This window comes from Pelagerythrobacter marinus, from assembly GCF_009827515.1.
Taxonomy (GTDB): Bacteria; Pseudomonadota; Alphaproteobacteria; order Sphingomonadales; family Sphingomonadaceae; genus Pelagerythrobacter; species Pelagerythrobacter marinus.
The window spans coordinates 56,108-113,549 of sequence record NZ_WTYO01000007.1; the positions used below are offsets into that span (position 1 = coordinate 56,108).

At 68.8% G+C, this 57,442-nt stretch carries 47 protein-coding genes (2 of these 47 cut by a window edge); 25 read left to right on the forward strand and 22 right to left on the reverse strand.

Features of this window, described 5'->3' with window-relative positions:
- The 3 genes in view from GRI72_RS13325 to metK are tightly spaced (at most 44 nt apart) and all read left to right on the forward strand, a layout consistent with a single transcriptional unit that may run on beyond the window.
- On the forward strand, window positions 1–381 hold the 3' portion of the coding sequence (locus GRI72_RS13325) for a DUF4167 domain-containing protein (protein WP_160734411.1). Its footprint begins 348 nt before the window's first position; the window shows 381 of its 729 coding nt (coding positions 349–729); its start codon lies off the left edge, out of view; its stop codon occupies window positions 379–381.
- Window positions 382–421: 40 nt separating this feature from the next.
- Complete coding sequence (gene lnt, locus GRI72_RS13330; RefSeq protein ID WP_160734412.1) at window positions 422–2,008, forward strand: apolipoprotein N-acyltransferase; 1,587 nt, start codon at window positions 422–424, stop codon at window positions 2,006–2,008.
- Between the two features lie 44 nt (window positions 2,009–2,052).
- Window positions 2,053–3,261, forward strand: coding sequence for a methionine adenosyltransferase (gene metK, locus GRI72_RS13335; protein WP_160734413.1), 1,209 nt, complete (start codon window positions 2,053–2,055; stop codon window positions 3,259–3,261).
- A 1-nt stretch (window position 3,262) separates the two neighbouring features.
- Here the strand turns inward: metK and GRI72_RS13340 are convergent, their stop codons facing one another.
- From GRI72_RS13340 to GRI72_RS13355, 4 genes are all read right to left on the reverse strand, one after another.
- Window positions 3,263–4,417: a CoA transferase gene (locus GRI72_RS13340; RefSeq protein ID WP_160734414.1), complete on the reverse strand. Its 1,155-nt coding sequence runs from the start codon at window positions 4,415–4,417 to the stop codon at window positions 3,263–3,265.
- A 4-nt stretch (window positions 4,418–4,421) separates the two neighbouring features.
- Window positions 4,422–5,057 carry a CoA transferase subunit B gene (locus GRI72_RS13345; RefSeq protein ID WP_160734415.1) on the reverse strand — a complete coding sequence of 212 codons (636 nt, stop codon included), beginning with the start codon at window positions 5,055–5,057 and terminating at the stop codon, window positions 4,422–4,424.
- A gap of 3 nt (window positions 5,058–5,060) precedes the next feature.
- The gene (locus GRI72_RS13350; RefSeq protein ID WP_160734416.1) at window positions 5,061–5,705 is read right to left on the reverse strand and encodes a hypothetical protein; all 645 of its coding nucleotides are present in this window, start codon (window positions 5,703–5,705) and stop codon (window positions 5,061–5,063) included.
- A 98-nt stretch (window positions 5,706–5,803) separates the two neighbouring features.
- Window positions 5,804–6,526, reverse strand: a complete 723-nt coding sequence (locus tag GRI72_RS13355; protein ID WP_160734417.1) for a CoA transferase subunit A — start codon at window positions 6,524–6,526, stop codon at window positions 5,804–5,806.
- A 414-nt stretch (window positions 6,527–6,940) separates the two neighbouring features.
- Here GRI72_RS13355 and GRI72_RS13360 point away from each other — a divergent pair, with 414 nt between their 5' ends.
- On the forward strand, window positions 6,941–9,247 hold the full coding sequence (locus tag GRI72_RS13360; protein WP_160734418.1) for a CDC48 family AAA ATPase: 2,307 nt from the start codon (window positions 6,941–6,943) through the stop codon (window positions 9,245–9,247).
- A 78-nt stretch (window positions 9,248–9,325) separates the two neighbouring features.
- Here the strand turns inward: GRI72_RS13360 and GRI72_RS13365 are convergent, their stop codons facing one another.
- From GRI72_RS13365 to polA, 3 genes are all read right to left on the reverse strand, one after another.
- Window positions 9,326–10,417, reverse strand: coding sequence for a mechanosensitive ion channel family protein (locus GRI72_RS13365; protein WP_160734419.1), 1,092 nt, complete (start codon window positions 10,415–10,417; stop codon window positions 9,326–9,328).
- 66 nt (window positions 10,418–10,483) lie between these two features.
- Window positions 10,484–11,710 carry a sensor histidine kinase gene (locus GRI72_RS13370; RefSeq protein ID WP_337191197.1) on the reverse strand — a complete coding sequence of 409 codons (1,227 nt, stop codon included), beginning with the start codon at window positions 11,708–11,710 and terminating at the stop codon, window positions 10,484–10,486.
- Between the two features lie 41 nt (window positions 11,711–11,751).
- Window positions 11,752–14,610 (reverse strand): DNA polymerase I, encoded by a 2,859-nt coding sequence (gene polA / locus GRI72_RS13375; protein WP_160734421.1) that lies wholly within the window; start codon window positions 14,608–14,610, stop codon window positions 11,752–11,754.
- 208 nt (window positions 14,611–14,818) lie between these two features.
- On the opposite strand from polA, the gene GRI72_RS13380 reads away from it, so the two are divergent.
- Window positions 14,819–15,103: a hypothetical protein gene (locus tag GRI72_RS13380; RefSeq protein WP_160734422.1), complete on the forward strand. Its 285-nt coding sequence runs from the start codon at window positions 14,819–14,821 to the stop codon at window positions 15,101–15,103.
- 211 nt (window positions 15,104–15,314) lie between these two features.
- Here the strand turns inward: GRI72_RS13380 and GRI72_RS13385 are convergent, their stop codons facing one another.
- Together GRI72_RS13385 and GRI72_RS13390 are read right to left on the reverse strand one after the other, a co-directional pair.
- Window positions 15,315–16,295, reverse strand: a complete 981-nt coding sequence (locus GRI72_RS13385) for a serine hydrolase (RefSeq protein ID WP_160734461.1) — start codon at window positions 16,293–16,295, stop codon at window positions 15,315–15,317.
- Window positions 16,296–16,490: 195 nt separating this feature from the next.
- A complete protein-coding gene (locus GRI72_RS13390) occupies window positions 16,491–16,898 on the reverse strand; it encodes a baeRF12 domain-containing protein (protein ID WP_160734423.1) in 408 nt (135 codons plus the stop codon).
- Between the two features lie 189 nt (window positions 16,899–17,087).
- Between GRI72_RS13390 and GRI72_RS13395 the strand changes: the two genes are divergently transcribed.
- Complete coding sequence (locus GRI72_RS13395; RefSeq protein ID WP_160734424.1) at window positions 17,088–19,328, forward strand: DUF305 domain-containing protein; 2,241 nt, start codon at window positions 17,088–17,090, stop codon at window positions 19,326–19,328.
- Between the two features lie 3 nt (window positions 19,329–19,331).
- On the opposite strand, the gene GRI72_RS13400 is transcribed toward GRI72_RS13395, so the two are convergent.
- From GRI72_RS13400 to GRI72_RS13415, 4 genes are all read right to left on the reverse strand, one after another.
- A complete protein-coding gene (locus GRI72_RS13400; protein ID WP_237487188.1) occupies window positions 19,332–21,299 on the reverse strand; it encodes a protein-L-isoaspartate(D-aspartate) O-methyltransferase in 1,968 nt (655 codons plus the stop codon).
- A gap of 200 nt (window positions 21,300–21,499) precedes the next feature.
- Window positions 21,500–23,143, reverse strand: a complete 1,644-nt coding sequence (gene groL, locus GRI72_RS13405) for a chaperonin GroEL (RefSeq protein WP_160734426.1) — start codon at window positions 23,141–23,143, stop codon at window positions 21,500–21,502.
- Window positions 23,144–23,204: 61 nt separating this feature from the next.
- Window positions 23,205–23,492 (reverse strand): co-chaperone GroES, encoded by a 288-nt coding sequence (groES, locus tag GRI72_RS13410; RefSeq protein ID WP_160734427.1) that lies wholly within the window; start codon window positions 23,490–23,492, stop codon window positions 23,205–23,207.
- A 146-nt stretch (window positions 23,493–23,638) separates the two neighbouring features.
- Window positions 23,639–25,069, reverse strand: coding sequence for an MATE family efflux transporter (locus tag GRI72_RS13415; RefSeq protein ID WP_160734428.1), 1,431 nt, complete (start codon window positions 25,067–25,069; stop codon window positions 23,639–23,641).
- 133 nt (window positions 25,070–25,202) lie between these two features.
- Between GRI72_RS13415 and GRI72_RS13420 the strand changes: the two genes are divergently transcribed.
- The gene (locus tag GRI72_RS13420; protein WP_160734429.1) at window positions 25,203–25,613 is read left to right on the forward strand and encodes a c-type cytochrome; all 411 of its coding nucleotides are present in this window, start codon (window positions 25,203–25,205) and stop codon (window positions 25,611–25,613) included.
- A gap of 119 nt (window positions 25,614–25,732) precedes the next feature.
- Here GRI72_RS13420 and rplL read toward each other — a convergent pair whose 3' ends face one another.
- The 3 genes from rplL to GRI72_RS13435 all read right to left on the reverse strand — a co-directional run bounded on the left by rplL (window position 25,733) and on the right by GRI72_RS13435 (window position 27,308).
- Window positions 25,733–26,110, reverse strand: coding sequence for a 50S ribosomal protein L7/L12 (gene rplL, locus GRI72_RS13425; RefSeq protein WP_160734430.1), 378 nt, complete (start codon window positions 26,108–26,110; stop codon window positions 25,733–25,735).
- A 71-nt stretch (window positions 26,111–26,181) separates the two neighbouring features.
- Window positions 26,182–26,697, reverse strand: a complete 516-nt coding sequence (gene rplJ / locus GRI72_RS13430; RefSeq protein ID WP_160734431.1) for a 50S ribosomal protein L10 — start codon at window positions 26,695–26,697, stop codon at window positions 26,182–26,184.
- Window positions 26,698–27,023: 326 nt separating this feature from the next.
- Window positions 27,024–27,308 carry a hypothetical protein gene (locus GRI72_RS13435; protein WP_160734432.1) on the reverse strand — a complete coding sequence of 95 codons (285 nt, stop codon included), beginning with the start codon at window positions 27,306–27,308 and terminating at the stop codon, window positions 27,024–27,026.
- A 517-nt stretch (window positions 27,309–27,825) separates the two neighbouring features.
- On the opposite strand from GRI72_RS13435, the gene rpoB reads away from it, so the two are divergent.
- Window positions 27,826–32,019, forward strand: a complete 4,194-nt coding sequence (gene rpoB / locus GRI72_RS13440) for a DNA-directed RNA polymerase subunit beta (RefSeq protein ID WP_160734433.1) — start codon at window positions 27,826–27,828, stop codon at window positions 32,017–32,019.
- A gap of 62 nt (window positions 32,020–32,081) precedes the next feature.
- Window positions 32,082–36,404, forward strand: coding sequence for a DNA-directed RNA polymerase subunit beta' (gene rpoC, locus GRI72_RS13445; protein WP_160734434.1), 4,323 nt, complete (start codon window positions 32,082–32,084; stop codon window positions 36,402–36,404).
- A gap of 105 nt (window positions 36,405–36,509) precedes the next feature.
- Here rpoC and GRI72_RS13450 read toward each other — a convergent pair whose 3' ends face one another.
- Complete coding sequence (locus GRI72_RS13450; protein ID WP_160734435.1) at window positions 36,510–37,418, reverse strand: hypothetical protein; 909 nt, start codon at window positions 37,416–37,418, stop codon at window positions 36,510–36,512.
- A gap of 49 nt (window positions 37,419–37,467) precedes the next feature.
- Here GRI72_RS13450 and gltX point away from each other — a divergent pair, with 49 nt between their 5' ends.
- Complete coding sequence (gene gltX, locus GRI72_RS13455) at window positions 37,468–38,814, forward strand: glutamate--tRNA ligase (RefSeq protein WP_160734436.1); 1,347 nt, start codon at window positions 37,468–37,470, stop codon at window positions 38,812–38,814.
- A 60-nt stretch (window positions 38,815–38,874) separates the two neighbouring features.
- Here the strand turns inward: gltX and pyk are convergent, their stop codons facing one another.
- On the reverse strand, window positions 38,875–40,329 hold the full coding sequence (gene pyk / locus GRI72_RS13460) for a pyruvate kinase (protein ID WP_160734437.1): 1,455 nt from the start codon (window positions 40,327–40,329) through the stop codon (window positions 38,875–38,877).
- Between the two features lie 47 nt (window positions 40,330–40,376).
- Here pyk and GRI72_RS13465 point away from each other — a divergent pair, with 47 nt between their 5' ends.
- The 8 genes from GRI72_RS13465 (at window position 40,377) to GRI72_RS13500 (ending at window position 44,839) form a co-directional block, all read left to right on the forward strand.
- Complete coding sequence (locus GRI72_RS13465) at window positions 40,377–40,700, forward strand: DUF1244 domain-containing protein (RefSeq protein ID WP_160734438.1); 324 nt, start codon at window positions 40,377–40,379, stop codon at window positions 40,698–40,700.
- Window positions 40,701–40,796: 96 nt separating this feature from the next.
- Complete coding sequence (locus tag GRI72_RS13470; RefSeq protein ID WP_160734439.1) at window positions 40,797–41,033, forward strand: DUF2312 domain-containing protein; 237 nt, start codon at window positions 40,797–40,799, stop codon at window positions 41,031–41,033.
- A 101-nt stretch (window positions 41,034–41,134) separates the two neighbouring features.
- Entirely contained in the window at window positions 41,135–42,016 is an 882-nt protein-coding gene (locus GRI72_RS13475; RefSeq protein WP_160734440.1) for an SDR family oxidoreductase, read from the forward strand.
- Between the two features lie 234 nt (window positions 42,017–42,250).
- Window positions 42,251–42,598, forward strand: coding sequence for a heavy metal-binding domain-containing protein (locus GRI72_RS13480; RefSeq protein ID WP_202389124.1), 348 nt, complete (start codon window positions 42,251–42,253; stop codon window positions 42,596–42,598).
- 2 nt (window positions 42,599–42,600) lie between these two features.
- Window positions 42,601–43,062, forward strand: coding sequence for an AAC(3)-I family aminoglycoside N-acetyltransferase (locus tag GRI72_RS13485; RefSeq protein WP_160734441.1), 462 nt, complete (start codon window positions 42,601–42,603; stop codon window positions 43,060–43,062).
- A 93-nt stretch (window positions 43,063–43,155) separates the two neighbouring features.
- Complete coding sequence (locus GRI72_RS13490; protein ID WP_160734442.1) at window positions 43,156–43,902, forward strand: YebC/PmpR family DNA-binding transcriptional regulator; 747 nt, start codon at window positions 43,156–43,158, stop codon at window positions 43,900–43,902.
- Window positions 43,903–44,049: 147 nt separating this feature from the next.
- Window positions 44,050–44,520: a crossover junction endodeoxyribonuclease RuvC gene (gene ruvC / locus GRI72_RS13495; RefSeq protein WP_160734443.1), complete on the forward strand. Its 471-nt coding sequence runs from the start codon at window positions 44,050–44,052 to the stop codon at window positions 44,518–44,520.
- A 7-nt stretch (window positions 44,521–44,527) separates the two neighbouring features.
- On the forward strand, window positions 44,528–44,839 hold the full coding sequence (locus tag GRI72_RS13500) for an antibiotic biosynthesis monooxygenase family protein (protein WP_160734444.1): 312 nt from the start codon (window positions 44,528–44,530) through the stop codon (window positions 44,837–44,839).
- A gap of 60 nt (window positions 44,840–44,899) precedes the next feature.
- On the opposite strand, the gene GRI72_RS13505 is transcribed toward GRI72_RS13500, so the two are convergent.
- Window positions 44,900–45,487, reverse strand: a complete 588-nt coding sequence (locus GRI72_RS13505; RefSeq protein ID WP_160734445.1) for a DUF2165 family protein — start codon at window positions 45,485–45,487, stop codon at window positions 44,900–44,902.
- Between the two features lie 131 nt (window positions 45,488–45,618).
- On the opposite strand from GRI72_RS13505, the gene GRI72_RS13510 reads away from it, so the two are divergent.
- Together GRI72_RS13510 and GRI72_RS13515 are read left to right on the forward strand one after the other, a co-directional pair.
- Window positions 45,619–45,969, forward strand: coding sequence for an arsenate reductase (locus tag GRI72_RS13510; protein ID WP_160734446.1), 351 nt, complete (start codon window positions 45,619–45,621; stop codon window positions 45,967–45,969).
- Complete coding sequence (locus tag GRI72_RS13515) at window positions 45,948–47,006, forward strand: glycerophosphodiester phosphodiesterase family protein (RefSeq protein WP_160734447.1); 1,059 nt, start codon at window positions 45,948–45,950, stop codon at window positions 47,004–47,006. The genes GRI72_RS13510 and GRI72_RS13515 overlap by 22 nt, the downstream gene beginning before the upstream one ends.
- Here GRI72_RS13515 and ubiG read toward each other — a convergent pair.
- Complete coding sequence (ubiG, locus tag GRI72_RS13520; protein WP_160734448.1) at window positions 47,003–47,761, reverse strand: bifunctional 2-polyprenyl-6-hydroxyphenol methylase/3-demethylubiquinol 3-O-methyltransferase UbiG; 759 nt, start codon at window positions 47,759–47,761, stop codon at window positions 47,003–47,005. The two genes, GRI72_RS13515 and ubiG, sit on opposite strands and share 4 nt — an antisense overlap.
- Before the next feature lie 79 nt (window positions 47,762–47,840).
- On the opposite strand from ubiG, the gene GRI72_RS13525 reads away from it, so the two are divergent.
- The 5 genes from GRI72_RS13525 to purT all read left to right on the forward strand — a co-directional run bounded on the left by GRI72_RS13525 (window position 47,841) and on the right by purT (window position 53,446).
- On the forward strand, window positions 47,841–49,121 hold the full coding sequence (locus tag GRI72_RS13525; protein ID WP_160734449.1) for an aspartate kinase: 1,281 nt from the start codon (window positions 47,841–47,843) through the stop codon (window positions 49,119–49,121).
- A 92-nt stretch (window positions 49,122–49,213) separates the two neighbouring features.
- Window positions 49,214–49,879 carry a helix-turn-helix domain-containing protein gene (locus tag GRI72_RS13530; RefSeq protein ID WP_160734450.1) on the forward strand — a complete coding sequence of 222 codons (666 nt, stop codon included), beginning with the start codon at window positions 49,214–49,216 and terminating at the stop codon, window positions 49,877–49,879.
- A gap of 213 nt (window positions 49,880–50,092) precedes the next feature.
- Window positions 50,093–51,058, forward strand: a complete 966-nt coding sequence (locus GRI72_RS13535; RefSeq protein WP_160734451.1) for a GGDEF domain-containing protein — start codon at window positions 50,093–50,095, stop codon at window positions 51,056–51,058.
- 14 nt (window positions 51,059–51,072) lie between these two features.
- The gene (locus tag GRI72_RS13540; protein ID WP_160734452.1) at window positions 51,073–52,227 is read left to right on the forward strand and encodes a DUF3089 domain-containing protein; all 1,155 of its coding nucleotides are present in this window, start codon (window positions 51,073–51,075) and stop codon (window positions 52,225–52,227) included.
- A gap of 52 nt (window positions 52,228–52,279) precedes the next feature.
- Window positions 52,280–53,446, forward strand: coding sequence for a formate-dependent phosphoribosylglycinamide formyltransferase (gene purT, locus GRI72_RS13545; protein WP_160734453.1), 1,167 nt, complete (start codon window positions 52,280–52,282; stop codon window positions 53,444–53,446).
- Window positions 53,447–53,504: 58 nt separating this feature from the next.
- Here purT and GRI72_RS13550 read toward each other — a convergent pair whose 3' ends face one another.
- Together GRI72_RS13550 and katG are read right to left on the reverse strand one after the other, a co-directional pair.
- On the reverse strand, window positions 53,505–55,553 hold the full coding sequence (locus GRI72_RS13550; protein WP_160734454.1) for a S46 family peptidase: 2,049 nt from the start codon (window positions 55,551–55,553) through the stop codon (window positions 53,505–53,507).
- A gap of 191 nt (window positions 55,554–55,744) precedes the next feature.
- Window positions 55,745–57,442, reverse strand: the 3' portion of a protein-coding gene (gene katG, locus GRI72_RS13555; protein WP_160734455.1) for a catalase/peroxidase HPI. Its footprint extends 519 nt past the window's final position; 1,698 of the gene's 2,217 nt are visible here — the last part of the coding sequence; the start codon falls outside the window, past its right edge; its stop codon occupies window positions 55,745–55,747.

Below are 57,442 nucleotides of genomic sequence, written 5' to 3' on the forward strand. Positions count from 1 at the left end.
GACGACGGCAACGGCCGCGACGGTTCGGCCGATCGCGGCGGTTCCGCTGATCGCGACGATGCGAACGATCGCGACGGCAATGCCGAATCGAGCGACGATTCGGGCTACGAGCCGGCGGAAAACCCGTTCAAGCGCCCGGCCCGCAGCGAACCGCGCCAGCCGCGCAAGCCGCGCAAGGCCCGGGGCGAGACGCCTGCCGACAACGCTCCCGACAATGCTCCCGACAACAGGGGCGAGATCGACGCTTCGGCGCTGCCCCCTGCGATCGGCGAGGCCGGCGATGCCAGTGAGGCCGAGCCGCCCAAGAGGAAGCGCGCCACCCGCAGCCGCAAGAAGGCCGAACCGGCCGAGGACAGCGAAACCGTCCAGGCGGTCGGCTGATACCGGGGCAGGAGCTGGCTAGCCGGGGCGGCACAGGACGATGAACCGGATCGGCCGGATCGGCGACTGGCTGCTCGCCCGCCCCCGCCTCGCGGCGCTCCTGTGCGGCGCCCTGTCGGCAACCGGGTTTCCCCCGCTCCACCTCTGGCCGGTCGCCTTGCTGGCCATGGGCGGCTTCATCGCCCTCGTGCGCCACGCGCCCGACCGCAAGAGCGCCTTCGTGCGCGGCTGGCTGTTCGGGCTGGCCCATTTCACCCTCGCCAACAACTGGATCGCGACTGCCTTCACCTACCAGGCCGAAATGCCGGCCTGGCTCGGCTGGCTCGCGGTGCCGCTCCTGTCGCTCTACCTTGCGCTCTACCCGGCTCTGGCCGCTCTCCTGGTCCGCCTGCCGGCGCGGGACATGGGGCCGGGCGCGGTGGCCTGCCTTGCCGGCGGGGCCTGGGCGCTGACCGAGTGGCTGCGAAGCTGGGTCTTCACCGGCTATGCCTGGGACCCGTTCGGGCTGGTCTTCCTCGGCCCGTTCGACCGGCCCGGGCTCGCCGCGCTCCTCCCCTGGCTGGGGACATATGCCCTTTCGGGCCTGGCGGTCGTCGTCGCGGCCCTGCTGCTGGTTCTCCTTCGCGAAAGGCGGCTGGCCGCTTTCGCGCTGGCGACCGGCCTGCTCGCGGCCGGCATGTACTGGCCCGCCCCCGCGCGCGAGGAAGGCACGCTGCGCTTCACGCTGGTCCAGCCCGACATGCGGCAGGAAGACCTCGACAATCCGGCCAAGTTCGAAGAGCAGTTCGCCCGGCTGGCGCGGCTCTCGCTCCCGCGCGGGGCCGAAGGGCCGCGACTGGTGCTGTGGCCCGAATCGGGCGTGCCCGATTACCTGCGCGACGGCTATCCGCAGCGCTATTACGACCAGATGACCGCGGCCGGGAACCCGGGCTATGCCCGCTGGCGGATCGGCCGGACGATCGGCGAGGGATCGCTGCTGCTGACCGGCGCGGTGGACCTGGAGATCGAGGACGTGGACGGCCGCGAACGGGCGACCGGGGCCTATAACGCGATCACCCCGGTCATGGCCGACGGGACGCTGGGCGAACGCTATGCCAAGGCGCACCTCGTGCCCTTCGGCGAATATCTTCCGCTGCGCAGCTGGCTCTCGCCGCTCGGCCTCACGCGGCTGGTCGCCGGAACGCTGGACTTCATTCCCGGCCCCGGGCCGCGCACGCTCGATCTCGGCCGCTGGGGCCGCGCCGGGGCGCAGATCTGCTACGAAATCGTCTTTTCCGGGCAGGTGGTCGATCGCGGCGACCGCCCCGACTACATCTTCAACCCGTCGAACGACGGCTGGTTCGGGGCGTGGGGGCCGCCCCAGCACCTGGCCCAGGCGCGGATGCGCGCGATCGAGGAAGGGCTGCCGGTCCTGCGCGCGACGACGACCGGGATCAGCGCGGTGATCGATGCGCGCGGGGTCGTGCGCGACCACCTCGGCATGCGCGTAGCCGGGCGGCTCGACGGGCGCGTTCCGCCGGCGCAGCCGCCTACGCCGTTCGCGCTCTTCGGCAACTGGCTGGCGATGGCCTGGGCCCTGGCACTGATCGCCGGATCGCTGGTTGTCACGCGGTGGCGGGCGGGCTAGGACCGCCTTTCAGACATAAAGCTTCCTTTATATCGGGAATCCACATGCGCAGCACCTTTCTCTTCACGTCCGAGAGCGTTTCCGAGGGGCATCCCGACAAGGTCTCGGACCAGATTTCCGACGCCGTGGTGGACCTCCTGCTGTCGAAGGACCCCGAGGCGCGCGTTGCCTGCGAAACGCTGACCACGACGCAGCGCGTCGTCCTGGCGGGCGAACTGCGCTGCAAGGGCGTGTACGAGGACGGGGCCTGGGTCGATGGCGCGCTGGAGGAGATCGAGCGCGTCGTGCGCGAGACCGTGCGCGAGATCGGATACGAGCAGGACGGCTTCCACTGGCAGACGCTGACGTTCGAGAACCACCTCCACGGCCAGAGCGCGCACATCGCGCAGGGCGTGGACGCCAGCGGCAACAAGGACGAGGGCGCGGGCGACCAGGGCATCATGTTCGGCTTCGCCTGCGACGAGACGCCCGACCTGATGCCGGCCACGATCGATTACAGCCACAAGATCCTCCAGCGGCTGGCGGCCGACCGCAAGAGCGGTGCGGCCCCCTTCCTCGAGCCCGATGCGAAGAGCCAGGTGACCTTGCGCTATCGCGACGGGAAGCCGGTGGCGGCGACCGCGATCGTCGTTTCGACCCAGCACGCCCCCGGCTACGACGAAGGCGCGAAGGAAGCCGAGCTGAAGGATTACGTGAAGCGCGTCGTGGGCGAGATCCTGCCCGACGGCTTCCCGTCCGACGAAACGCGCTGGCACATCAACCCGACCGGGACTTTCGTGATCGGCGGCCCCGACGGCGACGCCGGCCTTACCGGGCGCAAGATCATCGTCGATACTTATGGCGGCGCGGCGCCCCACGGCGGGGGCGCGTTCAGCGGCAAGGACCCGACCAAGGTCGATCGTTCGGCCGCCTATATCAGCCGCTACCTGGCCAAGAACATCGTCGCTGCCGGGATCGCGCGCCGCTGCACGATCCAGCTTTCCTATGCCATCGGCGTTTCGGAGCCGCTGTCGCTCTATGTCGATACCCACGGCACGGGCAGCGTGGACGATGCCCGGATCGAGGACGCGATCCGCGGTATCGACAAGCTCGGCGGCCTGACCCCGCGCGGCATCCGCACCCACCTGGGGCTGAACAAGCCGATCTATCGCCAGAGCGCGGCCTACGGCCATTTCGGCCGGGCGGCGCAAGGCGATCATTTCCCGTGGGAGCGCACCGACCTGGTGGACGACCTGAAGGCGGCGCTCGGCTGACCTAGTCGCGCCACCGCGGCGCGGTTCCGCGCTGCCGCCCATGCTCGCCCTGGCGGGGCGATGGACGGTCGAGTGCCAGCCCGGCATCGGAGAACCGGAACGGGCTGCGCAGGCCGGGAACGCCATCGGGGTCTATCCGCATTCCGCGCGCCGCGACCTGCGGATCGGCGAACACGGCCGCGCAATCGTTGATCGGCCCGGCCGGCACGCCGCTTTCGCGGCAGGCGGCGAGCAGGTCGTCGCGCGCCCAGCGGGCGATCTCGCGCGCGATCTCGGCTTCCAGCCACTCGCGATGCGCGATCCGGCCGGCGTTGTCCGCCAGGCGCGGGTCCCCGGCCAGGTCGTCGCGGGCGAGGGCGCGCATCAGGACGCCGAACAGCCGGTCGTTCGCCGGGGCAAGGACCACCTCGCCGTCGGCCGCGCGATAGACGCCGTAGGGCACGACCTGGGCGTGCGAATTGCCCATGCGCGGCGGGTTCGTGCCGCTCGCGAAATAGCTCATGGCCTGGTTGGCGAGGAGCGATACCGAACAGTCGAGCAGGGCCATGTCGATGTGCTGCCCGGTGCCGGTGCGCTCGCGCATCAGCAGCGCGGCCTGGATCGCGATCGTCGAATAGAGGCCGCAGGCGAGGTCGGAGATCGAGACCCCCGCCTTCATCGGCGCGCCCCCCGGCTCGCCGGTCAGCCCCATCAGCCCGCTCATGCCCTGGATCACGAAGTCGTAACCCGGTTCCTCTCGGCGCGGGCCGTCGAGCCCGAAGCCGGTGATCGAGCAATAGACGAGGCGCGGGTTGCGCGCGGCGAGCGCGGCGTAGTCGAGGCCGAAGCGCGCGAGCGTGCCGGCCTTGAAGTTCTCTATCACCACGTCCGCGCCGGCGCACAGCCCGGCAACCATCGCCCGGTCGGCGGGGTCGGCGAAGTCGGCGACGACCGATCGCTTGCCGCGGTTGCAGGCATGGTAATAGGCCGCGGCGCGTTCGCCCCCGCGCTCGATCCACGGCGGGCCCCACTGGCGCGTGCCGTCGCCTTCGGGGCTCTCGACCTTGATCACGTCGGCGCCGAGATCGGCCAGGGTCTGCCCGGCGAACGGCCCGGCCAGGACGCGGGCGAGTTCGACCACGCGCAGGCCGGCAAGCGGGGTGGCCCGGCCGCCCACCGGCTCAGGCGACGTAATGCGCGGTGGTTTTCGCGGCGACTTCGTCCGCGCTCACGCCCGGGGCCAGCTCGACCAGGCGGAACGGGCTGTCGTGGTCCGGCCGCTGGAACACGGCGAGGTCGGTCACGATCATGTCCACCACGTTGGTGCCGGTCAGCGGCAACGTGCATTCGGGAATGAACTTGGGGCTGTCGTTCTTGGCGGTGTGTTCCATAACCACGATGATCTTCTTCACCCCGGCGACGAGGTCCATCGCGCCGCCCATGCCCTTGATCATCTTGCCGGGGATCATCCAGTTGGCGATGTCGCCGTTCTCCGCCACTTCCATCGCGCCCAGCACCGTCAGGTCGATATGCCCGCCGCGGATCATCGCGAAGCTGGCGGCGCTGTCGAAATAGGCGCTGTGCGGCAGTTCGCTGATCGTCTGCTTGCCGGCATTGATCAGGTCGGCATCGACTTCGTCCTCGTAGGGGAAGGGGCCGATGCCCAGCATGCCGTTTTCGCTCTGCAGCGTGACATGCATCCCTTCGGGGATGTGGTTGGCGACCAGCGTCGGAATGCCGATCCCCAGGTTCACGTAAAATCCGTCTTGCAGTTCCTGCGCCGCGCGGGCGGCCATCTGGTTGCGGTCCCAGGGCATCGGTCAATCTTCCTTGGTCTCTGGAGGTGTCGGGACGAGGAACCAGCCCCGGTCGATCAGCACTTCGAGTGCCGAGGCCGCGGCAGGGTCCCTCAGGTAGGAATAGAGCTCGTCGAAATCGGCCCGCTCGTCACCGGCGATGGCGAGCAGGCAGTGGCTGCGCGCCAGCTCCTCGCGGCGCAGCTGCTTGCGGTCGCCGGCCCGGCGCATGAGCAGCAAGATGTCGCGGCCCGCCGGGTCGAGCCCCGTTTCCACGAGGCGCCGGCGCAGCGTGCCGGCATCGGCGGCGGAGAGGCGGCTGATCCAGAACACGGCGGTATCCTGTGCGCGCAAGTCGGCCAGCCCGTCGGCGAGGGCCGGATCGGGCGCGATCGCGTCGACCTGCGCGGCTTCGCCGGCGGGGTCGAGATCGATCAGCACCGCGGGCGGCAGGATCGCGCAATCGGTGGTTGCCGGCTGCAGCGATCCGGGATCGGCCAGGACGGCGGAGCGCCGGCGCTCGTCGGTCGGGTGGCGGGCGGTTTCGGCCAGCGCATAGCTGAGAAAGCCGCGATAGGGCGTGGCCGGCGCCGTTGCAGCGGCCGCGCGGTCGGCCGGCACGACGGTTCGCGCGCCGGCCCGGGCCTGCCGCTCGGGCCCGCCGATCATCGCGCTGCTGGCGGCAAGCGGAATCGCGGCGGCAACGCACCCGCCGAGGGTGAGGGCAAGCGCCGATGCCGCGCACGCGGCATGGTGCCGCCGCGCGCTCACGCGGCCTCGTGTTCGGGCCCGGTCCTTTCCCGGGTCGTGCGGAACTCGATCTTCTTGTCGTAGGGCGCGCCGACGATCATCCGCTGGACATAGACGCCGGGCAGGTGGATGCAGTCGGGATCGAGGCTGCCGGTGGGCACGATTTCTTCCACTTCGACGACGCAGACCTTGCCGCAGGTCGCCGCCGGCAGGTTGAAATTGCGCGCGGTCTTGCGGAACACCAGGTTGCCGGTTTCGTCCGCCTTCCACGCTTTCACGATCGCAAGATCGGCGAAGATCCCGCGCTCGAGGATATAGTCCTCCCCGTCGAAGGTCTTCACTTCCTTGCCTTCGGCCACCTGGGTGCCGACGCCGGTCTTCGTGTAGAACCCGGGAATGCCGGCGCCGCCGGCACGCATACGCTCGGCCAGGGTCCCCTGGGGGCAGAATTCCACCTCCAGCTCGCCGGAGAGAAACTGGCGCTCGAACTCCTTGTTCTCGCCCACGTAGGACGAGATCATCTTTTTCACCTGGTGGGTGCGCAGCAGCTTGCCGATGCCTTCGTTGTCGATGCCGGCATTGTTGCTGCAGAAGGTCAGGCCCTTGACCCCGCTGTCGCGGATCGCGTCGAGCAGGCGTTCGGGAATGCCGCACAGGCCGAAGCCCCCCGCGGCGATCAGCATGTCGTCCTCGAGCAGCCCGTCGAGGGCGGCGGCGGCATCGGGATAGAGCTTCTGCATCGGACCTCCTTAAGCGCCCTTCGCCTCTAGGCGCGAAGCGCGGACCTGTCACCCCTCGGGCGGCTGCGTCCGGGCCATGCTGCGGTGCAGCATCGCGGTGCGGCGAGCTGGGCGGGTCGCCCGCAAAAGTGTCATTCTTTCAACCGTGCGACAGGCTGGGTTGCTTTTTATGCAACATACAATGAACTTTTCGCACTTGCACAAAACCTTGCTGCACTGCACATAGGGCGTGCCTTTCAGGCATCCTCTCCCAAGACTTTCCAGGCCCGGTCCTCGTGACCGGGCCTTTTTCTTTGCCCGCGTTGCGCGGGCAGGCCCCGGCACTTGCCGGCGGTTCGGGCGTTTGACTCGCGACGAAGGCTCCCTAGCTAGGGAGCGTCACGCATGTGAAACGGCACAGGGAGATGTGGACGGATGGCCGAAGTCGACGCGACGGTAGAAGATAAGGCGGTCCGGCTCCAGGTCGCGGCGGCACGGCAGGAAGAAAGCGGGCGCGGCGTTGCCCGGTTGCCGCGCTCGGCGTTCCAGGCGCTCGGCATTACCGAAGGCGACGTGGTCGAGATCGCGGGCAAGCGTTCGACCGCCGCGATCGCGATGGCCGCCTATGACGAGGACCAGTCGCTAGACGTCGTCCGGCTCGATGGCCTGCAGCGCAACAATGCCGAGTGCGGATCGGGCGAGCACGTGCGTATTTCCGCCGCCAAGTCGCGGCCGGCCACGCGCGTCGTGTTCGCCCCGGCCAGCCGGGAGATGCGGCTCCAGGGCCCGACCCAGGCGCTCAAGCGCAATTTCTTCCGCAAGCCGCTGATGGCCGGCGACCTCGTGGCGACGACCGGCCAGCAGCCGGTGCAGAACATGCCGCCCGAAGTGCAGCGGATGTTCAACGCCCCGGCCTATGCGCTGACGCAGGTGCGCCTCACCGTGGTTTCCACCGCGCCCAAGGGGATCGTCCATATCGACGAGAACACCGAGGTGGAGCTGCGCGCCGAGTACGAGGAATCGCCCACCGGCCGCGCGGTCGTGAACTACGACGATGTCGGCGGCATGGGCGAAACGATCCAGCAGCTGCGCGAGATGGTCGAGCTGCCGCTGCGCTATCCCGAGCTGTTCACCCGGCTGGGCGTCGATCCGCCCAAGGGGGTCCTGCTCCACGGCCCGCCGGGAACCGGCAAGACGCGGCTCGCCCAGGCGGTCGCGAACGAGAGCGACGCGCAGTTCTTCACCATCAACGGGCCGGAAATCATGGGCTCCGGCTACGGCGAGAGCGAGAAGCGCCTGCGCGAGGTGTTCGAGGACGCGACCAAGCATGCCCCGGCGATCGTCTTCATCGACGAGATCGACTCGATCGCGCCCAAGCGCTCGCAAGTCTCGGGCGAGGCGGAAAAGCGCCTGGTCGCGCAATTGCTGACCCTGATGGACGGGCTGGAGGCGCGATCGAACCTCGTCGTCATCGCCGCCACCAATCGCCCCGACGCGGTGGACGAGGCGCTGCGCCGGCCCGGCCGGTTCGACCGCGAGATCGTGATCGGCGTGCCCGACGAGAAGGGGCGGCGCGAGATCCTGTCCATCCACACCCGCGGGATGCCGCTGGGCGACCGGGTGGACCCGGACGAACTGGCGCGGGTGACCCACGGTTTCGTGGGCGCCGATATCGCCGCGCTCGCGCGCGAGGCGGCGATCGATGCCGTCCGGCGCATCATGCCCAAGCTCGACCTCGACGAACGGACGATCCCGCCCGAGGTGCTCGACAACCTCTCGGTCACGCGCGAGGACTTCCTCTCCGCGCTCAAGCGCGTGCAGCCCAGCGCCATGCGCGAAGTCATGGTCCAGGTCCCGAAAGTGGGCTGGAGCGACATCGGCGGGGTCGACGACGCGATCGACATGCTGCGCGAAGGGATCGAGCTGCCGCTCAAGAACCCCGAGGCGTTCCGCCGCCTGGGCATTCGCCCGGCCAAGGGCTTCCTGCTTTATGGCCCGCCGGGCACGGGCAAGACCCTGCTGGCCAAGGCGGTCGCGAAGGAGGCGGAGGCGAACTTCATCTCGATGAAGAGTTCCGACCTCCTGTCGAAGTGGTACGGCGAGAGCGAGCAGCAGATCGCGCGCATGTTCCAGCGCGCGCGCGCCGTTGCCCCTTGCGTCGTCTTCATCGACGAGATCGACAGCCTCGTTCCGGCCCGCGGCAGCGGCCAGGGCGAACCGCAGGTGACCGGGCGCGTGGTCAACACGATCCTGGCCGAGATGGACGGGCTGGAAGAACTCCAGTCGGTGATCGTGATCGGGGCCACCAATCGCCCGACCCTGGTCGATCCGGCGCTGCTGCGCCCCGGCCGGTTCGACGAGCTGGTCTATGTCGGCACGCCGGACCGGAAGGGGCGGGCGCAAATCCTGGGCATACACACCGGCGGGATGCCGCTGGCCGGCGACGTGGACCTGGGCACGGTCGCGGACAAGACCGACCGGTTCACCGGCGCCGACCTGGAAGACGTCGTGCGGCGGGCGGGCCTCAACGCCCTGCGCCGCGTCGGCGGCGAAGTGCAGGACGTGACGGGCGCCGATTTCGACGAGGCGCTGAAGGATTCGCGTGCCACCGTGACCCCGCAGATGGAGGCCGAATATCGCAAGATGCGCGGCGAGCTGAAGAAGCGCGCGGCGCAGGCGATGCCGATCGGCTTCATTTCCGAAGGCATGGTGGAGCCGACCCGCGACCGCAAGCACGGCTAAGGCGGCCCGGGGCGGGCCCGGCGTTCCGCGCTGGCGCGCTCCGCCCCGGGCCGGGCGCCTTGGGGCTGCTGTGTTCCGCTAGCCCCGCTGCGTGCGGGCGTTGGCGTCCTCCACCCCCAGCCGGTGGCGGATCAGCGCGTCGGGCATGTTGACCCGCAGCCATTCCATCATGTGCTCGCGCACAGCGCAGCGCAGGGTCCACAGGTCGCCGATCGTCGCCGCGCTGACCGCGATCCGCAGCTCGATGCTTTCCGGGTGCGCCTCGGTCATCAGCAGTTCGGCCGTGCGCCCGTCCCAGTCCTCGCGCGTGGCGACATAGCGCAGGAGCTCCGCGCGGATCGGCGCCACTTCGCTGGCGGGGTCGAGGTGCAGGAAGACCGGCCCCGAGAGCCGTTCCGAATCGCGCGACCAGTTTTCGAAACTCGTGTCGAGGAAGCTGCTGGTCGGCACCACGATCTGCCGTTCGTCCCAGGTCCGCACGATGACGAAGCTCATGCGGATTTCCTCCACCCGCCCGGTGAAGCCGTCCACCACCACGAGATCGCCGATCCGCAGCGGTTCGGTCAGGGCCATCTGCATCCCGGCGATCAGCGACTTGAGCGCGGGCTGGGCCGCCGCGCCCACGGCCAGCGCGGCAAGCCCGGCCGATGCCATCAGCGTCACGCCGACGTCGCGCACGCCGGGGATGGCCAGCAGCATCATCGCCACGGTGAGCAGGACGATCAGGAACGCCGCCGTGCGCGAAAGGATCGCGACCCGGGTGCGCCGGCTGCGCGCGGCGATCGGGTCGGTCGACAGCTCGCTGCGGATCTGCATGGCGGCGGCGAATGCGCGCACGAGCGATAGTGCCAGCCAGCCGACCAGCGCGGGGACGAGGAACGGCGCGACCCACTGCCAGACCCGCGCGATATCGGCATGGGTCTGGGCGACGATCGCAATCGCGATCGCCACCACCGACCAGCGTATCGGCGAGGCGATCCGTTCGAAGACGAGGTCGTCGGCCCGCGAGTCCGATCCCTGCGCCAGGCGCCGCAGGAGGTTGAAGATCACCCGGTGGACCAGGAAGGCCGCGGCAATGGCGAGGACGACGGCGATCGTCACCGCCGCCACTTCGTCCCAGGCGATGGTCCATCCACCGGTCCAGTCGGGCAGGGCGATCCGGTCGGGCATCAGCGACGGCCTATGGCCTGTGCCGGGCCGTGGCAAGCGCGCCGAAGCGCGCGGCGCGGCAGGGCCTCAGCCTGCGGCATGGGGGAAAGCAATCGTCACCTCGACCCCTCCGGGGCCGAAGCGCCGGTCGATCTCGCCGCGAAGCTGGCGCGCGGCGCTCGTCATCAGCAGGCTGCCGAACCCGGTCCGCTCGGGCGGTTTGCCATCGCATTCGCAGCGTTCGCGCCAGTCGATCGCGATCATCCCGTCGTCCACGCGCCAGGCGATCGCGATCGTGCCGCCCCGGCTCCAGGCGCCGTACTTGACGGCATTGGTCGTCAGCTCGTGCAGGACGAGGCCCAGCGGCGTGACCTGCCGCGCCGGCAGCTCGATGTCCGGCCCCTCGATCTCGGCCGGGAGCTTCTCCGACCGGTAGGGGGCGAGCGTCGTCTCCACCAGCGTCCGCAGCGAGGCGACCGGACGTTCGAGCGTGCCCTGGGTCACGTCGTGGGCGGTCAGCAGGGCGTGGATGCGGTCCGATATGCGCTCGATCACCGGCCGTGCCTCGGGCGCGTCCTTCCCGCTCATCCGCACGATCGCGAGGATCACCGCGAAGAGGTTCTTGACCCGGTGGTTCAGCTCGCGCGCGAGCAGGTCGGCCCGGTCGCGCGCTTCGCCGAGGGCCGCGGCCTGCTCCGCCTCCGCCTCGGCATGGGCGGCGCGGGTGACGAGGCGGTAACCGAGCGCCAGCGTCACCAGCAGAACCAGCAGGATGCCGCCCAGCAGCGGCAGGACCCGCCCCTCGGCCCGCGCGGTCTCGGTCGCGGCGGCGACCAGGATCCGGTTCTCGATCGCTTCCATCTCGCGCGTGGCCCGGCGCAGGCGCGCCATGGCCTCGGCCCCCTCGTCGTCGAGCAGCTGGCGCCGCGCCTCGATCACGCGGCGCCGGTCGACCAACGCGACGACTGCTTCCATTTCCGCGAACTTGGTCTCGGCGAGCGTGTCGATTTCGTCCAGCAGCTCCTGCTGGCGCGGCGAGGCATCGTCGCCGAGCAGCTCGCGCAGCCGGGCGAGCGCGGGGCGGACCTGCTCGCGCCCGACGTGATAGGGTTCGAGATAGCGGCGATCGAGCGTGAGGAGATAGCCGCGCTGGCCCGTTTCAGCGTTCAGCGCGGCGCGGGTGACATTGCGCAGTTCGAGCAGGATCTCGCTCGTCTCGCGCACCTGCCTGCGCTCGGCCCGCTCGGCCTCGATCGTCTGGAACACGAGGAACAGCCCCGCGAGCAGGGTGAACGCGATCACGCCCAGGATCACGAGGTTGCCCGTCCTGGGGCGGCGAAGGCGCAATCGCGGCGTCAGTGTGCCTGGCCCCAACTGGTGCCGGTCCCGATCTCGATCCCTAGCGGCACGTCGAGCGTGACCGCGGGGAGCGATGCCTCGGCCATGACCCGTTCGATCACCGGCCTCGCGGCGGCGACGTCGCCCTCGGGCAGCTCGAACACCAGCTCGTCGTGGACCTGCAGCAGCATCCGCACGTGGCCGAGGCCCGCGTCGGCCAGGGCCGGCATCATCCGCGCCATCGCCCGCTTGATGATGTCCGCGCTCGTCCCCTGGATCGGCGCGTTGATCGCGGCCCGCTCGCTCCCCTGGCGTTCGCCCTGGTTCTTCGAGGCGATCCGGGGAAACCACGTCTTGCGGCCAAACAGCGTCTGCGAATAACCGCGCTCGCGCACGCGTTCCAGCGTGTCGACGATATAGCGCTGGATGCCGGGGAAGCGCTGGAAGTAGGTGTCGATCATGGCCTGGGCCTCGTCCGGCTCGACCTTCAGCCGCGCGCCCAGGCCCCAACGGCTGATGCCGTAGAGGATCGCGAAATTGATCGTCTTGGCCCGCGCGCGGGTATCGCGCGTCACCTCGCCGAACATCTCGCTCGCGGTGCGGGCGTGGATGTCCTCGCCATTGGCGAAGGCCTGCTTCAGCTCCGGCACGTCGGCCATGTGCGCGGCCAGGCGCAGCTCGATCTGCGAATAGTCGGCGGCCAGCAGGACATTGCCCTCCTCGGCCACGAAGGCATCGCGGATCTGGCGGCCGATCTCGGTCCGGATCGGGATGTTCTGCAGGTTGGGATCGGTCGAGGACAGCCGCCCGGTCTGTGCGCCGACGAGGCTGTAACTGGTGTGGACGCGCCCCGTGTCGGGGTTGATCGCCGCCTGCAGCGCATCGGTATACGTGCTCTTGAGCTTGGTCAGCTGGCGCCATTCCAGCACTTTGTCGGCAATCTCTGCGCCCTGTGCGGAGAGCTTTTCCAGGATCGCCTGGTCGGTCGAATACTGGCCGCTCTTGCCCTTGCGCCCGCCCTTGTACCCCATCTTGTCGAACAGCACGTCGCCCAGCTGGCGCGGGCTGCCGATGGTGAACTCGGCGCCCGCGATCGCGTGAATCTCGCTCTCCAGCCGGCCGGTTTCGGCCGCGAACTCTTCCGACAGCTTGCCCAGCCGCGCCTTGTCCACCCGGATGCCGTGGCGCTCCATCTGCGCGACGACCGGGATCAGCGGCCGGTCCACGCGCTCGTAGATGCGCGTCCCGCCCTCGCTCGCGAGGCGGGGCCGCAACAGGCAGTGCAGGCGCCAGGTGACGTCGGCATCCTCGGCCGCGTACTCGGTCGCGCGGTCGAGCGGGACCTCGCCGAAGGGGATCGCCTTCTTCCCGCTGCCGCAGATGTCCTTGAAGGTCAGGGTCGTGTGGCCGAGGTGGCGCTGCGCCAGCTCGTCCATCCCGTGGCCGCCGCCAATCCCGTCGAGGCTGCGGCCGGCATCGAGCGCGAAGGAGACGATCATCGTGTCGTCCACCGGTGCCATCGCGATCCCGTGGCGAGCCAGGACGTTGATGTCGTACTTGACGTTCTGCCCGACTTTCAGGACCGCCTCGCTTTCCAGCAGGGGCTTGAGCAGGGTCAGTGCGGTCTCGCGCGCGACCTGCTGCGGACGCTCGGCGAACATGTCGCTGCCGCCGTGGGCGAGGGGGATGTAGCAGGCATCGTTGGCGCCCAGCGCCAGGCTGATCCCGGCCAGTTCGGCGCGCATCGCGTCGAGCGCGCTGGTCTCGGTATCGATCGCGACCACGCCGGCGGCGAAGGCGCGGGCGATCCAGTGTTCGAGCCGCTCGGCCGTCTGCACGCATTCATAGGCGCCGCGGTCCACCGCCGGCAGGTCGGGCAGCGGCTGGCGATTGCCGCCGGGCGCGCCGTCCGCGCCCTTGTTGACCGGCTTGGCCGGGTTGAGATCGGTCGGCCGGTTCGGGCTGCCCCGGCCCGAATCGAGCCGCCGCAGCAGGCTGGTGAAGCCGTGTTTCGACAGGAAGGCGGCCAGCGGTTCGGGCGGAATGGCCGACAGGCGGAATTCGTCGAGCGCCATCGGCAGCGCGCAGTCTTCCTTCAGCTGCACGAGCACGCGGCTCAGCTCCGCCATCTCGCGGCCTTCGAGCAGGCGTTCCTTCAGCTTCGATTTCTTCATCTCCGGCGCGGCGTCGAGCGCGCCGGCCAGGCTGCCGTGTTCGACGATCAGCTTCGACGCGGTCTTCGGCCCGATGCCGTAGATACCCGGGATATTGTCGACCGAATCGCCCATCAGCGCGAGCACGTCGCCCACCAGCTCGGGCGGAACGCCGAACTTCTCGGTCACTTCCTCCGGCCCGATGCGCACGTTCTTCATCGTGTCGAGCATGTCGATGCAGCCGCCTTCGGCCACGCCGTCGTCCGGCTCGGCGCACTGGCCCACCAGTTGCATCAGGTCCTTGTCGGACGACACGATCGTCACGTCCCAGCCCTTGCGCGTCGCCTCGCGGGCATAGCTGGCGATCAGGTCGTCGGCCTCGAGCCCCTCTTCCTCGATGCAGGGCAGGCTGAAGGCGCGGGTGGCGTCGCGAATCAGGGGGAACTGGGGCACCAGGTCCTCTGGCGGATCGGGCCGGTTCGCCTTGTACTCGGCGTAGATCTCGTTGCGGAAACTGGTCGATCCCTTGTCGAGAATCACCGCGAGGTGGGTAGGGCCGTCGGCCTTGTCGAGATCGTCGGCCAGCTTCCACAGCATCGTGGTATAGCCATAGACCGCGCCGACCGGGGTCCCCTCGGGATCGGTCAGCGGGGGCAAGCGGTGATAGGCCCGGAAAATGTAGGACGATCCGTCGACGAGATAGAGATGCTGCTTGTCTGCCATCGCAAGGTTGGTAGCAGCGCAAATTCCCCCGGTCAGCCGGTTTCGTGCGCCCCCGGACGCCGGGGCAATTGCGGCGTAAAAATGTCAAACCGCTTGCATCGCCACAAATTGGCCATTATTTGTCCCGCTCGAAGTCTGCACGCTTGTGGGCTTCGCGTTCCGGCCTCGGGCCGGGATGAAACCACTCGCTGTTCAAGGAAACTGACATATGCGTAAGATCGTTCTCGCCGCTGCCGCGGCCGGCGCTGCCCTGACCCTCGCCGCTTGCTCGGAAGGCACCCAGGACGCTGCCGGCGACGCCGTTGAAGGCGCCGCTGCCGACGCCGAAGCCAACGCCGACGCCATGGGCGCCGAAATCGAAGACGCCGCCGCCGACGCCGGTGCCGCCGTCGAAGGTGCGGCCGACGAAGCTGCTGCCGCCGCCGACGAAGCTGCCGCTGCCGCGGAAGCCGAAGTGCACGGCGAAACGGAAGCCGAAGCTCAGGCCGACTGATCTTCGCTTTCGCCTTGCGAAAAACGGAAAGGGCGGTGCCGCGAGGCGCCGCCCTTTCTGTTTGCGCGCGACAAGGCTGCGCCGTCGGGGCCGGGGCCTACCCGGCCGGACCGGCAGGGCGCGCCAGTCTTCGGGCGCGTTCCGTCACGCGGGTGTCGTCAGCCTGAGGGGCGTCGGTCGGAGGGGGCGTCAGTCCGGGGGGGCGTTGGTTTCAGGGGCTGGCCGCTGCGCCGTCGCGCGAATAGACGGCTTCCGCCCAGGTCCCGCCGCCCGGGTTGTCGTAGCCGGCATAGGCCGCGCGGGCGATCTGGGCGATGCGGCTTTCGCGCGCGAGACGCGATCCCTGCCCGGTGACGTAGATCGCCACGGCGAATGCCCGCCCGTCGGGCGTGTTGATGATGCCGATGTCGCTGGAGGTGTTGTTGAGCGAGCCGGTCTTGTGCGCCACGGTCGCGCCAGCCGGCAGGAGCGCGGGAATCCGCCGCTTGCCGGTCCGGCAGCGTTCCATCGCCCCGATGATCACGGCCCGGCTGCTCGGCGAAAGCCAGCGGCCCTGGTAAAGGCCGGCGAGAAGCTTCGTCATCGCCCGCGGGGTGGCGCTGTCGCGCAAGTCGATCGCGGCGGCGGGGTCGATCTCCCCGTCGTCGCGTACGAGCGTGGCGATATCGCGGGTGAGCTGGAAATCCTCGATCCCCGCGCGGCGCATCCAGTCGTTGACCGCTTCCGGCCCGCCGACCACCGCCAGCAGGGCGTCGGTCGCCGGGTTGCTCGACCGGGTGATCATCAGCTCGATCAGCTCGCTGGCCGGCAGGTGCTTGCCCCGCCGGACCGGCGCCTTGGGGCTGGAAAACGGTTGCGAACGCAGCGGGAAGAGCAGGGGAAACTCGCTCGAAAGGCTCCACCGTCCCTGTTCGACCCCCTCCAGGAAAGTCGCGGCGATCGCGATCTTGCTGGTGCTGGCCATGGGGAAGCGCTGGTCGCCCAGGATGGAGAATTCCTGCCCCGTCGCAAGGTCGAGCACCGAGACGCCGATGCGCCCCTTCGACCCGTCGGCGGCGATGGCGATACGCTGTTCGAAGCCGGTCTGGTAAACCGCCTCGAAGGTTCGCGGCGCGCGGGTTTCGGTCCCCAGCGCGCTGTCGAACATCGCTTCGAAATTGGTCGATTGCGCCTGGGCCGGCACGGCGGCCATGCCCAGGGCGAGAGCCCCGACCAGCCCGGCGAGCGCCCTTGCCCCGGCGAACGTTTTCGTGATGCGCGATCCCAATGCCATGTGGATGGCCGTAACCTCCCTTGGTTTGCAACAGCTTAACGGCACCGGATTCGCGCCGGCAAGCGTCGCGGCGACGAGAGGTTGCCTCGCCGCGATGAATGCCGACTGAAGCGGTCAGGCGGCGGCGATCGCCTGCGCGATGTCGGCGCTGGTTTCGCCGGTCATGGTCTTCGGAATTTCGCCCACCAGCCGCTTCTCCAGCTCGCCGTGATAGTGGTGGCGCATCTCGCCCAGCGTCTTGGGGTCGGCGATCACCAGCACTGCCTCGATCTCGTCCGCGATCGCCTTGGCGTTCAGCCACTCGGCGGCCGCCGCGCCGTGGGCGAGCTCGTTCAGGTCGTTGCGCCCGGGCATCTGGCTGGTCGGGTCCTGGTGGCGGACCCCGGCGCTGAAATTGGTCGCCTCGAGATCGGGCTTGGCCACGGTCTCCAGCTCCGGCTCGAACGGCTTGCCCTTGTTCCGCATGACGACGAAGGTCGTTCCGTCCACCAGCGCGACATGGGCATTGTGCGGCAATTTCATATGGTTTCCTCCTCGTTGCCCCTTGCCAACGGGCGAGCCGGGAAATTGTTGCGCGATCGCGCCGGGCGGGCGGCACGGGCCGGTGCCGGCGGCCGACGAACGGCCCATGCGGATCGACCGGCGTCGTATTGACTTGCCGGGCCCGATGGTCCCCACTCCCGCGCCAGATTGCACGAGGGGACGCATACGATGACGACACGCCGCCTTGCCCGCCTGACGCTGGTCGCGGGCCTTCTTGCCGGAACGAGCGCGCTGGCCGCGCAGGAAGCGCCAATCGTCCAGCCCGGCGCGCCGGGCGAGCCGGCGCGGACGCTCGCGGCGGAAGAGGCGACGCGCCTGGCCAGCACGGCCTTCGCGCCGGCCGACGTGGCCTTCATGCAGGGGATGATCGTCCATCACCAGCAGGCGGTGGACATGGCCGCCCTGGTCGCGGACCGGACGAACAACCCCGATATCCTCGCCATCGCGGGACGGATCGATGCCAGCCAGAAGGACGAGATCGGCTTCATGACTGAGTGGCTGCGCGACCGGAACCAGGAAACCGCGATGGCGGGCATGGGCCACGCGCACCAGCACGGCCTGATGAAAGGCATGGCAACACCGGAGCAGATGGCGCAGCTGGCCGAATCCCGCGGCACCGCCTTCGACCGCCTGTTCCTGGAACTGATGATCCCGCACCACATGGGCGCGATCGAGATGGTCGACGAACTGCACGCCCAGCCCGGCACGGCCTACGAACCCGTACTGTTCGAATTCACCAATGACGTGGTGAGCGACCAGCAGGCCGAGATCGACCGGATGAACCTCGTCCTCGCCGGCCTGTCCGACGATCCGCGCGTCGCCCTGGCGCCCGGCTTCCGCGACGCGGGGGAAGCGATCAGCAACTTGCGCCTCGTCGCCGCCCTGCCCAAGCCGGTGGGGTTCTTCGACCCCGACAACCCCGCGCAGCTCGCCCCGCGCAAGCCGGCGGCGACAGACGAAGATGCCCATGCGGGCCACGCCGGCCACGATGACATGGCCGCCGGCGGCGCGGGTGCCGAAGGAGAGGGAGCTGAAGACGGGGAGGAACCGCAGTTCGGCGAACGCAGTTCGCTGCTCAGTTTCGCCAATACCGACCTCGCGTTCTCCGGCGACCTGCTCGTGGCCGGCAATTACCACGGTTTCAACGCCTATCGCCTGGGCGAGGACGGCGTGCCCGAACTGCTCAGCTCGGTCGTGTGCCCGGGCGGCCAGGGCGACGTGTCGATCGTCGGCGATCTCCTGCTGATGAGCGTGCAGGACGCGCGTGCGCGCAAGGACTGCGGCCTGCAGGGCGTGGACGGGACCGTCAGCGACGAGCGGTTCCGCGGCCTGCGGATCTTCGACATTTCCGACATCACCCGCCCGCGCCAGGTGGGCCAGGTGCAGACCTGCCGCGGCAGCCACACCCACTCGATCGTCAGCGCCGACGAGGATCGCGTGGTCGTGTACAATTCGGGCACCAGCTATGTCCGCGACGAGCGCGAGCTGGCCGGCTGTTTCGACACCGGCGGCGACAACACCGCCCTGTTCAGCATCGACGTGATCGAGATCCCGGTGGCCGATCCCGCTGCCGCGCGCATCGTCGACAGCCCGCGCATCTTCGCGCGCGACGGGCGCATCGCCGGCCTCTGGCGGGGCGGCGACCACGGGGAGGGCACGCAGGACACGCGGGTGACCGACCAGTGCCACGACATCACCGTCTTCCCCTCGCTCGACCTCGCGGCGGGGGCCTGTTCGGGCAACGGCATCATCCTCGACATTTCCGATCCGCTCAAGCCGGTGCGGATCGACGACGTGACCGACAAGGGCTTTGCCTACTGGCATTCGGCCACGTTCAACAACGACGGCACCAAGGTCCTGTTCACCGACGAGTGGGGCGGCGGCGGGCGGCCCCGCTGCCAGGCCGGCGATCCGCGCAACTGGGGCGCCAACGCGATCTACGAGATAGAAGACGGCAAGCTCGCCTTCCGCAGCCTCTACAAGCTGCCCGCGCCGCAGACCGACAAGGAGAACTGCGTCGCGCACAACGGCTCGATCATCCCGGTCCCCGGGCGCGACATCTTCGTCCAGGCCTGGTACCAGGGCGGGGTCAGCGTGATCGACTTCACCGACGCGGAAAACCCGGTGGAGATCGCCTATTTCGATCGCGGCCCGGTGGACAAGGACCAGCTGATCACCGGCGGATACTGGTCGGCCTACTGGTATCGCGGCCGGATCTACGCGACCGAGATCACCCGCGGGCTGGATGTCTTCGCGCTGGAGCCGAGCGAGTTCCTGACCGAGGCGGAGATCGCGGCCGCGGCCGCGGCGCAATACCCGGGCGATGTCTTCAACCCGCAGACGCAGACGCAGGTGACCTGGCCCGAGGAAGCGATCGCCGCGGTCGAGGAAAGCCGGCAGGGCGGCTGAGGGCTAGAGCCCGAACGGCCAGGTCTCGGGCGGCTGCCCGTGCGGCTCCTGCCGCACGAGCGGCTCGAGCGCGCGGGTCTCGTCGAACCAGGCCCAGGCATCGAACTGGTCGGCCGGCACGGCCTCGCTGTAATGGCTCCAGCGCTCGGTCTCGGGGCGATAGATCACCCCGATGAAGCGTTCGAGCAGCGGCTCGCGCAGGCGCCGGGCCGCGGCGTCGCCGGCCGACAGGTCGAGCAGGAAGCGGGCCGTTCCGCTGTCGTGGCACAGCCGCTCGAAGCTGTCGCCGCGCGAGGGGACGATGCGCTTGACCTCGCGCTCCGCGTCCCAGTCGCTGGCCGCGGTCACCGTTCCGCCATGCGTGCCGAAACCGACCAGGGCGACGTCCTCGCCCCATCGCTCGCGCGCGAGCTGGCCGATGTTGTGTTCGCCGCGGGCCGCGCCCATCTCGGTCGCGCGGGCATCGCCGATGTGGCTGTTGTGCGCCCAGACCACGGCCTTCGCCCCGGGGCCGCGCTCGTCCAGCAGGTGCTCGAGCGTTTCGGCCATGTGGCTGTCGCGCAAGTTCCAGCTTTCCGGCCCGCCGTAATACATGACGCGGTAATAGCGCTCCGCCGAGGCGACGAGCCGCGCGTTCATCGCCGCGCCGAAGCTCTCGCCATCATGCGCGAGCGCCTGCTCCAGCAGGTCGCGGCACTGGGCGACGACGGCGTCCTCGCACTCGGCATAGCCGCGGCGCAGCGCGGCCCGGCCGTAGGTCGCCGGATCGGCCTGCCACGGGGTCAGGCAGCCATATCGCTCGCGCGCGACGGCGGCGGCCCGGGGATCGTGCTCGTCGAGATAGGCGAGCACCGCCTCGATCGATCCGGACATGTTGTAGATGTCGAGCCCGTAGAAACCGGCCTTGTCTGCATCGTCGCGGCCCGCGTTGATTTCCCGCAGGCCCTGGAGGAAACCGGGCATCACGGTGTTGCGCCACATCCAGGTGGGGAAGCGGCGAAACGGCGACGGCGCCCCCTCGCGCTGCGGGCGGCCGCGAACGTAGCGGTCGTAGGCGGCGGCATCGGGCCAGTCGCCCTCCACCGCGACCACGGTGAAGCCGTGATGGCGGACGAGGTGCTGCGTGATCGCGGCCCGCGCGGCGTAGAACTCGTGCGTCCCGTGGCTCGATTCGCCGAGCATGACGACGCGGCGGTCGGCGAACCGGTCGAAAGCTCTTGCGAAGGCCGGGTCGTCGATCGCGGGCAGCGGGACGGCGGCCTCGGCGATCAGCTCGCTCACGCCCTTCTCGCGCGCGGGACGGTGGTCGCTCGCCGCGCGCGTACCGTTTTCCGGCACCGAGCCGGGTAGCAGGGGCACGAAGCGCACCGGCGCGATGTCGTGGCTGTCCCACGTCTCTTCGGCCCGGCGCACCAGGCAGCGCAGCTGCTGGACGTCTTCGCCACCGACCGGGATGATCATGCGCCCGCCGATCGCGAGCTGGCGTTTCAGCGCCTCGGGCACCTCGATGCCGCGGGCGGCGACCAGGATCGCGTCGAACGGGGCCTCTTCGGGAAGGCCCTCCATTCCGTCGCCGGCGATGATGTCCAGGTTGGCATATCCCAGCGTTGCGGCGCGCTCGCGCGCCTCGCGGGCCAGGACCGCGTGGCGTTCGACGGCGAAGACGCGCGCGGCGATGCGCGAGAGCAGGGCGGCGGCGTAGCCCGAGCCGGCCCCGACTTCGAGCACGCGGTCGCCCGGCTCGACCTCGGCCGCCTCGATCATGCTGGCGACGATATAGGGCTGCGAGATCGTCTGCCCTTCGCCGATCGGCAGGGGGCTGTCGTCGTAGGCGAACTCGGCCAGATCGTCCGGCACGAAGCGTTCGCGCGGGACTTCGCGGAAAGCCTGCAGGACGTGGTCGTTGGCGATACCGCGGGCGCGCAGCTGGCGCCGCACCATGGTTTCGCGTTGGCTCTCGTGGTCGGTCAAGGTCGCGCCTTTCCGGCGGCGCCCCGCGCCTGCACGACCGGCGCGGGCCCCGCGCGTCATCCTGGTGGTTCACGCGCTCAACGGCGGGGCGCGGCTATTGTGCCCGGACGCACGAGAAAGGCCCGGCGGATCGCTCCGCCGGGCCTCCTCGGTGTCCTGGCGAGCCTCCGCGCCGGCGGAGGCCCGATGTGCCGCCGGGCTTAGAAGCCCATGCCGCCCATACCGCCCATGTCGGGCATCGCGGGGGCCGCGGCCGGCTTGTCTTCCGGCTTCTCGCTCACCGCCGCTTCGGTGGTGATCAGCAGGCCGGCGACCGAGGCCGCGTCCTGCAGCGCGGTACGCACGACCTTGGTCGGGTCGATCACGCCGGCGTTCACGAGGTTCTCGTAAGTGTCGGTGGCCGCGTTGAAGCCCAGCGAATCGTCGTTGCCGTCGATCAGCTTGCCCGCGACGACGGCGCCGTCGTGGCCGGCGTTCTCGGCGATCTGGCGGATCGGCGCCTGGAGCGCACGGCGGACGATGTCGACGCCGCGCGTCTGGTCGTCGTTCGCGCCCTTGAGATCGGCGATCGCGGTCGTCGCGTAGAGCAGGGCCGTGCCGCCGCCCGGGACGATGCCTTCTTCCACCGCGGCGCGGGTCGCGTGGAGCGCGTCGTCGACGCGGTCCTTGCGTTCCTTCACCTCGACTTCGGTCGCACCGCCGACCTTGATCACGGCAACGCCGCCGGCGAGCTTGGCGAGACGCTCCTGCAGCTTCTCGCGGTCATAGTCGCTGGTGGTGTTGTCGATCTGCGTGCGGATCTCGCCCACGCGCGCCTTGATGTCCTCGGCGTCGCCGGCGCCATCGACGATGGTCGTGTTGTCCTTGTCGATGGTGACCTTCTTGGCCTGGCCGAGCATGTTCAGCGTGACGTTCTCGAGCTTGATGCCGAGATCTTCGCTGATCATCTCGCCCTTGGTCAGGATCGCGATGTCCTGCAGCATGGCCTTGCGACGATCGCCGAAGCCCGGCGCCTTGACCGCCGCGACCTTCAGGCCGCCGCGCAGCTTGTTGACCACGAGGGTGGCCAGCGCCTCGCCCTCGATGTCTTCCGCGATGATCAGCAGCGGACGGCCCGACTGGACAGCCGCTTCGAGCACCGGCAGCATCGACTGCAGGTTCGACAGCTTCTTCTCGTGGATCAGGATGTACGGGTTCTCGAGCTCGACCGTCATCTTTTCCGGGTTGGTGATGAAGTACGGGCTGAGGTAGCCGCGATCGAACTGCATGCCTTCGACCACGTCGAGTTCGAATTCGAGGCCCTTGGCCTCCTCGACGGTGATGACGCCTTCCTTGCCGACTTTCTCCATCGCCTCGGCGATCTTCTCGCCGACTTCACGGTCGCCGTTGGCCGAGATCACGCCGACCTGGGCGATCTCGGACGAACCGGAAACGTCCTTCGAACGGCTCTTGAGGTTCTCGACCACCTTGCCCACGGCCAGGTCGATGCCGCGCTTCAGGTCCATCGGGTTCATGCCCGCGGCGACCGACTTCATGCCTTCGCGCACGATCGACTGGGCCAGGACCGTCGCGGTCGTGGTGCCGTCGCCGGCGGCGTCGTTCGCCTTGCTGGCGACTTCGCGCAGCATCTGGGCGCCCATGTTCTCGAACTTGTCGGAAAGCTCGATTTCCTTGGCGACGGTGACGCCGTCCTTGGTGATGCGCGGCGCGCCGAAGCTCTTGTCGATCACGACGTTGCGGCCCTTGGGGCCGAGGGTGACCTTCACGGCGTTGGCCAGCGTGTCGACGCCGGCGAGGATGCGTTCGCGCGCGTCGCGCGAAAACTTCACGTCCTTGGCAGCCATTGGTGATTCTCCTGGAATTTCTGAGGTTGTTTGAAGACGTCCATCCGGGTGGGCGCGGCTATCAGCCGATGATGCCCAGGATGTCGCTTTCCTTCATGATCAGCAGGTCTTCGCCGTCGAGCTTGACCTCGGTGCCGGACCACTTGCCGAACAGCACGCGATCGCCTGCCTTGACGTCGAGCGGGGTGACCGTGCCGTCCTCCGCCTTGGCGCCCGAACCGACGGCGACGACTTCGCCCTCGCTCGGCTTTTCCTTGGCGCTGTCGGGGATGATGATGCCCCCGGCGGTCTTTTCTTCGGCTTCGATGCGACGGACCAGGACGCGGTCGTGCAGCGGACGAAATGCCATTGGTGTGACCTCTTTCGCTAAGAGTGGATGATCTGGTCTGGCACTCTCGGGTCGAGAGTGCCAGCGAGGCGCATATGTGAACGGCGCGGGGGCGAGTCAACAGCGCCGGCGGCAAAAATTGCGCGCCGGTGCGCGGGGCTGCGGAATCAGGCGAGCGCGGGGGCGGGCGCGCCGGCCGGCGGGGAGCGCGTGGTCAGGCCCAGGGCGTCGCGTTTCTGCCACCGCCAGACCAGCAGCAGGGCGGCGACCGTCAGCCCGGTGGCAAGCCCGATCCAGACCCCGCGCCCTTCCAGCGGGGTGGCGAAGCCGAGCGCGAGCGCCACGCCCATGCCGGGCACCCAGTAACTGAAGATCGCGATCCACATCGGGATGCGCGTGTCCTGCAGCCCGCGCAGCGCGCCGGCGGCGACCGCCTGGACCCCGTCGAACAGCTGGAAGGCCGCGGCGATAACCAGGTATTGCAGGGCGAAGGCGACCAGGACGGCGTTCTCCGGCGCCCAGGGATCGACGTAGATCGCCAGCAGCGGCTTCGGGATGACGATCATGGCCGTCGCGGTAACGGCCATGAAGCCGGTGCCCATCGCGATCGCGGTCCACCCCGCGCGCTGCATCCCGGCGCGATCGCGCGCGCCGAAGAAATAGCCGACGCGGATCGTCGCCGCCTGGCCGATGCCGAACGGCACCTGGAAGGCGAGGGCCGCGATCTGCAGCGCCACCGTATGCGCGGCGAGCTGCGGCGTGCCGATATTGCCCATCAGGAACGCGGCCGCGCCGAAGATCCCCGCCTCCGCGGTGATCGTCAGCGCGATCGGGGTGCCGATGCGCACGATCTGCATCATCCGCTGCCAGTCCGCGCGCCACCAGAACCCGAAGATGTGATAGCGGTGCAGCCGCGGGTCGAGACGGATGGCGAGGATATAGGCGAGCATCGTCGTCACCCCGGTGGCGATCGTCGCCACCGCCGCCCCGCGCAGCCCCAGCTCGGGCGCGCCGAGGTTGCCGAAGATGAAAGCATAGTTGGCAAGCGCGTTGACGCCGATCCCCGCCGCCGTGATCGCGGTGGCGAAGACCGGCCGGCCGAGCGCGGAGACGAAATTGCGCAGGACGTTGTTGATCACCATCGGGACCAGCGACCAGATGATCACCAGGTTGTAGGCGGTGGCGAGCGCGATGATTTCCTCCTGCTGGCCGGTCGCGCGCATCAGCGGTTCGAGCAGGAGGCACAGGCCCATGCCCGCCGCGCCCGACAGCACCGCCAGCCACAGCGCCATGCGCGTCGCCCGGCGCACCGGGCGCAGGGCCGGGGGGCGCGCGCCCAGTTCCTCCGCGATCAGCGGCGCGACCGCCCCGGTCAGGCCCGAGAGCGCCCAGAGCACGAGGCCGAAGACCGCCACCGCCACGGCCGAGGCGGCGAGCGGCGCCTCCCCCAGCCGCGCGATGAAGATCACGTCCACCGCATATGTCAGCATCTGCAGCAGGTTGGCGAGCGCCAGCGGCCAGGCGAGACGGAACGTCGCGCCCAGCTCGGTGCGCCAGGGGTGGGGGCCGGCCCCGGGGAGGATACCTGCGTTCGACATAAAGCCGTCCCGGATAGGGTTGCCGGTGGCGGCGAGGAAGCGGATTTTTCGGCCCCGGCACGGTTCGCCGACGGGTGCGGCCATGGGGCCACAGCTTGCGCCGCGCGGCGGGCGGCGGCATGGACCGCTGGCGATGAGACGGGGCTGGATTCTTGCGCTCGGCGCGCTGGCGCTGGCGGGTTGCGACGGGGGGGAGGCGCCGGCGGGCAATGCCGGGGGCGCCCCCGGGCCCGCGCTTGCCGCGGCAGGCGAAGGCGCCCGCCCGCCAGCATTCGCACGCTGCGCGACCTGCCATGCCACCGTGCCCGGCCGCAACGGGATCGGCCCGTCGCTTGCCGGGGTTTTCGGCGCCCCGGCGGGGCACGAGCCGACATATGCCTATAGCCGCGCCCTGCGCGATTCGGGCCTCGTCTGGGATGCGCGCACGCTCGATGCCTACCTCGCCGATCCGCGCGGCGTGGTGCCGGGCACCAAGATGGCGTTCGCCGGGGTCCGTTCGGCGGAAGAGCGCGCGGCGATCATCGCCTATCTCGAAACGCTCTGATCCGGGAGCGTCCGGGCGGGCGATCGCCCCGACGCGGGGCGCCCGGAACGGCAGGCGCAAACGAAAAGGGCGGCGCCTTCCGGCACCGCCCTTCCCGAAATGCTCGAAGGCGAGAAGCCTTACTTGAGCTCGACCGTGCCGCCGGCGGCTTCGATCTTGCTCTTGATTTCTTCGGCTTCGGCCTTGGCCACGCCTTCCTTCAGCGGCTTGGGCGCGCCTTCGACCAGGGCCTTCGCCTCGGTCAGGCCCAGGCCGGTGATGGCGCGGACTTCCTTGATGACCTGGATCTTCTTGCCACCGTCGCCGGTCAGGACGACGTCGAATTCGTCCTTCTCTTCGGCAGCAGCAGCTTCGCCACCGCCGGCGGCGGGGCCGGCAACGGCGACGGCAGCGGCGGCGGAAACGCCCCACTCTTCTTCCAGCGCCTTGGCGAGTTCGGCCGCCTCGAGGACGGTCAGTTTCGAAAGTTCTTCAACCAGCTTGGCGATATCGGCCATGATGTTTCACTCCAGATAAATCTTGTCGGCTGGGGCGGAGCCCCGGAAAAAACGCGTGTGCGAAAAACCGCTTACGCCGCTTCCTTGGCGCCATAGGCACCGAAGACGCGGGCGAGCTTGGAAGCGGGTTCGTTGACGACCCGGGCGATCTTTGTCGCCGGGGCGTTGACGAGGCCCACCAGGGTGCCGCGCAGCTCGTCGAGCGAGGGCATCGAGGCAAGCGCCTTGACCCCGGCTTCGTCGAGCAGCTGCCCGCCCATGGAACCACCGACGATTTCGAGCTTGTCGGTGGTCTTGGCGAAGTCCACCGCGGCCTTGGCAGCCGCGACCGGGTCTTCCGACCAGGCCAGTGCCGTCGGGCCCGAGAGATATTCCTCGAGACCTTCGTACTGGGTTTCCTTCAGGGCGAGCTTGGCAAGACGGTTCTTCGCAACCTTGTAGGACGCGCCGGCTTCGCGCATCTTCGAGCGCAGATCGGTGGACTGGGCCACCGTCAGGCCGAGGTTGCGGGTGACGACCACCACGCCGACCTCGTTGAAGACCGCGTTGAGCTGGGCGACCGCTTCGGTTTTCTGCGAACGATCCATGCCATACTCCTTCACAAATGGCCGCTCCCGCTGGCGCGGGCACGGCCGGCTCACATCGCTCCGCACCGCTAACCGGTACGGGGCAGTCCGTTCGACAAGGGAAGGAGACACGCCAAGCGTGCGATGCGGGGCGGCCGTGCCGGACCCCGCGAAATCTCTTTTCCCCGCCTCGGTCGGAAATTAAGAGCGGCCGCTGGCCGTTCACCGACTGTCTCGGACGGATGACCGGGTAGACGCAAAGAGGCCCGCCGGTCGTGGCGGGCCTCTAGTGAAATCCCCGTGCAAGTCAAGCCATGGCCGGTGCCGGCCGGCCCGACCGCGCGGAATCAGATGCCGTCGGCAGTGTCTTCGAGCGCCTCGGCCTGCTGCTCGATCTCCTGCGCGGTCTGCTCCATCTTGGCCGACTGCCCTTCATTGCCGGCCTCGTCGGCGACATCGGCGCTTTCCTCGGCCAGTTCGGCCTGGGCCTCCGCCAGCTCGGCCTGCTCGTCGATGACTTCGCCCTCGGCCTCGACCACGTCGTCCAGCTCTTCCCCGCGCTCTTCGGCGGGGCCGTCGCATGCGGCGATGCCCAGCACCAGCGGCGCGGCGATAATGGCAAGCTTCTTCATCGTCTTCTCCTCCCCTCGGGGTCTGTCCGGCCGGGGCCGGGCTGCTGTCGTTCCATCCGGGTCCGGGCCGTGCCCGCCACCCGCCTGCGGCCGGGGCCGCACATTCGCCTGCGGCCAGGGCCGGCGGCGCGACTCCGTCGCCTGCCGGGCAGCTAAGCCGTTCGGCCGAAAATCGTCAACCGATACAGGGAATTGGTGGGCGCCCCATATGTTCCCGCCGGCCCGGCGCGGGGCGCCTGCCCGGTTGACGCCAGCGCGCAGCGGCCTTAAATGGCGCGCACACGTCAGCTTCGAGACAGGCCGATCATGCGCGGGGTCGGTGCCAGAATAGAAGCTGCACACTGCCATATCGCGACGATACGACCAGCTGCAGCCAGCGGCCCCGGAACGGGCGGCATCCTGGCATGCGGCTGTTTTTGCGTCGAATATGGCCTTCCGCATTCACTGCGCAGTGCGAGTAACTGAATCTGGGCGCGCGCATCGACCGCGCGCATAAGGAAAGAGGCGAATCACCTCCATGGCGACCAAGGCAAAGGCGGCCGGCCCCAAGGCATCGGCCAACACCGGCACCGCGAAGAAGCGCATCCGCAAGATTTTCGGCGACATCCACGAAGTCGTCCAGATGCCCAACCTGATCGAGGTGCAGCGGGAAAGTTACGAGCAGTTCCTGCGCTCCGATCCGGCCACCGGCTATGTCTCCGGCCTGGAGAAGACCCTGCGCTCGGTCTTCCCGATTCGCGACTTCGCCGGAACGGCCGAGCTGGATTTCGTTCACTACGAGCTCGAGCCGCCGAAGTACGACACGACCGAGTGCCGCCAGCGCGGCATCACTTACGCTGCGCCGATGAAGGTCACGCTGCGCCTGATCGTGTTCGAGGTGGACCAGGAGACCGAGACCCGCTCCGTCCTCGATATCAAGGAGCAGGACGTCTACATGGGCGACATGCCGCTCATGACCGAGAACGGCACCTTCCTGATCAACGGTACCGAGCGCGTGATCGTGTCGCAGATGCACCGTTCGCCGGGTGTCCTGTTCGACCACGACCGGGGCAAGACGCACTCGTCGGGCAAGTTGCTGTTCGCTGCCCGCGTGATCCCCTATCGCGGCTCGTGGCTCGATTTCGAGTTCGACGCGAAGGACATCGTGAACGTGCGCATCGACCGCAAGCGCAAGCTGCCGGTCACCGCGCTGCTCTATGCGCTGGGCCTCGATAGCGAGGAGATCCTCCACTATTTCTACGACACCGTCGCCTGGGAACGCGTGTCGGGCAAGACCGGTGAAGGCTGGAAGATGCCGTTCGTGCCCGAACAGTGGCGGGGGGCCAAGCCGGCTTTCCCGCTGGTCGATGCCGCAACCGGTGAAGAGATCTTCGCCGCCAACCAGAAGATCTCGCCGCGCGCCGCCAACAAGGCGAAGAAGGACGGGCTGGAAAACCTCCTGATCCCGACCGAGGAGATCATCGGCCGCTACGCCGCGAACGACATGATCGACGAATCGACCGGCCGCATCTGGATCGAGGCCGGCGACGAAGTCGGCCCCGAAAATCTGGAACTGCTGGACAAGGCGGGCGTGGACCGGATCGAGCTGCTCGACATCGATCACGTCAACACCGGCCCGTGGATCCGCAACACGCTGAAGGTCGACAAGGCCGAGAACCGCGACGAGGGGCTGGAGGCGATCTACAAGGTCATGCGCCCCGGCGAACCGCCGACGAAGGAAACGGCGGAGGCGCTGTTCGAAGGGCTGTTCTTCGATTCCGAACGCTACGACCTCTCGGCCGTCGGCCGGGTCAAGCTCAACATGCGTCTCGGCCTCGATGCCGAGGACACCGTCACCACGCTGCGCAAGGAAGACATCCTGACCGTGGTGAAGGAACTGGTCGGCCTGAAGGACGGCAAGGGCGAAGTCGACGACATCGACAATCTCGGCAACCGTCGCGTGCGCTCGGTCGGCGAACTGCTGGAAAACCAGTACCGCGTCGGCCTGCTACGCATGGAACGCGCGGTCAAGGAGCGCATGAGCAGCGTCGATGTCTCGACCGTCATGCCGAACGACCTGATCAACGCCAAGCCGGCGGTCGCCGCCGTGCGCGAGTTCTTCGGTTCGTCGCAGCTCTCGCAGTTCATGGACCAGACCAACCCGCTGTCCGAAGTCACCCACAAGCGCCGCGTCTCGGCGCTTGGCCCGGGCGGCCTGACGCGCGAGCGGGCGGGCTTCGAGGTGCGCGACGTTCACCCGACCCACTATGGCCGGATCTGCCCGATCGAGACGCCCGAAGGCCCGAACATCGGCCTGATCAACTCGCTTTCGACCTTCGCCCGCGTCAACAAGTACGGCTTCATCGAGACCCCGTACCGCAAGGTGGAGAACGGCAAGGTCACCGGCGAGGTGATCTACCTGTCGGCGATGGAGGAGCAGAAGCACGCCGTCGCGCAGGCTTCGGCCGAGCTCAACGACGACGGCTCGTTCGTCGAGGAGCTGGTTTCGGCCCGCCAGGAAGGCGAGTTCGTGATGCTCCCGCGTGAACAGATCACGCTGATGGACGTCAGCCCCAAGCAGCTCGTCTCGGTCGCCGCGTCGCTGATCCCGTTCCTCGAGAACGACGACGCCAACCGCGCGCTGATGGGTTCGAACATGCAGCGCCAGGCCGTGCCGCTGGTGCGGGCGGAGGCGCCCTTCGTCGGCACCGGGATGGAAGAGACCGTGGCCCGCGATTCGGGCGCCGCGATCACCGCGACCCGCGGCGGCGTGGTCGACCAGGTCGACGCGACCCGCATCGTGATCCGCGCGATCGGCGACGTCGAACCCGGCCAGTCGGGCGTCGACATCTACACGCTGCAGAAGTTCCAGCGCTCGAACCAGAACACCTGCATCAACCAGCGCCCGCTGGTGAAGGTGGGCGACACGGTCGAGCCGGGCGACATCATCGCCGACGGCCCCTCGACCGACCTGGGCGAGCTGGCGCTGGGCAAGAACAGCCTCGTCGCCTTCATGCCCTGGAACGGCTACAACTACGAGGACTCGATCCTCATCTCCGAACGCATCGTGAAGGACGACGTCTTCACCTCGATCCATATCGAGGAATTCGAAGTCATGGCCCGCGACACGAAGCTCGGCCCGGAAGACATCACCCGCGACATTCCCAATGTCGGTGAGGAAGCGCTGCGCAACCTCGACGAGGCGGGCATCGTCTACATCGGCGCCGAAGTGCACCCGGGCGACATCCTGTGCGGCAAGATCACGCCCAAGGGCGAAAGCCCGATGACGCCGGAGGAAAAGCTCCTGCGCGCGATCTTCGGCGAAAAGGCCAGCGACGTGCGCGACACCTCGCTCCGCCTGCCGCCGGGCGTTTCGGGCACGGTGGTCGAAGTCCGCGTGTTCAACCGCCACGGGATCGAGATCGACGACCGTACCCGCGCGATCCAGAACGAGGAAATCGAGCGCCTGCGCAAGGACAGCCAGGATGAACGCGCGATCCTCAACCGCGCGACCTACAACCGCCTGCGCGACATGCTGCTGGGGCAGACCGCCTCGGCAGCGCCCAAGGGCGTGAAGAAGGGCACCGAGATCACCGAGGAGGTTCTCGAGAGCGTCGAGCGCCACGAGTGGTTCAAGTTCGCGGTCGCCGACGACAACCGCCAGGCACAGCTCGAAGCGGTCAAGTCGCAGTACGACGAGGCGGTGAAGGGCATCGAGGAGAAGTTCGAGGACCGCAAGGAGAAGCTCGAACGCGGTGACGAGCTCGCCCCCGGCGTGCTGAAGATGGTCAAGGTCTTCGTCGCGGTGAAGCGCAAGCTGCAGACCGGCGACAAGATGGCCGGGCGCCACGGGAACAAGGGTATCATCAGCCGCGTCCTGCCGGTCGAGGACATGCCGTTCATGGAAGACGGCACCCCGGTGGACATGGTGCTGAACCCGCTGGGCGTGCCTTCGCGCATGAACGTCGGGCAGATCTTCGAGACGCACCTCGGCATGGCCGCGCGCGGTCTCGGCCAGCAGGTCGCCGCCGCGCTGGAAGACTGGCGCGCAGCCAACCCCGATCCGCAGGCCGGCAAGCCGCCGGAAGCGGTGCGCGAGAAGCTGAAGGAAGTCTACGGCGAGCAGTACCACGACGAGATCGAGGCGCGTTCGCCGACCGAGATCGTCGAGCTGGCCGGCAACCTGACCAAGGGCGTTCCGATGGGCACCCCGGTGTTCGACGGCGCGCGCGAGGCGGACGTGACCCGGATGCTCGAACGGGCCGGGCTCGACGGCTCGGGCCAGGTGACGCTCTACGACGGGCGCACCGGCGACGCCTTCGACCGCAAGGTCACCGTCGGGCACATGTACATGCTCAAGCTGCACCACCTGGTCGACGACAAGATCCACGCCCGCTCGATCGGCCCCTACTCGCTCGTCACCCAGCAGCCGCTGGGCGGCAAGGCGCAGTTCGGCGGCCAGCGCTTCGGGGAAATGGAAGTCTGGGCGCTCCAGGCCTACGGCGCTGCCTACACGCTGCAGGAAATCCTCACCGTGAAGTCGGACGACGTGATCGGCCGGACGAAGGTCTACGAGGCGATCGTCAAGGGCGACGACACGTTCGAGGCCGGTATCCCGGAGAGCTTCAACGTGCTCGTCAAGGAAATGCGCAGCCTGGGCCTCAACGTCGAACTCAAGTCGCTCAGCGACGAGGAAGACGACGAGGACCAGTGGCCGGAGGCTGCGGAATAAGGGACGGGCGCGAGCCCGTTCCACCCGCCGCCCGCGAATTCACCCGCTAGGGAAACGAAGTCATGAACGAACTGACCAAATTCACCAACCAGCTCGCGAAGCCGGAAACCTTCGACCAGATCCAGATCGGCATCGCCAGCCCCGAGCGCATCCGTTCCTGGTCGTTCGGCGAGATCAAGAAGCCGGAAACGATCAACTACCGCACGTTCAAGCCCGAGCGCGACGGGCTGTTCTGCGCGCGCATCTTCGGCCCGGTGAAGGATTACGAGTGCCTGTGCGGCAAGTACAAGCGCATGAAGTACAAGGGCGTCGTGTGCGAGAAGTGCGGCGTCGAAGTGACCGTGACCAAGGTCCGCCGCGAGCGCATGGGCCATATCGAGCTGGCCGCCCCGGTCGCGCACATCTGGTTCCTCAAGTCGCTGCCCAGCCGCATCGGCCTGCTGCTCGACATGCAGCTCAAGCAGCTCGAGCGGGTGCTCTACTTCGAGGCCTATATCGTCACCGAGCCGGGCCTGACCCCGCTCGAGAAGTTCCAGCTGCTGACCGAGGACGAGCTTCTCGAGGCGCAGGACGAATATGGCGAGGACGCCTTCACCGCCGGCATCGGTGCCGAAGCGGTGAAGAACATGCTGATGGACCTCGACCTCGAGCAGGAACGCGCCGACCTGCTGGAAGAGCTGGAAACGACGAAGTCGAAGCTCAAGCCGGCCAAGATCATCAAGCGCCTGAAGGTCGTCGAAAGCTTCATCGAATCGGGCAACCGGCCCGAGTGGATGATCCTCGAAGTCGTGCCGGTCATCCCGCCCGAACTGCGCCCGCTGGTGCCGCTCGACGGCGGCCGTTTCGCGACCTCGGACCTCAACGACCTCTATCGCCGCGTCATCAACCGCAACAACCGGTTGAAGCGCCTGATGGAACTGCGCGCGCCGGACATCATCGTCCGCAATGAAAAGCGCATGCTGCAGGAAGCGGTCGATGCGCTGTTCGACAACGGCCGCCGCGGCCGCGTGATCACCGGCGCCAACAAGCGCCCGCTCAAGTCGCTCAGCGACATGCTCAAGGGCAAGCAGGGCCGCTTCCGCCAGAACCTGCTCGGCAAGCGCGTCGACTATTCGGGCCGTTCGGTCATCGTGACCGGTCCGGAACTCAAGCTGCACCAGTGCGGCCTGCCCAAGAAGATGGCGCTCGAGCTGTTCAAGCCGTTCATCTATGCCCGCCTCGACGCCAAGGGTCTGTCGATGACCCTCAAGCAGGCGAAGAAGTGGGTCGAGAAGGAACGCAAGGAAGTCTGGGACATCCTGGATGAAGTGATCCGCGAGCACCCGGTCCTGCTCAACCGCGCGCCGACGCTTCACCGCCTCGGCATCCAGGCGTTCGAGCCGGTGCTGATCGAAGGCAAGGCGATCCAGCTGCACCCGCTGGTCTGCGCCGCGTTCAACGCCGACTTCGACGGCGACCAGATGGCCGTCCACGTCCCGCTGAGCCTCGAGGCGCAGCTGGAAGCGCGCGTGCTGATGATGTCCACCAACAACATCCTCAGCCCCGCGAACGGCAAGCCGATCATCGTGCCGTCGCAGGACATGGTCCTGGGCCTGTACTACCTGTCGATGGACCGCGAGGGCGAGCCGGGCGAGGGCATGGTCCTGGCCGACATGGCCGAAGTGCACCAGGCGCTGCACGTCGGCGCGGTCACGCTGCACTCCAAGATCATCAGCCGCGTCCCGCAGGCGGACGAGAACGGCGAGATCGCGATGAAGCGGTTCGAAACGACCCCGGGCCGCATGCTGATCGGCGAATGCCTGCCGAAGAGCCACAAGGTTCCGTTCGACATCGTCAACCGCCTGCTGACCAAGAAAGAAATCGGCGACGTCATCGACCAGGTCTATCGCCACACCGGCCAGAAGGACACGGTGCTGTTCGCCGACGCGATCATGTCGCTCGGCTTCCGCCACGCGTTCCGCGCCGGCATCTCGTTCGGCAAGGACGACATGATCATCCCGGGCGAGAAGGAAAAGCTGGTCGAGGAAACCAAGGCGCTCGTCGCCGACTACGAACAGCAGTACCAGGACGGTCTGATCACCCAGCAGGAAAAGTACAACAAGGTGATCGACGCCTGGAGCCGCTGCGGCGACCAGGTGGCCGACGCGATGATGGAAATGATCAAGGCCCGGCCGAAGGACGAGAACGGCCGCGAGGCGGAGATCAACTCGATCTACATGATGAGCCATTCGGGCGCGCGTGGTTCGCCCGCCCAGATGAAGCAGCTCGCCGGGATGCGCGGCCTGATGGCCAAGCCGTCGGGCGAGATCATCGAACAGCCGATCATCTCGAACTTCAAGGAAGGCCTGACCGTCCTTGAATACTTCAACTCGACCCATGGTGCTCGTAAAGGTCTCGCCGACACCGCGCTCAAGACGGCGAACTCGGGCTACCTGACCCGCCGCCTGGTCGACGTGTCGCAGGACTGCGTGATCGTCGAAGACGACTGCAAGACCGAAAACAGCCTCGAAATGCGCGCCATCGTGCAGGGCGGCTCGGTCATCGCCTCGCTCGGCGAGCGTATCCTGGGCCGGACCGTGGCCGAGGATATCCTCGATGCGTCGAGCGGCGAAGTCATCGTCAAGGCGGGCACCCTGCTCGACGAGGCGATGGTGAAGACGATCGAGGATGCCGAAGTGCAGGTCGCCAAGATCCGTTCGCCGCTGGTCTGCGAGGCGGAACAGGGCGTCTGCGCCCGCTGCTACGGCCGCGACCTGGCGCGCGGTACGCCGGTCAACATCGGCGAGGCGGTCGGCGTGATCGCCGCCCAGTCGATCGGCGAGCCGGGCACGCAGCTGACGATGCGGACCTTCCACATCGGCGGCGCCGCGCAGCTCAACGAAACCTCCCACCTCGAGGCGGTGTCGGACGGCAAGGTCGTCTATCGCGACATGCCGACCATTACCGACAAGAAGGGCCGGATCCTGTCGCTCGCCCGCAATGGCGAGCTGGCCGTGATCGACGCCGAAGGGCGCGAGCGCGAGATCCACAAGGTGCCCTACGGCACCGTCCTGATGTTCGAGGACGGGGCCCAGGTGAAGGAAGGCGACCGCCTGGCCGAGTGGGACCCGTTCACCCTGCCGATCATCACCGAGCAGTCGGGCGTCGTGCGCTACCAGGACCTGGTCGACGGCACGACGATGGAAGAGCGCGTGGACGAAGCCACCGGCATCGCGCAGCGCGTGGTGACCGAGCTGCGGACCAGCGGCCGCAAGAAGAAGGAAGACCTGCGCCCGCGCCTCACCCTGCTGGGCGAGGAAGGCAAGAAGGGCGAGGAAACCGAGGCCGCGCGCTACATGCTCGCCCCCGGCACTTCGCTCTCGGTCGAGGACGGCCAGCAGGTCGAGGCGGGCGACATCCTCGCCCGCGCCTCGCGCGAAGCCGCCAAGACGCGCGACATCACCGGCGGTCTGCCGCGTGTTGCCGAGCTGTTCGAAGCGCGCGTGCCGAAGGACAACGCGATCATCGCCAAGATCTCCGGCAAGATCGAGTTCGTCCGCGAGTACAAGGCCAAGCGCAAGATCGCGATCGTTCCCGAGGAAGGTGATCCGGTCGAGTACCTGATCCCCAAGACCAAGGTGATCGACGTCCAGGAAGGCGACTTCGTCAAGAAGGGCGACACCCTGATCTCCGGCTCGCCCAATCCGCACGACATCCTGGAAGTCCTGGGGGTCGAGGCGCTGGCCGAGTACCTCGTGAACGAGATCCAGGAAGTCTATCGACTGCAGGGCGTGAAGATCAACGACAAGCACATCGAGGTGATCGTTCGCCAGATGCTGCAGAAGGTCGAGATCACCGATGGCGGCGACACCACGCTGCTGCCGGGCGAACAGGTCGACCTGGGCGAGATGAACGAGGTCAACGCCAGGCTGGCCAAGGGCAAGAAGCCGGCCGAAGGCACGCCGATCCTGCTCGGCATTACCAAGGCCAGCCTGCAGACCCGCAGCTTCATCTCCGCCGCGTCGTTCCAGGAAACGACCCGCGTGCTCACCCAGGCGGCCGTCGAAGGCAAGAAGGACACGCTGGTCGGCCTGAAGGAGAACGTGATCGTGGGCCGTCTCATCCCCGCCGGCACCGGCGCGGCGATGAACCGGGCGCGCGTCACCGCCTCCAGCCGCGACGCGGCCCTGCGGGCGACGTGGAAGAAGCAGCAGGAAGCGCTGCTCGCCGCGCAGACTGCCGCCGAAGAGCGCGAGGCCGAGCTGGCCCAGGGCTCCGAGGCCGCGCTGGGCGACGATCCGCTGGCCCGGGTCGAGGGGGAAACCCACGGCACCGACGCGGATGCGGGCGAATACCTGCAGCAGGGCGAAGAGGGCGAGGCGAGCAAGCCGGCCGAAGGCGAATAACCCCCTCGCCGCCATGAAACGAGAAGGGCCCCGTCGGAGCGATTCGGCGGGGCCCTTTTCCTGTCCGCCGCCCGCGAAGCGGTTCAGGCGGCAGGGGCACGAGGTTCAGTCGTGCGCGCGGCGGCGCTGGTCGAGGAAGCGAATCGCGGCCTCGCCCGTCAGCTTGCGGCCCTCGTCGTCCCGGGTCTTGAACTCGGCCACGGCTTCGGCGACCTCCGGCCGGGCGCAGGCCCGCTCCTCCGACGGGGTCAGGGCCGGGCGCGGCACCGTGCAGCGGACCGCGGCAAAGCGCGCGGGCACGAGGCTGGCGGGCTCGGACAACGGGTTGCGTTCCGCGACCAGCGCCGCCAGCGCCTCGACATAGGTCCGGGCGCCTTCGGCCGCCTCGGGATCGCCGGGCAGGTTGCCGGGTGCCGTCGCCCGTTCGATCATCGCGGCGGCCTTTTCGAAGTGGCCCAGCTCGCGCAGGCTGTTGGCGGCGCGCAGCGTTATCCAGAACCAGGCATCGGCCTCGTCCTCGGTGCGTTCCAGTGCCGCGACCTCGTTGACGAAGGCGGCCATGTAGCGGACCTTGCGATCCCAGTCGTCGTCGCTCTCCCACGGTGCCTGGAACAGCATGTAGGCGCGCTCCAGCGCGGGCCGCTTCAGGCGGGTCATCAGCCACCACGCGCGGTAGCGCGGGGTCTCGCGGTCGTGCATCGCGCGGTATTCGTCGGTCGCGATCGCCGCGGCCAGAACGGCCAGTTCGTCCTCGCCGAAATCCTTCTCGAACAGAAGGAGGCCGTTCGAAGGGCATTCGGGGATCGGATAGACCGGGAGCGGGCTGTAAGGCTTGCCGTCGGGGCGCTGGCCGAACGTGATGTTGCTGACGACCGACCGCGCCTTGAACTTTTCCCCGCCGATCGGGCAGGTGAACGTCTCCGTCACGTAAGTCGTGGCGCCTGCAGCGCCCGGCCATGCGACGGCCAGCGCGAGGACGATCGTCGCTGTCCACCTGGCTGCAGAGGCTTTCATCGCGGCCGCTCCCACTTGCCTTGTTCGTCAAGTTGTCTAGCCCGGCGCGATGACCGTGACCACCCGCTTCGCCCCTTCGCCGACCGGGCGCCTGCATGTCGGCAATATCCGCACCGCGCTGCACAACTGGATGCTCGCGCGCAAGCAGGGCGGGCGGTTCCTGCTGCGGATCGACGATACCGACGCGGAACGCAGCCGCGAGGAACATGTCGCGGCGATCCGCGACGACCTGACCTGGCTGGGGCTGGAGCCCGATGGCGAGGAGCGCCAGTCCGAGCGGCTGGAGCACTACGAGCGCGCGTTCGAGGCCCTGCGCGCTGCCGGCCGGGTCTATCGCTGTTACGAGACCGCGCAGGAACTGGAGCTGAAGCGCAAGATCCTGCTCGGGCGCGGCCTGCCGCCGATCTACGACCGCGCCGCGCTGGCGCTGGTCGAGAAGGACCATGCGGCGAAGGCGGCGGCGGGGATCGCCCCGCACTGGCGTTTCCGGCTCGACCACGGCGAACCGATCGCGTGGGACGACGGCGTGCGCGGGCCGCAGAAGTTCGATCCGGCGCAGCTGTCCGACCCCGTCGTCCGCCGCGCCGACGGCTCGTGGCTCTACATGCTGCCGAGTGCGGTGGACGATCTCGCGATGGGCGTCACCGATGTCCTGCGCGGGGAAGACCACGTTTCCAACACCGCCGTGCAGATCCAGATGTTCGAGGCGCTCGTCGCCGCCGGGCTGGGCGGGCAGGTTCCCCGCTTCGCGCACGAGGCGCTGCTGGTCGGGCGCGAGGGCAAGCTGTCGAAGCGGCTCGGTTCGCTCGGCTGCGACGCCATGCGCGCGCGGGGGATAGAGCCGCAGGCGCTGCTCGCGCTGCTCGCCCGGCTCGGCACGTCGCTTCCGGTCGAACCGATCGCCGAGCGCGATGCGCTGCTCGCCGGTTTCGACCTCGCGACGTTCGGGCGCGCGCCGGCGCGCTTCGACGACGGCGAGCTGGAGCGGATCAATGCCGCGATCGTCCACCAGCTCGATTACGCCGCCGTAGCGGATCGCCTGCCCGAAGGGATGGGCGCTGCCGGGTGGCACGCGATCCGGCCCAACCTGTCGCATGTCGGCGAGGCGGCCGAGTGGTGGCGCCTGGTCACCGGCCCGGTGGAACCGCCCGCCTTCGCCCCGGAAGACCGTGCCTTCCTGGCCGAGGCGGCGCGGCTGCTCGACTGGGGCGACGATCCCTGGCGCAGCCTCGCCGCCGCGCTGAAGGAAGCGACGGGCCGCAAGGGCAAGGCGCTGTTCCTGCCCCTGCGCCAGGCGCTGACCGGGATGGACCATGGCCCCGACATGGCCGAACTGCTGCCGCTGATCGGCGAGGACGAGGCGCGCCGCCGGCTCGAGAGCGCGGCCGCCGCCTGAAGGCCGCGCGGGGCAGGCGTTCGGGAAGGTCCGGGCCGCAGGGTCCGGCGCCGCCGGCGATCAGCCCTGCCGGCGGGCCAGTTCGTCGCCGGTCAGGGTGACGACGTGCAGCAGGTTGGTGCTGCCCGGGGTTCCGAAGGGAACGCCGGCGAGCGCGATCAGCTTCGATCCCGCCTTGCCGAACCCGTGGCGCAGCGCCATGCGCTTGCCCTTGGCGATCATCTCTTCGAAACTGCCGATGTCCTTGGTCGCCACCGGGTGCGCGCCCCACAGCAGCGCCACGCGCCGCGCCGTCGTCATCGAAGGCGTCAAGACCAGCATCGGCACGCTCGGCCGTTCGCGGGCCACGCGGCGCGCCGTGCTGCCCGAACCGGTGAAGACCGTGATCGCCGAGATCGAGACGGTGTCCGCGATCGTCATGCAGGCGTGGGACAGCGCGTCGGCGGTCGTGCGGTCGGGCGGGGTGTCGAGGAAGCGCACCCGTTCGAGGTAGGCATCGTCGCGTTCGACCTGGGCGGCGATCTTGTCCATGATCGTGACGGCCTCTTCCGGCCAGTCGCCGGCCGCGGTCTCGGCGCTGAGCATGACCGCATCGGCCCCGTCGTAGACCGCGTTGGCGACGTCGGACACCTCGGCGCGGGTCGGGGCCGGGCTCTCGATCATCGATTCGAGCATCTGCGTCGCCACGATCACCGGCTTGCCCGCGGTGCGCGCCTTGTTGACGATCTTCTTCTGCAGCGGGGGGACCTCCTGCGGTTCCAGTTCCACCCCCAGGTCGCCGCGCGCGACCATGATCCCGTCGGCCAGCTCGACGATCTCGTCGAGGCGCCGCACCGCCATCGGCTTTTCGATCTTGGCGCAAAGCGAGCCGCGCCCGCCCATCAGCTTGCGCGCTTCGGCCAGGTCCTCGGGCCGCTGGACGAACGAGAGGCCGATCCAGTCCGCCCCGTGCTCGATCGCGAAGGCCAGGTCGCGCCGGTCCTTCTCGGTCAGCGCGGGGATCGGCACTTCGGCATCGGGCACGTTCACGCCCTTGCGGTCGGAGATCACGCCGCCGACTTCGGCCGAGCAGAAGATCTCGTCCTCGTTCGCCCGGATCACCCGCAGGCGGATCTTGCCGTCGTTGATCAGCAGGCGCTGGCCCTTTTCCAGCAGGCCGAACAGCTCGGGATGCGGCAAATGCACCCGCGTCTCGTCCCCCGGTTCGGGATTGCGGTCGAGCGTGAAGTGCCCCGAATGGCGGATCACCGCCTGGCCGTCCCTGAATTCGCCCACCCGCAGCTTGGGGCCCTGCAGGTCGCACAGGATCGCGATCGGGCGGGCGAATTCCTTCTCCAGCGCCCGGATCGCGCGGATCGTCTGCGCGTGGGTGGCGTGGTCGCCGTGGCTCATGTTGACGCGGAACGCGTCCGCCCCGGCGCGGAAAAGCTTGCGCAGCATCTCCGGTTCGCGGCTGGCGGGGCCGGTGGTGGCGAGGATCTTGACCTTGCGGGCGCGCGGATCGAGCTTTTGCATGCCCGATGCGCTATGCCAGACGAACGTTGCAAGACAAGGAAAACGCAATGACGGATACGAATTCCCCCGATCCGCTCGACCGGCTCGACGACGCGGTGGCGGCCGCGGCCTTCCGCCGGCTCGTGCGCCACCTGCGCCACCGGCACGATGCCCAGAACATCGACCTGATGGGCCTCGCCGGGTTCTGCCGCAATTGCCTGGCCGACTGGATTCGCGATGCCGGCTACGCGGGCGACAAGGCCGCCGCGCGCGAGCTGATCCACGGCATGCCGCAGGACGAGTGGAAGGCCCGCCACCAGGCCCCCGCGACCGAGGAACAGATCGCCCGGATGGAGGCGAGCCTGACCCGCAACCGCGCCGACTTGCGCTGAATCGGCGCAAGCTGTGGAAAGGCGGGTTCACCGCCACCGGCCCGCCCGCTAACGGACGGGGCCAACGATTCTTGCCATTTTTCGGAGAAGCAACAGATGGCTGAAGCCACCGACGACCGCCTGCGCCTGCTGATCGAGCGCATCGAACGCCTCGAGGAAGAAAAGAAGGGCATCGCCGACGATATCCGCGATGTCTACGCGGAGGCCAAGGCCGTCGGCTACGACACCAAGATCATGCGCCAGATCGTCCGCCTGCGGAAGATGACGCCCGACGATCGCGCCGAGATGGAAATGGTGCTCGACACCTACAAGGCCGCGCTCGGGCTGGGCTGACGGTCCTGCCGGTCGAACCGTGGCGCTTTCTCGGAACGGCCCGGGCGCCGCGGCTGTTGGTTCTGCATGTCCCCCAGTTCGACAATGCAGGAAACCAAGCGATGGCAGACGAAGACCTGAAGACGCTCGACAAGGCGCATATCGACGAAACCGCCGAGGACCCGGGCCTGCCCGGGCACGAATCGGCGCTGGAGCCCAAGCCCGAGTGGGAGCCGCGCTATCCCGGTTCGGGCCGGCTGAAGGGCAAGGTGGCGATCGTCACCGGTGGCGACAGCGGTATCGGCCGGGCGACCGCCGTTCTCTTCGCGCGCGAGGGGGCGGATGTGGCGATCGCCTATCTCGAAGAGCATGACGACGCCAACAAGACCCGCGAGCTGTGCGAGGCCGAAGGCGCCGAAGTGCTGCTGTCCGCCGGCGACCTTGGCGACCCCAAGCACGCCGACGGCCTCGTGCGCGCGGTGATCGACCGCTGGGGTCGGCTCGACGTGCTGGTCAACAACGCGGGCGAGCAGCACCCGGACGACGACGTGACCGACATCACCGAGGAACAGCTGCAGCGCACGTTCCAGACCAATATCTTCTCGATGTTCTATCTCACCCAGGCCGCCCGGCCGCACCTCCGGCCGGGGGCGGCGATCGTCAATTGCACCAGCGTGACGATGTACAAGGGCTCGGGCGGGCTGCTCGACTATTCGGCGACCAAGGGCGCGATCACCGCCTTCACCCGTTCGCTGAGCGAGAACCTGGTGGGCGAGGGCATTCGCGTCAACGCGGTCGCTCCGGGGCCGATCTGGACCCCGCTGAACCCCTGCGGCGGTGCCCCGCCCGAGAAAGTCGAGCACTTCGGCGAAAACACGCCGATGGGCCGCCCGGGCCAGCCGAACGAGGTCGCGCCCGCGTTCCTCTTCCTTGCCTGCGAGGATTCGTCCTACATGTCGGGGCAGGTCCTGCATCCCAACGGCGGGACCGTCGTCAACGGCTGACCAGCGGCCCCTTTCTCGCGGGAAGGAGCCGATTGCGCGCACCGGGTATCGCGCCTGGAGGCGACATTGCGGGCGATTACTCGACCCTCGCGCAGGTGCACGATCCCGACGGCAATCTGCTGACTCTCGCGACCCCACCCTCGCGGCCGTTTCCGCCGGCCTGATGGCTTGAAGCTCTCATCTGTATTATGCTAGTAATACGGTGAGAGCTGACAGTCGAACAGGGAGAAGAGCATGGCCGGACCATGGAAGGACGCACGCGGGATCATCGTCACCACCACGCACACGATCGAGGGGCGGCCGATCCAGGATTACCTCGGCGTCGTCACCGGCGAAGTGATCGTGGGCGCCAACCTGTTCCGCGATCTCTTCGCCAATATCCGCGATATCGTGGGCGGCCGCTCGGGCAGCTACGAGCGCATCCTGCGCGAGGCGCGCGAACAGGCGATCGAGGAGCTCCAGGCCGAATGCGGATCGCGCGGCGGCAATGCCGTGGTCGGGGTCGATCTCGATTACGAGGTGATCGGCGATACCGGCTCGATGCTGATGGTTTCGGCCAGCGGCACCGCGGTCAAGGTCTGACGATGGGCCGCGGGTTCGCGGTCGAGCGGCTCGGCCCGGACGGCCTCGACCGGCTGCGCCAGGTCAACGACCTGTTCGGCGCGGTGTTCGACGATCGCGACAGCTATTGCCGGCGTCCGCCCGACGATGCCTATGCCGCCCGCCTGCTGGCGCGCGAAGACACGATCCTGCTCGCCGCCCTTTCGGGGGAGGCGATGATCGGCGCGCTCGCCGCCTATGTCCTGCCCAAGTTCGAACAGGCCCGCAGCGAGATCTATATCTACGACCTCGCCGTCGTGCCCGACTGGCGCCGGCGCGGGGTGGCGACCGCGCTGATCGACGAAGTGCGCCGCATCGCGCGCGCGGTGGGCGCATGGGTGATCTACGTCCAGGCCGACACCGGGGAGGAGGACGCCGCGGCCATCGCGCTTTACGACAGCCTGGGCACGCGCGAGGAAGTTCTTCACTTCGATATCGCGCCCTGATTGCCCGGCTGTGCATCGTTCGCTAGGAGCGGCTGACGATGCGGCCCGCGCCGGACGTGGTGCCCGCATGATCCACACAGATCGCAGGTGACCATGGCAGGCCATTCCAAGTTCAAGAACATCATGCACCGCAAGGGGGCGCAGGACAAGAAGCGCTCCAACCTCTTCTCCAAGCTCAGCCGCGAGATCACCGTGGCCGCGCGCCTCGGTGCCCCCGATCCCGACATGAACCCGCGCCTGCGCCTGGCGGTGAACAACGCCAAGGCCCAGTCGATGCCGAAGGACAATATCCAGCGCGCGATCGACAAGGCGAGCGGCGGGGATGACGAGAACTACGAGGAAGTGCGCTACGAAGGCTACGGCCCGGGCGGGGTGGCCCTGATCGTCGAGGCGCTGACCGACAACCGCAACCGCACGGCCACCGCCGTGCGCACGGCCTTCTCCAAGAACGGCGGAAACCTCGGTACCGAGGGATCGGTCGCGCACGGGTTCGAGCGCAAGGGCCTGATCGAGTACCCGGCCGACGTCGGCGACGAGGAAAAGGTGCTCGAGGCCGCGATCGAGGCGGGGGCCGACGATGTCGAGAGCGACGAGAACGGCCACACGATCTGGACCGAGATGGAGGCGCTGCACGAAGTCGCCGGCGCGCTGGAAAAGACCCTGGGCGAGGCGGAGAACGTCAAGCTGGCGTGGAAGCCCAACATCACCGTGGAGATGGACGAAGGCTCGGCCGGCACCCTGCTCAAGCTGGTCGATGCGCTCGACGACGACGACGACGTGCAGACCGTATGGGGCAATTACGAGATTTCCGACGCGGTGATGGACAAGCTGAACGCATGAGCCGGTTGGGACGGGGCGTGGCGATCGCGGCGGTGATCGCGCCCTGTCTCATGGCCATCGGCGGCGCTTTCAAGCCCGGCGATCCGGCGTGAGGCCGTGCATCTCCCATCGCGTTCGGCATGACGGTTCGGGCGGCCCGGTGCCGGCATGATCATCCTCGGCCTCGATCCCTCGCTCTCCTGCACCGGCTGGGGCGTCGTGCGGGTGGAGGGCAGCCGCATCGGCCACGTCGCCAATGGGCAGGTGAAGACCGACCCCGGGGCGCCCATCGCCGCGCGGCTCGCCCACCTGGTGACGGCGCTCGATGGCGTGATCGCCAAACATGCGCCCGATCGCGCCGCGGCGGAGGAAGTCTTCGTCAACAAGAACCCGCAATCGACGCTCAAGCTCGCGCAGGCGCGCGGGGCGGTCCTGGCCGCCTGCGGCGCCGCCGGGCTCGAAGTGCGCGAACACGCCGCGCGGCTGGTGAAGAAAGCCGTGGTGGGCACCGGCGGGGCGGACAAGCGACAGGTCCAGGCCATGCTCAAGATCCTGCTTCCCGGGGCGGAGGTCGCGGGGCCCGACGCGGCGGACGCGCTGGCGGTGGCGATCGCCGACGCGCACCTGGGCGGGAGGTAGCAGGCCGATGTTCCTCGTCGTCTTCCGCAACCGCAAGCGCGCCGATATCGACTACGCCGCCTACGATGCGGACGCCCGGCACATGCTCGAACTGGCGCAGGCGCAGCCCGGCTTCGTCTCGTTCAAGAGCTATACCGCCGAAGACGGCGAAGTGATCGCGCTGTCCGAATGGGCCGATGAAGCCGCCGCCCGCGCCTGGGGCCGCATGGCCGAACACCGCCTGGTCCAGGCCCGCGGACGCGAGGAATACTACGAGAGCTACACCCTCTTCGCCTGCCCCGACCCCCGCATCCACCGGTTTGGCGGCGGGGAGCGATAGCCGGCGGCGAGACGTCGCGGCATCTTCCACCGCGTCCGGCAAGGATCGCCGAATGGCCGCTCAGTCGTCCGTCGCGCTGACGAAGAGCATGGTGATGGCCGATGCCATGGCATACATGAAGGCGCCCTCCATCGACCCGGTTCCGAGCGGCGTCTGCCACATCTGGAAAAAAGCGGCGCCGAAGCTCATGAAGAAGCCGAACCAGACCAGCAGGGCGAGGCCCGCGGCAATCACGCCGCTCCGCTTCGCCGCGTGAAATTCTTCCGCCGTTCCCGAACGCGCTGCGAAAAGATCCCAGCCGCCCTTGATGCCGAAAAACGCCACGGCGAGTTCTCCCGCCAGGACCACCGCGAGCGCGGCCCATGCGAGCAGGGGATTGCCGGTCTTGAAGAACATGGTCGCCGGATAGGCCGCGTGGTCTGCGCCGCTCAGGACATAGGCCAGCGCGCCGTGGGCGGCGTCGATGTTCGCGATGTTCTGCAAGGCGTAGAACAATGCATGGAGCCCGATGAACAGAACGAGCGCCGATTTCAGAAGCCTCACCATGTAAAAACCCTCCCCTGTGCGAGATCTAGCAGGCACGGATCGCGGCGGCAAAAGCGCGTGATCGGCGTCACCGGGGGGCGGCTTCGCATACGGGAGGAGCATGGTCCCGCAGGCGGCAGGGTTGCAAGGGGCCTGCCGATCCGCGCTTCCATCTTCTATGGCGCCCCCGTATCGCCTGCGGGGCGCTAACCCTCTTCGACGAACGAAGCCAGTAGCACGAGGTATCGAGGTTCATGACCAGCATTCACTTCTACGGCATCCCCAACTGCGACACCGTGAAGAAGGCGCGCAAGTGGCTCGATGCGCGCGGGGTGGATTACGTGTTTCACGACTACAAGAGGGAAGGTGCCGATCCGGCGCGGCTGCGCGAATGGATCGCGGCCGCGGGGGTGGACCGGGTGCTGAACCGGCGCGGCACGACCTATCGCAAGCTGTCCGACGCGCAGAAGGCCGATATCGACGCGGACAAGGCCGTCACGCTGCTGCAAGAACACCCGAGCATGATCAAGCGCCCGGTGGTCGAGCACCCGGGCGGCTTGCTGGTCGGCTTTGCGGAGGACGAATGGGACGCGGCCTTTTCCTGAACGTGCTGGCGCTGATCGGCGCCGCCCTCGTGACGCCTGCCGCCGCGCAGGATTTCGGCCGGCCGCTGGTGATCGCCCATCGCGGGGCGAGCGGCGAACGGCCCGAACATACGCTTGCGGCTTACGAGCGGGCGATCGACCAGGGGGCCGACTATATCGAGCCCGACCTCGTCGCAACGCGCGACGGCGTCCTCGTCGCCCGGCACGAGACGGAGATTTCGGGCACGACCGACGTGGCCGAACGGCCCGAGTTCGCAGACCGGCGCCGCACCCGCACGATCGACGGGCACGCGGTAACCGGCTGGTTCGCGGAGGATTTCACGCTCGCCGAACTGCGCCGCCTGCGCGCGAAGGAGCGCCTGCCCGCGCTGCGGCCCGCCAGTGCGCGCCACGATGGGCTCTACCCGGTGCCTACCTTCGCCGAGATCGTCGCGCTCGTCCGCGCCAAGGAGGCGGAAACCGGCCGGCGCATCGGCCTCTATCCCGAGCTCAAGCATTCGGAGTACCTGCGGGAGGAAGCGGGGATCGACACGGTCGCGCTGCTCCTGCGCGAACTTGCCACGGCGGGAATCGCGCCGGACGACCCGATCTATATCCAGAGCTTCGAGATCGCGCCGCTGCGCCGGCTCGATGCCCTCGGCGATTACCGCCTGGTGCAACTTGTCGCGGCAGAGGGCGGTCCGGCGGACGCACCGGATATGCGCTATGCCGACATGGTCACGATCGCGGGCACGCGGCGGATAGCCGAATATGCCGACGCGGTCGGCGCAGACATTCGCCTGGTGATCGAAAGCGACGGCACGCCGGGCGGGCTGGTCAGCGCCGCCCATGCTGCCGGGCTGCAGGTCCACGCCTGGACCTTGCGCAAGGAGAACGCCTTCCTCCCGCCATCGCTGCGCCGCGGGGATGGCGATGGCTCGCGCGGCTGCCCGGAAAAGCTCTGGGCCATCCTCGCGCGCACGGGGGTGGACGGCGTTTTCACCGATGATCCGGGGATCGCGGTGGCGGCGCGCGCGGGCGCGACCTGCCCGGCCTAGGCGCGGCGTGCGGTGACGAGGTAGTTCAGCGCCAGATCGTCGGACAGGTGCAGCCCCTTGCCGGGCGAGAAGGCAATGCCGCGCGGCTCGCCCATCGCCAGGCCCGCTTCGGCCAGCAGGCCGCGCAGCTCGTCGGGAGTGACGAAATCTTCCCAGTGGTGGGTGCCGCGCGGGATCGCGCCGACAGCCTCGGCCGCGCCGACGAGGACCATGCGCGAGCGCGCGGTGCGGTTGGGGGTCGAAAGGATCATCAGCCCGCCCGGTGCGAGCCGCTCCGCCAGAGCGGCGAGGAAGGCGCGCTTGTCCGCGACGTGCTCGATCACTTCCATCGAGGTGACGAGATCGAACGTGCCGAGGTCGAGCGCGGCGATGTCCCCCGCGACATAACGGATGTCGAGCCCCGCGCCGCGCGCGTGGCTGGCGGCGGCGGCGACGTTTTCCGGCGCGGCGTCCACCCCCGTCACCGCCGCGCCGAGGCGGGCCAGCGGCTCGCACAGCAGGCCGGCGCCGCAGCCGACGTCGATCGCGCTGCGCCCCGCCAGCGGCCTGGCCCCGCGCGGATCGCCCTGCCAGTGCGCGTCGATCGCCTCGCGCACGAAGGCGAGCCGCACCGGGTTGAGCCGGTGGAGCATGGCCGAGCTGCCTTTCGGGTCCCACCAGTCCTGCGCGAGCGCGCCGAAATGCTCGGCCTCGTCGGGGCGGATGGTTTGGCCGCCCGTAGAATTGGTTTCACCCGAGATTGTTGCATCGACCATGCACCCTCCCTAACAGCGCGCAGGGACCGGCACCAGCGCCCGCGGCACGGCGGGCATCAATGCAGGGGAGCGACGAGACTTGGCGCGCATAGTGATGAAATTCGGCGGCACCTCGATGGCCGGGACCGAGCGCATCCGCCGCGTCGCCAATATCGTGCGCAAGCAGCAGGCGGCCGGGCACGAAGTGGCGGTGGTCGTTTCCGCGATGGCGGGGGAGACCGATCGCCTGGTCAATTTCTGCCGCGAGGCCAATGCCCTCTACGACCCGGCCGAATACGACGTGGTCGTCGCCAGCGGCGAGCAGGTGACCAGCGGCCTCCTGGCGCTGACGCTGCAATCGCTCGGCTGCAAGGCGCGCTCGTGGCTCGGCTGGCAATTGCCGGTCCGCACGGTGGAGGCCCATGCCAAGGCGCGGATCGAGACGATCGATTCCGACGCGCTGATCGCCTCGATGGCGGCGGGCGAGATCGCGGTCATCCCCGGCTTCCAGGGGATCGGCGACGATGGCCGGGTGACCACGCTGGGCCGCGGCGGTTCCGATACCTCGGCGGTGGCGGTCGCGGCGGCGATCGGGGCCGACCGGTGCGACATCTACACCGACGTCGACGGCGTCTATACCACCGACCCGCGGATCGTGGCCAAGGCGCGCAAGCTGAAGGCGGTGACGTACGAGGAAATGCTCGAACTCGCGTCGGTCGGCGCGAAAGTGCTCCAGACCCGGTCGGTCGGCCTGGCGATGAAGGAGGACGTGCGCATCCAGGTGCTGTCGAGCTTCATCGGCGACGACGCCGTTCCGGCCGACGACCTTCCCGGCACGATGATCGTGTCGGAAGAGGAAATGAACCAACTAGTGGAGAAGGGCGACATGGAACGCCAGCTCGTCACCGGCATCGCGCACGACAAGAACGAGGCCAAGGTGATCCTCACCCGCGTGCCGGACAAGCCGGGCGCGGTCGCGCATATCTTCGAACCGCTGGCCCAGGCCTCGATCAACGTCGACATGATCATCCAGAACGTCGGCCGCGACAAGGGCGAGACCGACGTGACCTTCACCGTCCCCCAGGCGGACCTGGCCCGGGCCCAGGCCCTGCTGGAGGACAAGCGCGGCGACATCGGCTTCAACCGGATCATCACCGATTCCAAGATCGCGAAGATCTCCGTCGTCGGGGTGGGGATGAAGAGCCACGCCGGCGTCGCGGCGACGATGTTCCGCGCGCTGTCCGACCGCGGAATCAACATCCAGGCGATCTCCACCAGCGAGATCAAGGTCTCGGTGATGATCGACGAGGACGAAACCGAGCTGGCCGTGCGCGTGCTCCACACCGCCTATGGCCTCGACGTGGACGACGACGCGGGTTGACCTGTCGCGCGGGTTAGCGGGCATTCCCGCCCCGCGACTAACCATTCCTTAACGCGCAGGCCCGAATCCCTTCCGCGCGAAAGGAACGGGCAATGGCGATCGCGGCACACCTGGAAAGCGACGGGGCAACGCCGGGCAAGCGGGGCGCGGCGCGCCTGATGCTGCGGTTCGAAACCGTCGGCAGCGCCCAGTCGGGCGGCGGCCACCCGGTGCGGGTTCACAACGCATCGACCACCGGCCTCCTGCTCGAAAGCGAGGGCGCGCTGTCGGTGGACGACCCGATCGACATCGATTTCCCCCATGCAGGCGTCGTCTCCGCGCGGGTCGTCTGGGCCAGCGGCAACCTCTACGGCTGCCGGTTCGACCGGCCGCTGTCGCAGGCGGCGCTGTCTGCCGCGCAGCTGCGCAGCGAGACGGGGCTCGACCTCGGCGGGGCCGGTCGCCCCGGCCGCGCCGCGGGCGAATCGTTCGCCGCCCGCCTCCAGCGCCTGCGCAAGGAACGCGGGCTCACCCTGTCGCAGCTCGGCGATCGGCTGGGCGTCAGCAAGCCGACGGTCTGGGCTTGGGAAAAGGGTAAGGCGCGCCCGCTCGACAGCCGGATCGCGGCGATTGCCGAGGCGCTCGGCGCCTCGCGCGAGGAGCTGGCCGACGTGCAGGACGATGCCGAGGCGCGCGAAGTCCTCGCCCGCAGCCGCGAGGCGATCGCCCGTGCATATGGCACGGAGCCGGCCAAGATCCGGATCATGATCGAGCTGTGACGCGCAGGCCAAGCGCTTGAAATTACACTTCGCGACTCCCCAACTGCGGCCTACGTGGTTAATATAGATACAAGATGATTCGCCGGTAATACGTATTAGCTAACAGGGCTAACACAATAACGGCCGGGTCTTGTCTTGCTATTACGGCGGCGCGGCCTGCTTGTTGGGAAGTGCCGCCGGTTAACTGAGAATAACGGGGCCGGGGCGCACAGCATGATCCAGGATTTTACCCTTCGCGAGGGGGCGGCACTTTATGGCCTGCTGGCCGAGGGGGACGGCGATATCGTGCTGAAACTCGATCGCGACGGGCTTGTCGTCCACGCTTCCGCCGGGATCGAGCGCCTGGGGATCTCGCTCGCCGACATGCTGATCGCGCCGCACCTGGCCGACCTCGCCGACCCGGACCAGGCCCAGGCGCTGCGATCCTTCATCGAGGTGGTCATGCGCGGGGGCAGTGCGGCCGGCTGGTTCGAATTCGCCGCGCGTGGGGCGGACGGGGCGACCGGCTGGTTCACGCTCCAGCTTCGCCCGCTGAAGGCCGGCGACGGGACGATCGACGGCGCGATCGGGATCATGCGCTCGATCGCGGAGCGTCGCGAGCTGGAGGAGCGGCTGTTCGCCGCGACGCTGACCGATCCGCTGACCGGGCTGGCCAACCGGCGCGCCTTTCGCACCATGCTGCGCCATCTCTCGGTCCATCGGCCGGGCGGGGCGCTGGCGCTGTTCGACATCGGCCATCTGCATTCGCTCTGGCTCCGCCACGGGGCGAGCGCGGGCGACAGCATCGTCGCGGCTTTCGCCAACCTCCTGCGCGGCCTGCTGCACAAGGACCATATCCTCGCCCGCGTGGGGGACGAGCGGTTCGGCGTGCTGATGCCACAGGAAACGCCGCCGGCGGCCGAGGCCCTCGCGCGCGAGATCGTGGGCGAGCTGAAGCGCGCCACCCGGCTGGCCGGAAGCGAGGCGATCGACTTGCGCGCCAGCGTCGGCATCGCCGGGATCGACGAGAGCGCCGACGAGAGCCTGCGGCGGGCCGAGTTCGCGCTGGTCCACGCGCGCGCGCGGCCGCGGCCAGATCGAGCGCGGCGATATCCTGATGGACCAGCGCCGCCGCGCGTGAGCCGGCGGGCATTGGCCCTTTACCTTGGCGCGCACATACCGCATCCTCGAATCGGATAACGGGGAGAGGATCGATGAAGCACGTGTTCGTATTGGCCCTGGCACTGTTCGGGGCGGCGTCGGCCGCGGGGCAGGAGCCCGCGCCGGCACCCGACTATACCGAGGATAGTAGCTGGCTCTGCCGGCCCGACCGGATCGATGCCTGCGCCAGCGACCAGTCGGTAACGGTCGTCGGCGCCGATGGCGCCACGCGGGTCGAACCGCTCGTTCCCGATGCAGACCGCCAGTTCGATTGTTTCTATGTCTATCCGACCGTCTCGCTCGATCCCGGGGCCAACAGCGACATGGAGGCCGGCGCGGAGGAGCGGCGCGTGGCCCATGCCCAGGCCGCCCGCTTCCGCCAGCACTGCCGGGTCTTCGCGCCGCTCTATCGCCAGATCACGCTGACCGCGCTGCGCGAGATGATGATGCGCGGCGGGGGCCGTCCGCCCCGGGCGGCGGCCGTGGCCTTCGGCGACGTGGCCGCCGCCTGGCGCGCCTACCTCGCGCAGGACAACGGTGGGCGCGGCGTGGTCCTGATCGGGCACAGCCAGGGCAGCGGCATGCTCAAGCGGTTGCTCGAGACGATGCCGGCCGCGCAGCGCGAGCTGGTCGTCGCGGCCCACCTGATCGGCACCAACGTCGAGCGTCCGGCCGATGGCGGGGCGGGGGGCGAGATCGCCTGGATGCCCGCCTGCACCCGCGCCGACCAGGCGGGCTGCCTGGTCAGCTACGTCGCCTTTCGCGCCGACGTGCCGCCGCCGTCGGGCAGCCGGTTCGGCCGGGCCGCGGGCGAGGGGAACGCGGTCGTGTGCGTCAACCCGGCCGCGCTGGTGGGCGACCCGGCGAACGCCCGGGCGATCTTCTCCACGGCCGGGGTCGGCACGTCGAGCAGGCCGATGACCGAATGGGTCGCGGGCCAGCCCCTGCCGACGACCGCCTTCACCGCCGCGCCCGGCCTTGTCTCGGCCCGCTGTGCCGAGCGCGACGGGGCGCAATACCTGGCGGTGACCGTCAACGGCGATCCCGGCGATCCGCGGGTGGACGACATCACCGGCGACGTTGTCGCCGGCGGCCGGCGGCTCGACGACTGGGGCCTGCACCTGATCGACATGCCGGTGGTCATGGGCGACCTGGTCGCGCTGACCGCGCGCCAGCACGCGGCCTGGGCCGCCGCGCGGGGCAAGTAGGGCCGCGAAACCGCCATGGCCCGGGCGCGCCTTTCGCGCTAGGCCTGCGGCCATGGCTTTCACTGCGACCATCCTCCTCCTCGGCGCCGGCGAACTGGGGCGCGAATTCGTCATCTCGGCCAAGCGGCTCGGCGCGCGGGTCGTGGCCTGCGATGCCTATGACGATGCCCCCGCGATGCAGGTGGCCGACGGGCGGGAGGTGTTCTCGATGCTCGACGGCGCGGCCCTGCGCGCCGCGGTGGAGAAGCACCGCCCCGATTTCATCGTGCCCGAGATCGAGGCCATCCGTACCGAGATGCTGGTCGAGCTGGAGCGGGAGGGGTTCAACGTGGTCCCGTCGGCCCGCGCGACCCAGCTGACGATGAACCGCGATCGCATTCGCGATCTCGCCGCCGGGGAACTGGGCCTGGCGACTTCGCGCTATCGCTATGCCGAAACGCTGGAGGAAGTGCGCGCGGGGGCGGAGCACACCGGCTTTCCCTGCGTGATCAAGCCGGTCATGTCGTCTTCGGGCAAGGGGCAGAGCAAGGTCAGGGATGCCGCCGGGCTGGAAGCCGCCTGGGATCATGCCGTGGCCAACATGCGCGGCGACCGCCGGCGCGTGATCGTGGAGCAGTTCGTCGATTTCGATTACGAGATCACCCTGCTGACCGTGCGGACGAAGGACGGGGTGCTGTTCTGCCCGCCGATCGGCCACCGGCAGGAACGTGGCGACTACCAGGAAAGCTGGCAGCCGGCGGCCATGTCGCCCGCCGCGATCGCGGCCGCGCAGGACATGGCGCGCAAGGTGGTGGACGACCTGGGCGGCCAGGGCCTGTTCGGGGTCGAGTTCTTCGTCTGCGGCGACGAGGTGATCTTTTCCGAGCTCAGCCCGCGCCCGCACGATACCGGCATGGTCACGCTGGTGAGCCAGAACCTGAGCGAGTTCGACCTCCATGCCCGCGCGATCATGGGCCTGCCGATCCCGGCGCCGATCCGCGCGCGGCCTTCGGCCAGCGCGGTGATCCTGGCCGATCGCGAGAGCGCGGCCCCGGCCTATTCGGGCCTGGCCGAGGCGCTGGCGGTCGAAGGGGGCACGGTGGACCTGCGCCTGTTCGGCAAGCCGACCACGCGGCCCTGGCGCCGCATGGGCGTGGCGCTCGCCAGCGCGGGGGACACCGACACCGCCCGCCGGATCGCGGGCGAGGCGGCGGGCCGGGTACGGATCGAATACGGCTAGGCCCGGCGTTCCACCCGGCAGCGGAGCGGGCGGAGGAGCGGCCCCCGCCCGCGGTGCCTCACTCGCCCGCCAGTTCGGCGACCAGCGCCGGCGCGGGATAGATCGTCTCGAGCGCTTCCTGCACTGCCGCGGTCGAGACCGCGACCGTGCGGTTCAGCGTCCCGTCGTAGCCGTAATTGCCGCCCAGCGAATGGATATTGCCGTCGAAGGCGGTGCCGATCACGGTCCCGGCGCGGTCGATCACCGGCGACCCGGAATTGCCGCCGATGATGTCGTTGGTGGTCACGAAATCGTAGGTCGTGTCCTTGTCGATCCGCGCTTCGTTCGCGGCGAAGGCGGGGGGCAGGTCGAACGGCGGGTTGCCGGTCGCGCGGTCGAAGGTGCCGCCCATCGTCGTGCGGATCGGCACCGCCTTGCCGCGCTCGGTCCAGCCCTTCACCTGCCCGTAGGAAATCCGCAGGGTGAAAGTGGCATCGGGATAGAGCGTGTCGCCGTAGGCGGCGAAGCGGGCATCGGCGAGGCTGGCCCCGGCTGCCGCGAGCGGGCCCGAATACTGCGCGTCGGCCAGCGCCTTCAGCTCGCGCTGGCGCGGGGCGAGCGCGAGGGCGTAGCGGATCATCGGATCGTCCGACGCCTCGATCGCTTCCAGCCCGCCTTCCCACAGCGCCTTGCGGACCGCCGGATCGTCGAGCCGGGTGCCGTTCACCAGCCGCTCGGCCCGCTGCTCGGGGCTTTCCTGGCCCAGGAGCAGGCGCGAATCCGGGTCGTCGACGCCGAGGTATTCGCGCGCCTTCGACAGGCTCCATTCCATCATCAGCTCGTCCACCCAGCGATAGACCGGGCGTTCGTCGAGCACGCGCTTCTCGGTCAGCGGCAGCGCGCTGTCGGTATAGCCCGGCAGCCGCTGGGCATTGGGCTTGGCGCGCTCCTGCGCCGCGAAGACCAGCGTCTGGGCATAGCCGAACAGGTCGCCCGAAGGCTGGGTGAAACGCAGCGGCAGGTAGAGCGCGCGATAGGCGTCCACCGCGTCTTCCACCGCGCTCCAGGGATCGCCGATGTCGGGGTTGCCGGCGCTTTTCGCCTTCAGCTCGGCCTCGGCCGCGGCGAGCTTGGCGGTGAAGGCCGGATCGTTGAGCGCCCTGGTCCGGCCGATATAGACCTTCAGGCTGTTTTCCACGCCGAACAGCAGGTCCTGCCCTTCGCGCGCGTGACGCGGGCTGCGGTCCATCGCCGTGATCAGGCGGCCGCGCAGCTCGCTCAGCGTGGCGAGCGTCAGCGGCAGGCGCACCTCGCGCTCGAAGGCGAGCTGGCTCTGGGTATAGAGGCGGCTGGTCGAACCGGGATTGCCGACGACGAACGTGATCTCGCCTTCTTCCGGCGCGCGCGGGTTCCATTCGAGGTGCGCGGGGCTCGCGACCGGCTCGCCGTTTTCGTAGGCGCGCAGGAACGAGGCATCGAGCGAATAGCGCGGGAAGTTGAAGTTGTCGGGGTCGCCGCCGAAGGTCGCCGCGCGCGCCTCGGGCGCCCAGGCGAGGCGCACGTCCGAATACTTGCGATAGGTATAGAGCTTGTACTGCCCGCCGCCGAACAGGGTCACGACCTGGCACCGGGTGGTCTCGGTATCGGGGCAACCCGCGGATTCGATCCCGGCGATCTTCGCGTCGCGCGCCTTGGTCAGCGCCTCGCCCGAGAGGCCGGCCATCGCGGCCATGACATCGCCGGTGACGTCCGCGATCGCGGTGACCACTTCGGCCTGCTGGCCCGGGCAGGTCAGCTCGTCCTCGCGCTGGCGGGCGGTGAACCCGTCGGCGAGGTAGTCCTTCGCATCGGTCGAGTTGTCGTAGAGGCAGCTCGCGATGCAGTGGTGGTTGGTCAGGATCAGCCCTTCGGGCGAGACGAAGCTGGCCGAACAGCCGCCCGTCAGCCGGACCGCGGAATTGCGCACGTGGTCCAGCCAGGCCTGGTCGGGCGCCCAGCCGTAGGTTTCGCGAACCTGCTCGGCAGGGAAGCCGTCGAACGTCCACATCCCCTCGTCCGCAGCGGCGGGCGCCGCGAAGAGGGGGACGGTCGCGGCAGTGGCGGCGAACAGGGCAGTGCGGATCCTCATGAGACAGTATCTCCCGAAACGTGTTGCGCGCGATCTGTTCTCCGCCCCGGCGCGAATGTCCAGCGATTTTCCGCCGGCGTCGTCTGCGCCCCGCGCGGCGCCGGCCGGGCTGCCGGGCCCTTCACCCGGCACGAAAACGCCCCCCGGCGCACGGCGCGCCGGGGGGCGAAGGGCCTGCCGCGGATGGGCGGTCAGGCCGCCTCGTGGTACTTCGCGTAAGTCACGTCGCTGCGATCGGCGTTCATCACCTTGGTCCAGGCCTTGACGAAATCGCGCACGAATTTCTCTTCGTGCCCGCTCTCCGCATAGACTTCGGCGATCGCGCGCAGCTGGCTGTTCGAACCGAAGATCAGGTCGGTCCGCGTCGCGCGCCATTTCTCGTCGCCGCTGGCGCGGTCGTGGCCGACGAATTCCTCGTCGCCGCTCTCGTCCACCACTTCCCAGGCGGTGTTCATGTCGAGCAGGTTGACGAAGAAGTCGTTGGTCAGCTGCCCCTTGCGATCGGTGAAGACGCCGTGTTCGCTGTCCTTGTAGTTGGCGCCGAGCACGCGCAGCCCGCCGACCAGCACGGTCATCTCGGGCGCCGACAGGCCGAGCAGGTGCGACCGGTCGATCAGCAGGTCCTCGGTCCGCACGCTCATCTTGGTCTTCAGGTAGTTGCGGAACCCGTCGGCATGGGGTTCGAGCGGCTCGAAGCTTTCCGCGTCGGTATGCTCGTCGCCGGCATCGCCGCGCCCGCCGAGGAACGGCACCTCGACATCGAAGCCGGCATCGCGCGCCGCCTTCTCGACCGCGGCGGTCCCGGCGAGGACGATCGCGTCGGCCATCGAGAGGTTGCCGCGCAGCGAATCGATCGTGCCCAGCACCTTGGCCAGTTCGTCCGGCTCGTTCACCGCCCAGCCTTTCTGGGGGGCGAGGCGGATCCGCGCGCCGTTGGCGCCGCCGCGATGGTCGGACCTGCGGAAGGTGGAGGCGGAGGCCCAGGCGGTCTTGACCAGCTGGCCGATCGACAGCCCGCTATCGAGGATCTTGTCCTTGAAGGCGGCGACGTCGCCGTCCGACGGCATCGTCCCGGCCGGGACCGGATCCTGCCAGATCAGGTCTTCTTCCGGCACGTCGGGGCCGAGATAGCGGACCTTGGGCCCCATGTCGCGGTGCGTCAGCTTGAACCAGGCCCGGGCGAAGGCATCGCGGAACGCCTCGTGGTCGTTGCGGAACCGCTCGGAAATCTTGCGATATTCCGGGTCCACCTTCATCGCCATGTCGGCGGTGGTCATCATGGTCGGGACCTTCCTGGAAGGATCGTGGGCCGCCGGGGCCATGTCCTCTTCCTTCTGGTCGATCGGCTGCCACTGGTGCGCGCCGGCCGGCGACTTGACCAGTTCGTACTCGTAATCGAGCAGCAGGCGGAAATAGTTGCCGGTCCATTCGATCGGGGTGTTGGTCCATGATCCCTCCAGCCCCGAGGTGATCGTGTGTTCGCCCATCCCGCTTTCGTAGCCGCTGGTCCAGCCCAGCCCCTGGAAGGCGATGTCGGCCCCTTCGGGGTCCGCGCCGACCAGCGAGGCGTCGCCCGCGCCGTGGCACTTGCCGAACGTGTGGCCGCCGGCGGTCAGCGCCACGGTTTCCTCGTCGTTCATCGCCATGCGGGCGAACGTCTCGCGGATGTCGCGCGCCGAACCCTCGATGTCGGGCTGGCCGCCCGGCCCTTCGGGATTGACGTAGATCAGCCCCATCTGGATCGCGGCGAGCGGGTTTTCGAGCTTGAGCTCCTTGTCGGGATCGATGCGGGTCTGCACGCCTTCGCTGACCCACTTTTCCTCCGTGCCCCAGAACACGTCGGTTTCGGGTTCGTAGACGTCCTTGCGCCCACCGCCGAAGCCGAAGAC

Coding starts and splice junctions, on each gene's coding strand:
- pyk (WP_160734437.1), bottom strand. CDS start 40,329: ATGCAAAAGCTCGATCCGCGCGCCCGCAAGGTCAAGATCCTCGCCACC.
- GRI72_RS13465 (WP_160734438.1), top strand. CDS start 40,377: ATGACGGATACGAATTCCCCCGATCCGCTCGACCGGCTCGACGACGCG.
- GRI72_RS13470 (WP_160734439.1), top strand. CDS start 40,797: ATGGCTGAAGCCACCGACGACCGCCTGCGCCTGCTGATCGAGCGCATC.
- GRI72_RS13365 (WP_160734419.1), bottom strand. CDS start 10,417: ATGCCCGACCGGATCGCCCTGCCCGACTGGACCGGTGGATGGACCATC.
- groL (WP_160734426.1), bottom strand. CDS start 23,143: ATGGCTGCCAAGGACGTGAAGTTTTCGCGCGACGCGCGCGAACGCATC.
- gltX (WP_160734436.1), top strand. CDS start 37,468: ATGACCGTGACCACCCGCTTCGCCCCTTCGCCGACCGGGCGCCTGCAT.
- GRI72_RS13395 (WP_160734424.1), top strand. CDS start 17,088: ATGACGACACGCCGCCTTGCCCGCCTGACGCTGGTCGCGGGCCTTCTT.
- GRI72_RS13360 (WP_160734418.1), top strand. CDS start 6,941: ATGGCCGAAGTCGACGCGACGGTAGAAGATAAGGCGGTCCGGCTCCAG.
- GRI72_RS13510 (WP_160734446.1), top strand. CDS start 45,619: ATGACCAGCATTCACTTCTACGGCATCCCCAACTGCGACACCGTGAAG.
- GRI72_RS13505 (WP_160734445.1), bottom strand. CDS start 45,487: ATGCTCCTCCCGTATGCGAAGCCGCCCCCCGGTGACGCCGATCACGCG.
- GRI72_RS13355 (WP_160734417.1), bottom strand. CDS start 6,526: ATGCAGAAGCTCTATCCCGATGCCGCCGCCGCCCTCGACGGGCTGCTC.
- GRI72_RS13515 (WP_160734447.1), top strand. CDS start 45,948: ATGGGACGCGGCCTTTTCCTGAACGTGCTGGCGCTGATCGGCGCCGCC.
- GRI72_RS13530 (WP_160734450.1), top strand. CDS start 49,214: ATGGCGATCGCGGCACACCTGGAAAGCGACGGGGCAACGCCGGGCAAG.
- GRI72_RS13480 (WP_202389124.1), top strand. CDS start 42,251: ATGGCCGGACCATGGAAGGACGCACGCGGGATCATCGTCACCACCACG.
- rplL (WP_160734430.1), bottom strand. CDS start 26,110: ATGGCCGATATCGCCAAGCTGGTTGAAGAACTTTCGAAACTGACCGTC.
- GRI72_RS13450 (WP_160734435.1), bottom strand. CDS start 37,418: ATGAAAGCCTCTGCAGCCAGGTGGACAGCGACGATCGTCCTCGCGCTG.
- GRI72_RS13500 (WP_160734444.1), top strand. CDS start 44,528: ATGTTCCTCGTCGTCTTCCGCAACCGCAAGCGCGCCGATATCGACTAC.
- lnt (WP_160734412.1), top strand. CDS start 422: ATGAACCGGATCGGCCGGATCGGCGACTGGCTGCTCGCCCGCCCCCGC.
- GRI72_RS13380 (WP_160734422.1), top strand. CDS start 14,819: ATGCGTAAGATCGTTCTCGCCGCTGCCGCGGCCGGCGCTGCCCTGACC.
- GRI72_RS13345 (WP_160734415.1), bottom strand. CDS start 5,057: ATGCCCTGGGACCGCAACCAGATGGCCGCCCGCGCGGCGCAGGAACTG.
- GRI72_RS13485 (WP_160734441.1), top strand. CDS start 42,601: ATGGGCCGCGGGTTCGCGGTCGAGCGGCTCGGCCCGGACGGCCTCGAC.
- GRI72_RS13540 (WP_160734452.1), top strand. CDS start 51,073: ATGAAGCACGTGTTCGTATTGGCCCTGGCACTGTTCGGGGCGGCGTCG.
- rpoC (WP_160734434.1), top strand. CDS start 32,082: ATGAACGAACTGACCAAATTCACCAACCAGCTCGCGAAGCCGGAAACC.
- GRI72_RS13550 (WP_160734454.1), bottom strand. CDS start 55,553: ATGAGGATCCGCACTGCCCTGTTCGCCGCCACTGCCGCGACCGTCCCC.
- GRI72_RS13435 (WP_160734432.1), bottom strand. CDS start 27,308: ATGAAGAAGCTTGCCATTATCGCCGCGCCGCTGGTGCTGGGCATCGCC.
- rpoB (WP_160734433.1), top strand. CDS start 27,826: ATGGCGACCAAGGCAAAGGCGGCCGGCCCCAAGGCATCGGCCAACACC.
- groES (WP_160734427.1), bottom strand. CDS start 23,492: ATGGCATTTCGTCCGCTGCACGACCGCGTCCTGGTCCGTCGCATCGAA.
- ruvC (WP_160734443.1), top strand. CDS start 44,050: ATGATCATCCTCGGCCTCGATCCCTCGCTCTCCTGCACCGGCTGGGGC.
- GRI72_RS13385 (WP_160734461.1), bottom strand. CDS start 16,295: ATGGCCGCCGTGCCGGCCCAGGCGCAATCGACCAATTTCGAAGCGATG.
- rplJ (WP_160734431.1), bottom strand. CDS start 26,697: ATGGATCGTTCGCAGAAAACCGAAGCGGTCGCCCAGCTCAACGCGGTC.
- GRI72_RS13415 (WP_160734428.1), bottom strand. CDS start 25,069: ATGTCGAACGCAGGTATCCTCCCCGGGGCCGGCCCCCACCCCTGGCGC.
- purT (WP_160734453.1), top strand. CDS start 52,280: ATGGCTTTCACTGCGACCATCCTCCTCCTCGGCGCCGGCGAACTGGGG.
- GRI72_RS13475 (WP_160734440.1), top strand. CDS start 41,135: ATGGCAGACGAAGACCTGAAGACGCTCGACAAGGCGCATATCGACGAA.
- GRI72_RS13350 (WP_160734416.1), bottom strand. CDS start 5,705: ATGATCGGCGGGCCCGAGCGGCAGGCCCGGGCCGGCGCGCGAACCGTC.
- polA (WP_160734421.1), bottom strand. CDS start 14,610: ATGGCAGACAAGCAGCATCTCTATCTCGTCGACGGATCGTCCTACATT.
- GRI72_RS13390 (WP_160734423.1), bottom strand. CDS start 16,898: ATGAAATTGCCGCACAATGCCCATGTCGCGCTGGTGGACGGAACGACC.
- GRI72_RS13420 (WP_160734429.1), top strand. CDS start 25,203: ATGAGACGGGGCTGGATTCTTGCGCTCGGCGCGCTGGCGCTGGCGGGT.
- GRI72_RS13490 (WP_160734442.1), top strand. CDS start 43,156: ATGGCAGGCCATTCCAAGTTCAAGAACATCATGCACCGCAAGGGGGCG.
- ubiG (WP_160734448.1), bottom strand. CDS start 47,761: ATGGTCGATGCAACAATCTCGGGTGAAACCAATTCTACGGGCGGCCAA.
- GRI72_RS13535 (WP_160734451.1), top strand. CDS start 50,093: ATGATCCAGGATTTTACCCTTCGCGAGGGGGCGGCACTTTATGGCCTG.
- metK (WP_160734413.1), top strand. CDS start 2,053: ATGCGCAGCACCTTTCTCTTCACGTCCGAGAGCGTTTCCGAGGGGCAT.